The sequence below is a fragment of the Mesorhizobium sp. B2-7-3 genome (assembly GCF_006440715.1).
In the GTDB taxonomy this organism is placed as follows: Bacteria; Pseudomonadota; Alphaproteobacteria; order Rhizobiales; family Rhizobiaceae; genus Mesorhizobium; species Mesorhizobium australicum.
Genome location: NZ_VFTY01000019.1, coordinates 1 through 55,238 on the forward strand (window position 1 = coordinate 1; position 55,238 = coordinate 55,238).

The window sequence follows — 55,238 nt, forward strand, 5'->3', positions numbered from 1 at the left end:
TGCTCTCCTTGCAAAGGGCCGAAAGTGTAACCCATCTATCCGGAATGAACTGTCACCCATCTCTCGGGAAGGGCACTATGAATCAGATAGGGACCCCACCGCTATCCCCAGCCCGCTTGGCTGCGATGGTGCCGCAACATCTTCACCAATCATCCGCGGGTGCCATGGTCGAGTTCGACACGGGCATCTGGGGCCGCCGATTTGAGAGCCGATAAGGGGTGACTGCAAGCGCCGTAAAGCGTCTGGCAGTTACCATTCACGATGATTTTGGGCATGGTGGGCACAGGGAACCGGTAGCTATCCACCGCGTTCTCTCGGCATGCTCAAGAAAATCGCCTTTGCCGCCGTGCTTGTTCAAGTTGCAGCCTTGTCAGCCCTCCTGACGCAAACATTCCTCCTTGCATCCACGCCTACCCAAGCGGCCAGTGTGCAAGGCGAGCCCGTGGTGGCCGTTACGGCATCGGAATGCGCCAAGGCGACATGGCCTAATATTCCCGTTCAGTGCCTTGAGAGGGTTGAGGCGAGAGCGCAATAAAACCGGAGAAACGCAAGCCGGCGGGCCGCCTCCGACACACGGAATTGTTCCATTGCGTCCAAGGCGATCATTGCCATCGTCGAAAGCTACAGATTACTGCTGACGCCCGACCGGCGAAACTGTCACGATTAACGAATCATTGACCGCGCTGTCCTATTCTGAGACAGCGCGGTCAAATCCCAACCGGACTGCGCAGGCGGCTCCGGCAACCCAGCCCCCGCCGCACTGTCGGAGCCGCCACCATACAATGGAATAAATACCAGCAATGGTTGAATCAACCGTTACTGCAGTTGTTGCAACTAGAACGAACGACATCCACCGTTCCGCACCATTCCACCTAGCGCTCCCGGTTCAAAAAACCGCAGGACGTCATAGGAGCCAAAAAAGCCCGCCGGGCGGAGCCAGTCCGCTCAGCGTGACAAACAGGAGACTGATAGCGAATCCGTTTCGATTTATGCTCTGAGCATGGAATGCGCCGCCTTCGATGACATCGCCAGCGCCCTGGCAGCCCGCAAACGGCAAACCGCAATGGGAAGCGCTATAGCAGCGAGTCCTGCTCTAGCTCCCTCTCGCAAGGCGTGGGCCGTGCCACAGCCGGCTGACACTCTACAGAAGAGCCGAGCAGTCTACCTGATCGCGCATCGAGGCTAGATCGTCGCGAACGAGCCATTCCGAGTAAGCCCTCAGTCGCCTGAGGCCAGCGGTCTTGGCGTCTCGCTCCGTTCGCTCGGCTTCCAGCGTTGCTGACGCTGGAAGCCACGCGATGCATTTAGGCTTCGGATGGTACCGAAGTGATCCGACAATTTGATCCTTCACCGGCCATTCCCCTCGTACGCCCTGTGAAGCTTTCACATGTGGCGGGGTAAGTCGTCCGTCATTGTGATGATGCACGGCCAACTGCTATGCGTTAGCAATCGCTTGTTCCCTCTGGACTATCGCCGTGCCGACCGCGTTGTTTCCCGGCTGGTTCCAATGGCGGCACCTCCCAGCTGCGCGGGTGCAAAAAAGCCTTCGGCCGGGGCAGGAGGCAGTTCAAAGGGGCGAACCGATAACAGGGAAGCGGACCAGTTCCGAGCCTTCATGACCGGCACATATTTTTCAACCCACCAGCAAAAGGCCCGCCAGGTGGGAACCGGCGGGCAAGTTCTGGAGTGCTGGGATCAACCAGCATAGGTCAACGATGGGCGGCGAAGTTGGTTGCGGGGGCGACCCAACCGTAGACGGCTATTTCGACTCCACGCCCGGCTCAGGCTGAATGTCGATCGTGTCGCCATCTCCATGCACGGCATCACGGTCCCAATCATTGGCCTTGTCAGGTGTTTTGGCAATCGCTTTTCGGGTGTCCCTTCCTCGGTCCTTGCGGGGTTCTGGACCTGGCAGTTCGCGTGATGACTTTGGCTCCACATGCGCCTCCTGTTCTCTACCAAAACAAAGTCGGGGGGCTCGGGTTCCAACAAAGCAAAGCCCGCCGCCTCCGGGAGGAGCGCAGCGGGCCATTCGGCTAGGAGTTGAGGGGACATCTCCACGCTGCCAAAACAACAGATCGGCAGCGGATTGGTTCCCTGAGACGGGACCGTGAGATAGCGTGTTAGCCCAACAGCCGCCGCAACCGCTCCGCCCGGCAAACGATCGGCGTTTGCTATTTGGCTTTTAGCCGGAGACATGTCAGCCAGATTTTTTGGCTCGGTCGCTTTTCGCTGCGCGTTCGTCTGGTGGCCCCGACGCTTGGTGCAACCCGACCGTCTCCCGCCGTTTGAATGATGCCGTTTCTGGAAGCTGGCGTATTAACGGTCAAGCTGGCGGGTAATCATCCCAACCCAACACCGCTGGTCAGGCCCGGCGGCGTCCCACCCCTCCTCGCCGGGCCGCCCGCATGTTGCACAAAAGGCGAAGGTCGCCACCTTGCTCAGTCGGACTGCTGTGTGCGCTCCGCGATGGCAAACGCCTGCAGGTTCCTGGCCTTGCCGATGTCCCGGTCGGCGTTCGCGATGATCGAAAAGAAGGCTGCTCTGGCGATATCCTTCTTGGAGGCCTTGGGGTGCGCTTTCCGGGCAGCCTTGACGAGCTGCTTGGGAGACATGTCGGGCGTGACGATCCTCATGAGGGTATCGCCGATCGCACTCATTTCGCTTGCATCCATGATGGGCGTCCCTGCTGACCGCAATGCCACAATAGCAAGGACAACTCGCGACCGACAATATGGTTCTGAAAATGAGAAACCCCGCCGGCAGGGACCGGAGGGGTTAGTCCTGGAAGGACGCGCGTTGCGCTGCGTTCGACAAGCGCGCATTGTCCAGATATCGCGCGGTTGCGACACCGATGTGACACAAGGACAGATGGCTGCGTACGCCCTTCGCAAGGACGATCGGTACGCGTCTCGCGGTCTTGCGACATCGGTGGCGATCACATGCCGGCCATAAGCATTATCGGAGATCCCTTCAGCCTTTGGAAAGGGAGATGTGGTTCTGCTGAGGAGTTGAAGCGCTGGCGGCGTGCCGGCGACAGGCTGGGCGATAGATGGACATCTTTGGCATCAAGGCGCTTTTGATCTGTGCGCTGATCTTCATTCCGTTCGAACATCTGTTTGCCGAGCAGCCGCAGAAGGTCCTCCGCAAAGGCTTGGATGTCGATCTGATTTATGTGCTGTTCAACACCTTCGTCATAAAGGCAGCCATGGCCATGATGGCGCTCGGCACCCTCGAAGCCGCCGCGATCCTTGTCCCGCAATCGGTAACGCGGGCCGTCAGCGGCCAGCCCATCTGGCTGCAGGTTGCGGAAATGATCCTGATCACCGATATCGGCGTCTATTGGGCGCATCGGGCCTTCCATAAAATCCCCGCTCTCTGGAAATTCCATGCGATACACCATGGCATTGAGGAGCTGGACTGGCTCGGCGCTTTCCATTCCCACCCGGTCGACGCGATCGTCACAAAGGCAATATCGTTGACGCCGATCTACCTCCTTGGCTTCTCCGACGCCTCACTCGCCGTCTTTTCGCTTATCTACTTCGGCCACACGATGCTTGTTCATTCAAACCTGCGGATTGCGTTCGGCCCCTTCAAGTGGTTGATCGCCAGCCCGCAGTTCCATCGCTGGCACCATGCCAACCAGCGCACAGCCTACGACAAGAACTTCGCCGGCCAATTGCCGTTCCTCGACGTGATATTCGGCACCTACAATGCCACCGGCAACAAGCTGCCCGAGAAATACGGCGTCGATGATCCCATCCCCTCCAGCTATTTCGGCCAGCTCGGCTATCCGTTCTTGCCTCACAGGAAGCCGTCGAAACGGGCAGCGCCGAGCGTCGAAGCAGGCTGGTTGCCGGACACGCCGGGCATCGAGCATGTCGACAGATGAGTTCGGGGCCACGGTGCCGAGGCCTTTCATGGCGAATCGGCTAAGCCTCGAGGCATGAACGAGACCTCACTCTACGCGCCGGTGAAGCGCTTCCTCGAAAACCTCGACTTCGTCGTGAAAGGGGAAATCGGCGGTTGCGACATCGTCGCGCTGCGCGAGGGAGAGCCGCCGATCGTCGTCATCTGCGAGCTGAAGCTGCAGTTCAATCTCGAACTGGTTCTGCAGGGCGTCGACCGTGCGGCTGCTTGCGATGAAGTTTGGCTGGCAGCGCGCATGTCGGCGCGGGGCAAGGGGCGCGAAAGCGATGCCAGGTTCCGCAATCTCTGCCGTCGGCTTGGCTTCGGCCTGCTCGCGGTGACCGCCAATGACAGGGTCGAAGTGCTTCTCAGTCCGGTCGCCCAGGCACCGCGCAAAAATGCGCGACGGCGTTCTCGCCTTGTCGATGAGCATCAGCGCCGCCGCGGCGATCCTGTCGCTGGCGGCGGATCGCGCACTCCGATCATGACCGCCTACCGGCAGAGCGCCCTCGCCTGCGCCGCCGCGCTTGCGGACGGCCCCAAACGGCCGCGCGATCTGAAAGCCTTGACGTCGATCGCGCCGAAGATTCTTCAGCACAATGTCTATGGCTGGTTCGCAAGGGTCGAGCGTGGTCTCTATGATCTCACGGATGCCGGCCGAGCTTCGCTGGTTCGTTGGCCGCAGGTCGCGCACGATGAAGCCCGACACGAGATTTTGATTGCGCCGGACCTCTGAATGCCAGGGTTTGCCGAGCATGAACCGCCGCTATTGGTTGATTTTTCAGACAAAACATGTTGCTTGTCCCGCCCATGAAGACACTCTGCATGATGGCCATTGCGTCCCTGACGCTGGCCTTTCCGGCCAGTGCGATGGACAACGCTTTGCGCGCCGGGCTGATGAAACTTGATCCGCAAACCCGCCTCGAACAGCGTTGCGATGCCGAAATCCTGGACCGGATCACCCACGATGATCGCAAGTTCAAGGCCGACCGCGTCGTCGCTTACGCCTTCGCGACGCCGGAGATGAGCGCCGACGCAATCCGGAGTCCCGGTGCGGCGTTCCGCAGCAAGGGGCAATGGTACCGGCTGAAATTCAAATGCCAGACGGGACCGGACCATATGGAAGTTCTCCAGCTCCGCTATCGGATCGGGGACGAGATTCCGGAAGCCGACTGGGCGAAATACAATCTCTACGATTAGGTTCTCGCGGGCTTGCGCCCGCCTCCGGCTTGTGCCGGCGGCTGTCGAGAACCTCCCGCAATTCCACCGCCACGAAAATGGTTTTCCAGCGTTGCCCGTTGCCGCACTTGACGCCAGCGGACCATGCCTTTAGGCCCGTTCGGACGATCGACGACGAACACTCGACGAAGGGCTTCCAGGTCGATGGAAATATTTACCGCCGCGGGCTTTTCGGCTCTCCTTCAGGTCATCGCCATCGACCTTGCGCTCGCGGGCGACAATGCCATCGTTATCGGCCTTGCCGCTGCCGGCCTGCCGGCCAGCCAGCGCCAGCGAGCCATTCTTGTCGGCATCGCGGCGGCCACCGTTCTTCGCATTTTCTTCGCCCTGATCACGCAATGGCTGCTGACCATTGGTCCCATGCTGCTTATCGGCGGCGGCCTGCTTTTGCTGTGGGTTTGCTGGAAGATGTGGCGCGAATTGCGTGTCAGCCACGACGACGAGCGCGACGCCACCGAAGCGCTGTCGAACGGCGACTTCGACAAGGACGGCGTCATTGGCGGCAAGGGGCCGAGCAAAACCTTCTCGCAGGCCGCTTGGCAGATCGTCATTGCCGACGTCTCGATGTCGCTCGACAATGTTCTGGCCGTCGCGGGAGCGGCTATGAACCATCCGACGGTGCTGATTGTCGGACTGGCGCTGTCGATCGCGTTGATGGGCTTTGCGGCGTCGTTCGTCGCGCGCTTGCTGCACAAATACCGCTGGATTGCCTATATCGGCCTGGTCATCATCCTCTATGTCGCGGTCAAGATGCTGCTGGACGGAGCCGTGCAGCAATTCCCCGATCATTTCGCCTTCCTGTCACCCTGGTTCGGGTCAAGCGGGCACTGACGCAAATGTCGGGCCGCAGGGCTCCGTTTGCCTGATTGAGCAAGCCGTGCTATTGCGCCGCCCAAATTGAGCTCCTGCCAGGAGCCATGCAAGCCATCATATGTTGAGACTGCGGGCCGGATCGGTGTTTCCGGTTCGCGTCCATTGGAAAATTGCCCATGTCCGCCCCACGCGTCAGCTTCGTCAGTCTCGGATGTCCCAAAGCCCTTGTCGATTCCGAGCGCATCATCACGCGTCTGCGGGCCGAGGGCTACGAGATCGCCCGCAAGCATGACGGCGCCGATCTCGTTGTCGTCAACACCTGTGGCTTTCTCGACTCCGCCCGCGACGAGTCGCTCAACGCCATCGGCTCGGCACTGTCGGAAAACGGCAGGGTCATCGTCACCGGCTGTCTGGGCGCCGAGCCGGACGTGATCCGCGAGAAGCACCCCAACGTGCTGGCGATCACCGGCCCGCAGGCCTATGAGAGCGTGATGGCCGCCGTCCATGAGGCCGCCCCTCCCTCACACGATCCCTACATCGACCTGCTGCCGCCGCAAGGCGTCAAGCTGACGCCGCGCCATTATGCCTATTTGAAGATTTCGGAAGGCTGCAACAACCGTTGCACCTTCTGCATCATTCCGGCACTGCGCGGCGATCTCGTCTCGCGGCCGGCCGCCGATGTGCTGCGCGAAGCCGAGAAACTGGCCAAGGCCGGCGTCAAGGAACTGCTCGTCATCTCGCAGGATACCAGCGCCTACGGCATCGACATCAAGTACCAGACGTCCATGTTCGGCGACCGCGAAGTGCGGGCGAAATTCCTCGATCTCTCGGAGGAATTGGGCAAGCTCGGCATCTGGGTGCGCATGCATTATGTCTACCCCTATCCGCACGTCGCCGACGTCATCCCGCTGATGGCCGAAGGAAAAATCCTTCCCTACCTGGACATCCCCTTCCAGCATGCCTCGCCACAGGTGCTGAAGAACATGCGCCGGCCCGCTCATGGCGAGAAGACGCTCGAGCGCATTCGCGGCTGGCGCGACGTGTGCCCGGATCTCGCCATCCGCTCGACCTTCATCGTCGGCTTCCCCGGCGAAACGGATGACGACTTCGAGATGCTACTCGATTGGCTGGATGAAGCGAAAATCGATCGCGCCGGCTGCTTCAAATACGAGCCGGTCAGAGGCGCCCGCTCCAACGAGCTCGGGCTTGAGCAGGTGCCGCAGGAGATCAAGGAAGCGCGCTGGCATCGCTTCATGCAGCGCCAGCAGAAGATCTCGGCAGCGCAGCTGGCCAGGAAGGTCGGCAAGCGTCTGCCGGTGCTGATCGACGAGGCGCACGGCACTTCGGCAAAGGGTCGCACCAAATATGATGCGCCCGAGATCGATGGTTCGGTCCACATCCAGTCGCGCCGCCCGATGCGCGCCGGCGACATCGTCACCGTCAAGATCGAGCGCGCGGACGCTTACGATCTCTACGGCTCGGCTGTCTGAGCCTTCCGTCAAGTTCACCATCCAAATGAAAAAGGGCGCCTCGCGGCGCCCTTCCCATAGAGACGTGGCGTGCTGCCTATTGCGGCAACTTGTCGTCGACGCCCTTGACGTAGAAATTCATGCCGAGCAGCGTGCCGTCGTCGGCGACCTCGCCGTCCTTCAGCCATGCCGAGCCGTCCTGCTTGGCGATCGGCCCGGTGAAGGGGTTCCAGCCTCCGGCGATCTTCTTTTCGGTCGCTTCGGCCATCGCCTTCACGTCGTCGGGCATGTTGGTGTAGGGCGCGAGCTTGACCGCGCCGTCCTTGATGCCGAGCCAGACATTGTCCGGCTTCCAGGTGCCGTCGATGGCCGCCTGCACGCGGCTGATATAATACGGACCCCATTCGTCCGTCAGCGAGGTCAGCTGCGCGTTGGGCGCGAACTTGATCATGTCGGACGACTGGCCGAAGCCGTGCAGCTTGCGCTCCTCGGCCACCTGCAGGGCCGCGGTCGAGTCGGTGTGCTGGACGATGATGTCGGCGCCCTGGTCGAACAGCGCCTTGGCGGCGTCGGCTTCCTTGCCCGGATCGAACCACGAATTGACCCAGACGATCTTGGCCTTGAAGTTCGGATTGATCGACTGCGCGCCGAGCATGAAGGAGTTGATCCCCATCACCACTTCCGGGATCGGGAAGGAGACGATGTAGCCGGCGACGCCGGACTTCGATTCCTTGGCGGCGATCTGGCCGAGCACATAGCGGCCTTCATAGAAGCGGGCATTGTAGATGCCGAGATTGTCCCCGGTCTTGTAGCCGGTGGCGTGCTCGAACATCACTTTGGGAAACTTCTTGGCGACCTTCACTTCGGCGTCCATGAAGCCGAACGAGGTGCCGAAGATGATCTTGCAGCCTTCGCGCGCCAGGCGCTCGAAAGCACGGTCGGCATCGGGGCCTTCGGAGACGTTTTCCAGGTAAGCAGTCTCGACCTTGTCGCCGAGCGCCTTCTCGACCTCGAGGCGTCCCTGGTCGTGCTGGTAGGAATAGCCAAAATCGCCGATCGGGCCGGTGTAGACCCAGCAGGCCTTCAACTTGTCGGCGGCCTCCGCGGACACGGCCAGCGACAAAGCCGCTGTCGTCGTCATCAGGGCAATAAGCAGTTTTTTCATTGTGTTACCTCTCTGAGTTAAGCCTTGGAGCTTCCCGTCTTGTTCTTGTTGTCAACGATCCGGAACGAATGGCTGCCCCAGGGATGCCGGCGTGTTCATCATCGTCAGACGCTTGTTGCGCGAGATTAGAACGAGAACCACGACGGTTGCCAGATAGGGCAGAGAAGAAAGCATCTGCGAGGGCACTGGAATGCCAAAAGCCTGTGCATGAAGCTGGCCGATCCACACCGCGCCGAAGATGTAGGCGCCGGCCAGTACCCGCCATGGCCGCCAGGACGCGAACACCACCAGTGCGAGTGCGATCCAGCCTCGGCCCGCGGACATGTTCTCGACCCACTGTGGCGTATAGACGAGCGACAGATGCCCACCGGCGAGACCGGCGCAGGCACCGCCGAAGATGACCGAGAGATAGCGGTAACGAATGACCTTGATGCCGAGCGCATGCGCCGAGGCATGGCTGTCACCAATCGAGCGCAGCGTGAGGCCGGTACGCGTCTTGAACAGGAACCACATCACCGCGGCCGTCAGCGCGATCGAAATGTAGAAGATCGGATCCTGGCCAAAAAGAAGCCTGCCCACGACCGGTATGGAACTGAGGCCGGGAATATCGAGATTGGGCAGCCTGACACCGGGCTGGCCGACGAAGCTTGTTCCCATCATGCCGGAAAGGCCGAGACCAAGCAGCGTCAGTGACAGGCCTGTTGCCACCTGGTTGGTGGCCAGCGACAGCGTCATCACGGCAAAAAGCAAGGAGAACAGCGCGCCCACGACGATCGCCGCCAGAAGGCCGATCCAGGGCGATCCCGTCAGATAGCCGGCCCCGAAGCCGCCGACGGCGCCCATGACCATCATGCCTTCGACACCGAGGTTGAGCACGCCGGAACGTTCGACCACCAGTTCGCCAATCGCCGCGATCAAAAGCGGCGTCGCCGCCGTGGCTATGGTCAGGAGGATGTTGACGGTGATGTCCATCAGCGGGCTTCCTTCAACTTTGGTGCGGCCTCGAGCTTCGCGGGCGTTTCCTGTTTCGTCAGCGCCAGACCGATCAAGCGGATGCGGTAATGAATGAGCGTGTCGCAGCCGAGCACGAAGAACAGCAGCATGCCCTGGAACACCCTCGCCACCTTGTCGGAAATGCCGAGTGCGCTTTGCACGGCCTCGCCGCCGAGATAGGTCAGGGCCAGCACCAGGCCCGCGGCGACGATGCCGAGCGGATTGAGGCGGCCGAGGAACGCAACGATGATGGCCGTGAAGCCATACCCGGGCGAAATCACGGGCTGAAGTTGCCCGATGGCGCCGGAAACTTCGGAGATGCCGGCAAGGCCGGCCAGCGCTCCCGATAGCAGGAAGGCAAAGAACACCATCCGGTTGAGGCCGAAGCCGGCGAAGCGCCCTGCCCTTGGGCTGGAGCCCAGCACGCGGACCTCGAAGCCCTTGAGCATGCGGGCCATCAGGATCCAGATCAGCACCGCGGCCACCAGGGCAAACACAAACCCCCAATTGGCGCGCCCGGCATCGGGCATCAGTTCCGGCAGCACGGCCGCGTCGCCGAACTGGATCGTCTGCGGAAAGCCGTGGCCCTGCGGATCGCGCCAGGGACCCCGCACCAGCCAGTCGAGGAAGAGCTGCGCGACATAGACCAGCATGAGGCTGGTCAGGATCTCGTTGGTATTGAACCGGGTCTTCAGCAAGGCCGGGATCGCCGCGTAGGCCGCACCGCCGACCATGCCGAGCAGAAGCATCAGCGGCAGCACCAGCGGGCCATCGAATTGCGGGAACAGCACGGGAATGATCGAGCCGAAGATTGCGCCGAAGATGAACTGGCCTTCGGCGCCGATGTTCCAGATGTTGGCCTTGTAGCAGACCGACAGGCCGACAGCGATCAGGATCAGCGGCGCTGCCTTGATCGCCAGCTCATGCAACTGCCAGACCTGGCTGATCGGCTCGATGAAATAGATCTGGAAGGCATTCAGCGGGTTGACGCCGAGCAGAGCGAACAGAACCGCGCCGGCAATGATGGTCAGCCCGAAGGCGATGAATGGCGACAGCATCGAAAACAGCGCCGAGCGCTGCGGGCGTTTGACAAGTTCGAGGCGCATCATGCCGTCTCCAGCGTATGTTCGGCGTGGCCGGGCTCGGCGCCACCCATCAGCAAGCCGACCTTCTCGAAAGTCGCTTCGGCGATCGGCATCGGCCTGGACAATTCTCCATTGTGCATGACGGCGATCGCGTCCGATATTTCGAACAGCTCGTCGAGATCCTGGCTGATCACCAGCACCGCCGATCCGCCGCGCGACAGTTCGATCAAGGCCTGACGGATGTGCGCTGCGGCTCCTGCGTCGACACCCCATGTCGGCTGGTTCACCACCATCACGCTTGGGCGGCGGTCGAGTTCGCGGCCGACGATGAATTTCTGCAGATTGCCGCCCGAAAGTGCTGCCGCTTCGGGATCCGGCGCGCTCTTGCGCACATCCATCGCCTCGACGATGCGCTGCGAGGCGGCATAGACGGCGCCGCTCTTGACCATCCCGCCGCTGCCGACAAAAGCCTTGCCGTCCGTGGCATGGCGCGACAGCAGGAGGTTTTCCGAGAGCTTCATGCGCGGCGCGGCGCCATGGCCGAGACGCTCCTCCGGCACGAACGCGGCCCCCAACAGGCGCCGCCCGGTAATGGTGAGGCTGCCGGCGTTCTTGCCGCGGATGCGCACCGAAGCGGCATCCTGCTGCAAAACCTCGCCGGAGACGGATTCGAAGAACTCGCCCTGGCCGTTGCCGGCGACACCGGCAATGCCGATCACCTCGCCAGCGCGGACATTGAGGCTGATGTTCTTGAGCGGAATGGAAAACGGCGTTGCCGGCTTGCGGTTGAGGTTGAGGATTTCGAGCAGCGGCTGCGCGGTTTCGATCCCCTCGACCGGCGCGCGCACCACGGCCTGCACTTCGTTGCCGACCATCATGCGGGCGAGCGATGAGGCTGTCTCCTCGCGCGGGTTGCAGTGACCGACCACCTTGCCGTGCCGCAGCACCGTGGCGCGGTCGCAGATGCGTTTGACCTCTTCGAGCCGGTGCGAAATGTAGAGGATCGATTTGCCTTCCGCGCGCAAGCGTTCCAGCGTCTCGAACAACTTGTCCGCTTCCTGCGGCGTCAGCACCGATGTCGGCTCGTCCAGGATGATGAGCTGCGGCGTCTGCAGCAGGCAGCGGATGATCTCGATGCGCTGGCGCTCGCCGACGGACAGATCGCCGACCAGCGATTCCGGATCGAGCGGCAGGCCGTAGCTGTAGGAAAGCGCCCTCGCCTTGGCCGCGATGCTGCCGATCGGCGAGCCGTCATCCAGCGACAGCGCGATGTTCTCGGCGGCCGTCAGGGCTTCGAACAGCGAAAAATGCTGGAAAACCATGCCGATGCCGAGCTTTTTGGCAACGCCTGGACTGGTGATCCGCACTGCCTGGCCGTTCCAGAAAATCTCGCCGGAATTGGGTTCCAGCGAGCCGAACAGCATCTTGACCAGTGTCGATTTGCCGGCGCCGTTCTCACCGAGCAAAGCGTGGATTTCACCTTTGGCGATGTTGAGATCGATATGATCGCACGCTGTCAGCGTGCCGAATATCTTGGTCAGGCCCCGAACCTCGAGCAGGTTCGCCCCATCATGATTTGCACTCACAGTGCCTCCCGTCCGGATTACCGGACATGTTCTGTGTTCCCGCAAGCATCGTATGCGCGGCCGGCTCTCGTGCGAAAGCAGCACCCAACTTGAAAGAGCTTCAAGAATTTCAGCGGAAACTCAAGGGCAAAGATCAGCCTTCCTTCGCACAAGCATATGGCGGGCCGGCTTTTCGGGCAAACCATGCTCGCGGCTGCGGCAGCGCGCTGAAAACCCAGGCAGATTGCCTTCAGGGAACCAGGATGGTCGTACCTGTCGTTCTGCGGCCTTCAAGGTCCGCATGTGCCTTGCCGGCATCCTTCAGTGCGTAGCGCTGATTGATCTTGATCTCGACGGCGCCGCTGAGCACGACCTCGAACAGTGCGGCGGCGGAGGCATCGAGGTCCTCACGTCTGGCATTGTAGACGAACAGCGTCGGCCTGGTTGCGAACAGCGAGCCCTTCTGCGCCAGCAGCGACATCGAGAACGGCGGGATGGGTCCCGAGGACTGGCCGAAGCTGACGAACATGCCGAGCGGCTTCAGGCAGTCGAGCGAGGCCGGAAATGTGTCGTTACCCACCGAATCGTAGACGACATCGCACTTCTTGCCGCCGGTGATGGCGGCTACGCCGGCGACGAAATCCTGCTCCTTGTAGTTGATGACATGGTCGAAGCCGTGCGCCTTGGCGAGTTCGATCTTGTCGGTGGAACTGGCGGTGCCGATGACCGTCGCGCCGAGATGCTTCGCCCATTGGCCGAGGATCAGGCCGACCCCGCCGGCCGCGGCATGAAACAGGATGGTGTCGCCCGCCTTCACCTTGAAGGTGCGGCGCAGAAGATATTCCGCGGTCATGCCTTTCAGCATCATGGCGGCGGCCTGCTCGTCGCTGATGCCGTCCGGTACCTTGACGACCTTGCTGGCATCGATGACGCGCTCTTGCGCGTAAGCGCCGGTCGTCACGGCATAGGCAATCCGGTCGCCCGACTTCAGCCAGTCGATGCCCCCGCCGACTTCCAGCACCACGCCGGCGGCTTCGCTGCCCGGAACGAGCGGAAATCCGCCGGGCGGCGGATAAAGACCCGAGCGATGATAGACGTCGATGAAATTGAGACCGATCGCGGTATGCCTGATCAGGATCTGCCCCGAACCCGGCTGGCCAGGATCGGTGTCCTCATGGATCAGGACTTCCGGACCGCCATTGGCGTGGATGCGGATGGCTTTGGACATGGAGAGGATTCCTTGAAGAGCGGCTGGTCAGGCCTTTTTGGCGCCGAGGTTCGGAAAGAACTGCATGAGGCCACCAATGGTTGCGAGATAGAGCCCGGTAACGGTGATTCCGATCTTGGTGAAAGTGCCGACTTGTTCGCCAAGCACGCCGATCTGGTCGTAGAAAGCGGCGAGTGCGGCCTGCGCAAGCGCGAGCGCGCCGAAAGCACACCACAACAGCGTCATGCCGAGATTGATCGGCCGCAGCCGCTTCACCCGCACCGGATGGATGAAGTTTATCGGGACAAAGGTCAGAATGCCGGCCACCACTACCACCGCGAACGAGACCCATTGTCCCGGTTCGATGACAAACAGCGTGAACACCACCATGTTCCAGACCACCGGGAATCCCTTGAAGAAATTCTCCTTCGTCTTCATGCCGGTGTCGGCATAGTAGATCGCGCTGGAGACGACGATGATCGCCGCCGAAAGGAACGACAGGCCTTCGCCCATGAAGCCCCGTTGGTAGAGCGCGAAGGCCGGGATCAGCACGTAGGTCACGTAGTCGATAATGTTGTCGAGGAGTTCGCCGGACCAGGTCGGCAGGATTTCCTTGACCTCCAGCTTTCGGGCGATCGGCCCGTCGATGCCATCGACGAACAGCGCCAGGCCTAGCCACCAGAACATGGCCGTCCAGCGCTCCTCGCTCGCCGCCACCAGCGACAGGAAAGCCAGGAACGAACCGGAGGCGGTCAGCAGATGCACCGAAAACGCACGCGCCTGCGGCCAGGTGACCTTCTTCTTCGGCCGTGGAATCCGGTCGGTGATCTTCCCGGCGATCTTGCGGGCTTTTGTGTTCTTGCTCACGGGCCCCGCCAATCAAGCTTGCAGATCTCGGCCGAGCGGCCGGCGAAATTCCAGTTGCGGCCAAAGGCGCGCATCTTGCTCTTGTCGGACCTTGCCACGATGATCTCCGGCGCGATCCAGTACTCCGAGTTCGTGATCACCGTATCCTTGTCGCGGTCCTTGCCCGCGATTGGCGTGACCGCCCCGTCGATGATCTTCGGAATCTGGAAGATACGCGTCTTGTCCCGTGTCTCGTAGGTGATCGGCACCTGTTCTACGCCCAGGAATTTGCCGACGAGGATCGAGAGCAGCGACGTGGTCCCGCCGGCCTTGCCGGTGAAGATCTTGGTCAACGCCTTGACCGCGTAAACCGAGGCTCTGATGTCGATGAACAGGCCCGCGGTCCAATTGCCGCGGCTCATGTAACCGGGGATTTCCATGATCAGCCCAAGGTTGAGGCCGGAGAGGTCGACTTCGCCGAAGTGACCCGCATCGATACGGAAACCCGCCCATGTCTGGCAATAGCCTTCTGTTGGTGGGTGGGTGCCGAGCGACAAGACGCAAGGGCAAAAAACCGTGCAATTGCAGGAGAGTACGAGCTCTCCTTTCATTGCCCAGCCCGGGTCAGTCATCGAATTCCCCCCAATCACAGTGAGACTACTAGCAGCACGGCTGCCCAGACAAGCAGTATCGCACCGGCCAGCCGGGTTGGAAGACTGCCCATCGTTTGTTTTTCAATTAGGGTGAACACGCCGATCAGCGCCATCCAGAAGACGTTCATGACGCCGACGGCGAACATCACCAGCATCAATGCCCAGCAGCATCCCAGGCACCAGATACCTTGCACGATGCCCAGCCGAAAGATGCGGAAGGTCTCGGCACTCCAGTTTGAAAACAAGGTCGAGAATGGGTTCCGGCATTTCGTCAGGCAGGCCTCCTTGAGGCCGCTGAACTGGTAGAGGCCGGCAACCAGCAAGGCCAGCCCACCAGCAACGCCAAGCACCGGATCGAATACCCCCGCGGACGCGGCGACTGCGTGGACGGCAAGTGTCAGTGCCGCAAACAGCAGCGATGCGGCGAGCCAGGCGCAGAGGTAGCCGGCAACCAGCACCAGCGGATGGACGACCGGCGCCCGCTTGATCCGCGCCGTATCGGCGATCTCGCAATAGGTGCGGATCATCGGTGCCGCCGACGGCAGCATCGCGGCGATCGCCATCAGGAACCACATGAGGATGAGTGCCAAAGCACGCGGGCCGATGCTTGCGTCCAGCGGCGCTGGCGAAAGGCAAAGAACGAAAAAATGGTCCAGGAAATCGGGCAGCGGCAGCTGTGGCAGGTTGCGCAGGAGAGCGTCACCCGGCGCGCTGATCCGCGCCTCGGCGCCGCGTATCGCCATCGCGGCAAGCAGCAGCCAGGCCAACGCGATGCTTGCACAGACGACGACGTTGACCGTCAAACGCGGGTCGCGCGCGACATTTGCCGTGGCGCGGCCGGCGCGGTCGAGATGGCTGAAGTCGTCCTGTTGGCCGGTCATGACATCCGAATGGGCCGAATCGCCGCGTTGATCAAGCCGCATGATCTGCCCTATATGCCTCTTTCGACTGGCGGGTCTGGTGGCCGCCTCTCAACTGCAGACCGGAAGCCGATCTTGGAGCATCAGGAAACAGCGCGGATACTGATTGCGGGCACGGGGCCGGCGGGGTTGATCGCCGCGCTTGCCTTCGCCGATGCCGGCTTTCCGGTGACGATTGCCGGGCCGGAAACCTCGGCTCCCGACGGTCGCACCACGGCGCTCATGACGCCTGCCCTGAAGATGCTGGAACGGCTGGGCGTGATCGAGGACATCAGGCCCAAGGGCGCGCCGTTGAAGGTGATGCGCATTGTCGATGCGACCGGCCGGCTGATCCGCAGCCCCGTCGTCACCTTCCGCGCCAGCGAGATCGGCGAGGAACAGTTCGGCCTGAACCTGCCCAACGGCGTCCTTGGCCCGGCGCTTGCCGGCAAGGTGGCCGCGCATTCCGGCATCGAATGGCGCAGATCCATAGTGAAGGCATGGCATCTTGGCGCCGTCAAAGCGCATGCCGCGCTGGCTGATGGCAGCGAGATCGATGCGTCCCTTGCGGTCGCCGCCGACGGCCGCCTGTCGCCGGCCCGCGAGGCCGCGGGCATCTCGACGGCGGCGCGCGCCTATCCTCAGGCGGCGCTTGTCCTCAATTTCCGCCACAACCGCGAACATGGCTTCACCTCGACGGAATTCCATACAGAGACCGGCCCGTTCACGCAGGTTCCACTGCCGGGCAATCGCTCCAGCCTTGTCTGGGTGGTCAAGCCAGAGACCGCCAAGGAGCTTGCCGCTTTGGACGATGCAACGCTCTCGCTCCGCGTCGAGCAAAAGATGCAATCGATGCTGGGCCGGGTATCCGTCGAGCCGGGTCGCCAGATTTATCCATTGTCGACGGTGACCCCCCTGCGTTTCGCCGCGCGACGGGTGGCGCTTGTCGGCGAGGCGGCGCACGTGTTCCCGCCAATCGGCGCGCAAGGCCTCAACCTAGGCATCAGGGATATTGACGATCTGGTTGGAATCGCGCGTGAAAATCGTGAGGATCCGGGGGCTGTTGCGGCCCTTGCTGCATACGATTTCAAGCGCCGGCCCGATATTCTGGCGCGCAGCAGCGCAGTCAATCTGCTCAACATGTCGCTGCTTTCGGACATGTTGCCGGCGCAGATGGCGCGTGGCGTTGGCCTGGGTGTACTTGGCGGCTTTACGCCGCTGCGCGCCTTCTTCATGCGGGAAGGGCTTCGCCCGGGCAGCGGCTTTGCGGCAGTTGCGGGCGGCCTTCGGAAGCCGGCTCGGCAGCGGTAGCGATTTTGCGGACTTTGCCGCGGTATCGCGACGTTCATCAAAACCTTTGTTGCGCATACCGCGTATCTTGAAGGCGCTCAGACGCTCGGGATTGAATTGATGCGGAGTCTGCGCCAAATAAAGCCAAGGAATTCAGTGGTGAGTGCGATGAAAACGGCCAAATTCGCGATCGGACAGGTGGTTCGCCACCGGCTGTTCCCGTTCCGAGGCATCATTTTCGACGTCGATCCGCAATTCGCCAACACCGACGAATGGTACGAGGCCATCCCCGCCGACGTACGGCCGCGCAAGGACCAACCATTCTACCACCTGCTCGCCGAGAATTCGGAAACCGAATACATCGCCTATGTGTCCGAGCAGAATTTGCTCGAGGACCAATCGGGAGAACCTGTCCGCCATCCGCAAATCAAGGAAATGTTCGACAAGAAGCCGGATGGGCGCTATGCGCCGAAACGGCAGTCCAGGCACTGACTTCCGGCATGCTGAGTATGGCCAGAAATGAAAAAAGCGGGGCATGACCCCGCTTTTTTGACTCGCTATATTCCCGACGCCGGATCAGTTGGCGGTCTTCGCCTTGTCCTGCTCGTCCTTGAGCTTCTTGGCGAAATCCTGGTTGTTCTTGGCGACGAAGTCCTGAAGCTTCTTCTGCCGGTCCTCGATGTCCGACTGCTGCAGTGGCGGGCCGTCATAGGCGCCGCTGAAGCCCTGCAGCGCGATCTTGATCGGGTTGGCCTGGTTCTGGAAATTGATCGAGGTCAGCGTGATCCCCTGACCCTTCTTGAACGAAGCGACAAGCTGATCGGTCAGCGGCACTTCCGCCACGCAACGATCCGGGAAGCAGATGACATAGTCGAGCTTCTGCGCCTTGCCGGTGTCGATCTGCAGGCCGATGCCGGGAGGCACGAGGCGGCCGGTCGGGACCGTCACCTGGAACACTTTGCGGTTCACCTTGCCCTTGAGCTCGATCAGGCTGACGCCGGTGACGAGTTGGCCATTGCCAGCGGTGACGATGTTCTGGACATTGCAGATGTCGACGTCTTCCTGCTTGGTGCAGGCCTTGAACCAGCCCTGCGGAATCTGCGGCTGCTGCTGCGCGGAAGCAGAGGGAAGTCCTGCGCCGAGAAAGCCAACCACGCCTGCGGCCATGACCGACAGGCGGTACGCGTTGCTGTTCAGGCTCGTCATGTCGTGCACTTCCTCTCAATGATCCCGGGACCGGCTTCTTCGCGCCGTGTGGTCCAGCTACCTGTTGCCAAAATGAGGCAACAGAATGACTTCGGACGGCGTGTTACACTGCAAGCGGCGTCGAATCCAGCCCGCCGACCGGTAATTCTTGACGACGCCATTGGCCGCCACGCAGGTGCCCCATGCTAGGGTGCGGACCGAATCATCAAGCCGACCTGTTAAGGAGACGGTCATGGGCCGCGTTCTTGTTTGGCTGGTCACCGCATTATCGTTTTTCAGCCTGTCGTCGCCTCCGGCGCTGTCGGAGCCGAAACACGCGATTGCGATGCAGGGCGAACCGGCCCTGCCGCCGGACTACACCCATTTCAGCTACGTCAATCCCGACGCGCCGAAGGGTGGCAGCATTACCTATTGCGTCGTCGGCAGCTTCGACAATCTCAACCCTTTCATCCTGAAAAGCCTGCGCACGACCGCGCGCGGCATGATGGACACGATTTACGGCAATCTGGTCTTCGAGCCGCTGATGCAGCGCAGTGCCGACGAGGCCTTTACCCTTTATGGGCTTCTGGCCGACACCGCCGACATGGATCCCGAGCGCAAGACCGTCGAATTCCATCTCAACCCGAATGCCAAATGGTCGGATGGTCAGCCAGTGACGCCGGAAGACGTGCTGTTCACCTACGATGCCTATACGCAGAAAGGCCGTCCGCCCTACAGCGACCGCATGGCCAGGATCGCCAAGCTCGAAAAGACGGGCGACCACAGCGTGCGCTTTACCTTCAATGACAAGGCCGATCGTGAGTTTCCCCTGATCATCGCGCTGACGCCGATCATCCCCAAACACGCTTTCGACATCGGCACTTTCGACAGCACGACGCTGAAGCCGTTGATCGGCAGCGGTCCCTACAGGATCGCACAGGTGATGCCCGGCCAGCGCATCGTCTTCAAGCGCAACCCCGACTATTGGGGCAAGGACGTTCCCGCCAAGCGCGGTTTCGACAATTACGACCAGATCACCATCGAGTATTTTCTCAACGCCAACGCCAAGCTCGAAGCCTTCAAGAAGGGTCTTTGCGCCATCGACGACGACAGCGATCCGGTGAAACGCGAGCGCGATCTCGACTTTCCGGCGTTTCACAGGGGAGACGTGGTCTCGGAAACCTTCGATACCGGCATTCCACCCGTCGTGACAGGTTTTCTGTTCAACACGAGGCTGCCGAAGTTTTCCAACCCCGTGGTTCGGCGCGCGCTCGGCATGCTTTATGATTTCGAATGGGCCAACAAGAACCTGTTCGGCGGCAAGTACACCCGCACGATGAGCTACTGGCAGAACTCGGAGCTTTCCGCGCTCGGCCATCCTGCTGATGACAGGGAAAAGGCGCTGCTGGCGCCCTATCCCGGCCGCGTGCCGGCCGACGTCATGGACGGCACCTGGAAACCGCCGGTGACGGACGGTTCGGGCCAGGACCGCAAGGTGCTGAAGACCGCTTTCGATCTTCTGAAAAGCATCGGCTACCATGTGCAGGACGGCACGATGATCGATCCCGACGGTAGACCTTTCGACTTCGAGATTCTGACCGCCTCGCAGGATGAAGAACGTCTGGCCGGCATCTATCAGCGCACGCTTGAGAAGATCGGCATCAATGTCAGCATCCGCAGCCTGGACGGCGACCAGATCCAGTCGCGCAAGCAGCGTTTCGATTTCGAGGTCCTGATCGGCTCCAGCGGCTTCAACAATTCGTTGTCCCCTGGCATCGAGCAGATCGGGCGCTGGTCGTCCGCCGCGGCCAGGACCGAGGGATCGTTCAACCTCGCCGGCGTCGCCGATCCGGCGATCGATGCGGCCATCGACGCAATGCTGCGAGCCCGTTCAAAGGAGGACTACGTCGCGGCGGTTCGCGTTCTCGATCGGCTGCTGATCTCCGGCAATTACATGGTGCCGATGCAGTACAATACGCAGCAGTGGCTTGCTTACTGGAATTATCTGGAACATCCGCGCAAGACGCCCATATTCGGTTATCAGCTGCCAACATGGTGGCGCAAACCGAACTGAAGTCCGGAGATCGAGATGAGCGAAGCGAACGCCATAACCGTCGACGTGGTGTCGGACGTCGTCTGCCCGTGGTGCTTCATCGGTCAGAAGCGGTTGGACAAGGCGATCGCCGCGGCCGGCGATGTCGAAGTGCATATACGCTGGCGCCCGTTCCAGCTCGATCCAACCATTCCGCCGCAAGGCAAGGACCGCCACGACTACATGCTGGCCAAGTTCGGCAGCGACGAGCGCATCCGCGAAATTCATGCCCGCATCGAACCGCTTGGCGAAGCTGAAGGCATTTCCTTTGCCTTCGACGCTATCAAGGTGGCGCCGAACACACTCGACGCGCATCGGCTGATCCGCTGGGCCGGTGCCGCCGGCGAGGACGTCCAGAACCGACTGGTGCGCCACCTATTCCAGCTGAATTTCGAGGAAGGCGCCAATATCGGCGACCACACCGTCTTGGTCGAAGCTGCCCGCGAGGCCGGCATGGACGCCGCTGTTGTCGAAACGCTCTTGCCGAGTGACGCTGATGTCGAGGCGGTTCGCACGGAAATCGCCACCGCGTCGCGCATGGGCATCACAGGCGTGCCGTGCTTCCTGCTCGAGGACAAATATGCCGTGATGGGTGCGCAGGATGCCGACACGTTGGCCGATGCGATCCGTCAGGTCGCGGCGGCCAAGGCGCGTGGCGAGTTGGAGAAAACCGGCTGAGGCCAGGGGACGCCACTTCGGCCCAATTTGCCTTTGCTGATGAAACAGCCGCTTGCCATTGGGCCGGTGCGGATCACCCTTTTGGTTGACGAATGGGCAAGAGACGATCCTGCACTCCCGCTGTTCCAATGTGATATTGGCGACTTCGCCACGGCAAGGAATCAGACGTTGAGGACAGCGTGTTCTCAGGCATTCTGGCCAGGTCTCGGCGAGAGAACCCCGGCCCTCATGTTTTTTTGAGGTCACGAAACCGTGTGCCAGGTTTCCCCAGGGGAAGATCGACCGAAGCCCCGTTCGCCGCGTCCAAGTTCCTGAAACCAATCAAAATTTTCTGATGATTGCCCACCATTTTGCTGGCGGTTCGATCTTCAATCTGTTGCCTCAATGCAACGGCCGCGAGAGCAATCCCATAGGCCTGGTTTAAAAATTAATGGAAAATGATCAATTGGTGTTACCATCCGTAACAAAACAAAAAAGGTTTGGGCGGGATCGTGATTCGGATCGGCAGGCGATCGCAAGAGTCAGTACCGGATGGACTACGCAGCGACGCCGCAGGGCGGTCGCATTTGACGCCGGTATCCTCGATGCGCAATTTCTGGGGGCTCGTGCGAGCCTACTGGATCTCGGACCGCTGGAAGGAAGCCTGGGCGCTGACGCTGGTGATAGCCCTGCTCACCGCGCTGTCCAGCAAGGCTAGCGTGTGGTTCGCCATGGCGTCGGGCGAATTGGTGAATTCGATCGCCTTCCTGCACGATGCCGCCAACACCAGGCCCTTGGAAACAATCCTGACCAACGCCGGCATACTGGTGCTGCTCGTCATGCTCAAGGACGTCGGCTTCACCGGCGTGCGCAATCTCGTCTCGGCAACCTTGCATCGCAAATGGCGCGGCTGGCTGAACGACCAATTCAACCAGGCCTTGCTCGACGGCAACCATACCCATTTTCACGCTCAACATGGCTCCCCGGACGGCGGCATCGTTGCGCCTGACAATGTCGACCAGCGCATCCAGGAATCGATCAAGGACATGACCGGCGGTGCGATCGGCCTCGCCATGGGCGTGCTGGGGTTGGCGACTTCGCTCTACTTCATAGGCCAGAACCTGTTGCAGTCGTCAGTGGAGGTCAAAGGCCTGGAGTTCCTTGGCAGCTATGGCAGCGCTGTTCTCGCCCTTCTCGCTGTTGCCACGTACGTCCCCCTCAACACCTGGATCGCCGTCAAGCTCGGCAGCCTGCTGGAACGTCTCAATATTCGCATGCAGAAGGCCGAGGGAAGTTATCGTAGCGAACTGACGACGTTCCTGCGCCGCAGCTTCCATGTCGCCGCCTCGCATGGCGAGGGCGTGCAGAAGAGGATGCACGACCGGCTCTATGTCGACATCGATCGCACCTGGGGGCGGCTGAATGTCGTCAACTCCAGCTATATGTCGTTCGAGCTGATCTACAACTTCGTCGGCGCCCGTATCGTCGCCTATGCTCCAGGCCTTGTGCCGTTCATCCACAGCCGCTTGGACTATAAAGGCTACATCACCGGCTCCGAAATGGTCGCCCAGCTCATCAGCCAGTGTTCCTGGTTCATTCATGTCATGCCCGCCATCGCGACGCTGCGCGCCAACAGCCAGCGCGTGACGGAGCTCGCCAACGCGATCGAGAAAGTCCAGCACCCGCAGGAATTCTACAGCCAGAGCGGCCGTTCCGACTTCCACTACGCCAGCCAGAATCCGGTCTTCGGTCTGACCATCCAGAAGCTGGAGCTGGCGCATCAGGGTGAGGATGCGACACCATTCCTCAGTTCCGCCAACCTGCGCTTCCGGCGCGGCGAATGGACCTTCCTGAAAGGCGAATCCGGGTGCGGCAAGACCTCGCTGATCAAGGCGATCAACGGCCTGTGGCCTTATGGCCGCGGCACCATCGTCTTCCCCGAGGGCGTCAAGAGCTTCTATGCCGCCCAGGAGGTCAAGCTGCCGCAGGTGTCGCTGAAACAGCTGGTCTGCCTACCAGGCTCCGAAGGCGACCACGGCGATACCCAGGTCGCGTCGGCACTGCACAAGGCTGGCCTTGGCGATTTCATCGAACACATGGCCAATGAAAGCCGCGAGGGCAAGAGCTGGGATCAGGTCCTGTCGGGCGGCCAGAAGCAGAAGCTGGTGGTGGCTCGTATCATCCTGCAGCAACCGGGCCTGCTGTTCCTCGACGAGGCGACCGGGGCTCTCGACCCTGATGGCAAGATCGCCTTCCACCAAGCCATCAAGGACAACTGCCCTGATGTGACGGTGATCAGTGTCATGCACGAAGCCGTGGCACCGAGATCTGCTGCCGGGACCGAGTTCTACCACTCGATGGTCCTGATTGCCGACGGCGTCGCCACGAAGAAGCCGCTTGCCCCAAGCCTGCCGCTGGAACTCACCACGATCCTGGCCCAGCCAAGGCCGGTCGAGGACAAATGGACGCGTTTCTCGCGCCGGCTGAAGCAGAAATAACGCTGATGTCCCCGTGGCTTGCCACGGTGAACGGTCCACGGTGATCACAGTCTCGCGATCCGGGCCGTTCGGCACTGTTTTCCTTCCTCACCGCGATTGACTCGGCAAGGCGCGCTCCTATGTTGCGCCGGCTTGCAGCAGTCAAAAGCGAACCCGCAAGCAGAAAGGTCACCGCGCCATGCCTGGCGACAGTCACAGTCGAACGCAACGGCCGTCCGCCTAGACGTGACCTGAATGGTTCATGTCCTGCCGGACGGCAAGGAGTGAGCCATGAACGATTTTTTCCCCGTAGCGGACGATGAGGCCGTCGCTATCGCCCGCATCCTTGCCAATGATCACGTCGCCGACCTTGTCGAGGCGCTCAATCATGAATCGCGCGAAACCGCGACGGAGCTGCTTTGCGCCGTACCCTTCGAACGGCTGGTCGAGATTTTCGACCAGCCTGAGCTCGAAGGCGCGCCCGAACTGGCGGAGGCCTTGCCCCGTCCCAAGGCGAGCAAGCTGCTCACCGCCATGTCCGTCGACCGCGCGGCCGACATCCTGCGCGAGCTCGACGAGCCGGCACGCTCCGAGCTGCTCGGTGCGCTGGCGCCGCCGCTGCGCGCCACCCTGCTTTCCATTCTGGGCTATCCCGAAGGCAGCGCCGCCTCGATCATGACCACGGAGTTCGTCAGCGTGCCCTCCGACTGGACCGTCGGACGCACGCTCGACTACATCCGCAAGGTCGAACGGACGCGCGAGACCGTCTATGCAATCTACATCGTCGATCCGCGGACAAATCTCCTGGTGCGGTCGACGGGCTTGCGTCGGCTCATCACCGGTGAACCGGACGACCCGGTCCTGTCGGTAGCGCCGGACCGCCTGCCGGTGACAGTCACTCCGCTGACGGATCGTGAACACCTGGCGCAGACGATCTCCAAATACGATCTGCTCGCCGTCCCGGTCGTCGACAACGGCAAGATCCTCGGCATCGTCACCATCGACGACATCATCGACACGATGATCGAGGAGACGACCGAAGACGTGCATCGCTTTGGCGGCATGGAGGCTTTGGACGAGCCGTACATGAAGATGAGCTTTCTCGCCATGATCAAGAAGCGCGGTGGTTGGCTCTGTGCGCTGTTCATCAGCGAGATGCTGACGGCCAATGCAATGCAAAGCTATGAGGGCGAGCTGGAGAAGGCGATCGTGCTGACGCTGTTCATCCCGCTGATCATGAGCTCCGGCGGCAATTCCGGCTCGCAGGCGACCTCGCTGGTCATCCGCGCGCTGGCGCTGCGCGAAATCGGCCTTCGTGACTGGTGGCGGGTGGCGCTGCGCGAACTGCCTACCGGTCTCGTGCTCGGCGCCATGCTGGGCGCGGTCGGCGTCTGCCGCATCGCGCTCTGGCAATATATGGGCTTCTATGACTATGGCCCGCACTGGCCGTTGATTGCCGCGACCGTTGGTGCCGCACTGGTCGGCATCGTCACCTTCGGTTCGCTGTCGGGGTCGATGCTGCCTTTCGCCCTGAAACGGATCGGTTTCGACCCCGCCAGTGCATCCGCGCCGTTCGTCGCCACGCTGGTCGATGTCACCGGACTGGTGATCTATTTCTCGGTGGCGCTCGTCATCCTGCGCGGCACTTTGCTGTAGCGGTTCGACTGCCGCCGCCGGCCATGGCTGGCGGCGGCAGCGCCGCGTCAGGCGACGTCAGACGCGCTCGCCGTCCTTCACCCGATAGGTCGGCTTGTACATGGTGACGAGCTCTTCGGAGGCGGTCGGGTGCACGGCCATTGTGCGGTCGAAGTCGTCCTTGGTCAGTCCGGCCTTCAGGGGGATGCCGAGCAGCTGTGCCATTTCGCCGGCATCCGGCCCCAATATGTGGGCGCCGAGAACCCTGCGCGAAGCGCCATCGACGACCAGCTTTATCAGCATCTTTTCGTCACGGCCCGACAGCGTGTGCCGCATCGGCCGGAAGCTGGCGCGGTAGATTTCGACATCGGCGAAGCGCTTTACGGCTTCGTCTTCCGACAGGCCGACCGTGCCGATTTCCGGTTGCGAGAAGACAGCCGTTGCGATCGTGTCGTGGTCGGGCGCCGTCGGATTGTCCTTGAAGGCCGTCTCGACGAAGCACATGGCTTCGTGAATCGCCACCGGGGTCAGCTGCACGCGGTTGGTGACATCGCCGATCGCCCAGATATTGTCGATGCTGGTGCGGGAATACGGGTCGACCTTGATCGCACCGGTCGCGGCGGTCATCTCGAGGCCTATGCCTTCCAGGCCCATATTCTCGGTGTTGGGGATGCGGCCGATGGCCAGCATCACCTGATCGACCGTCAGCACCTGCCCCCCGATGAGCTGCGCGTCGAGCCGTCCGTCCGGCCGCTTGCTGACCGATTCGGAGACGGAATGGCAAAGGATCTTTATCCCCTTCTTCTCCATCGTCTCATGCAGCGTGCGCCGCAGGTCCATGTCGAAGCGGCCGAGGATTTCCTTGCCGCGATAGACCAGTGTGGTGTCTACGCCGAGGCCATGGAAGATGTTGGCGAACTCGACCGCGATATAGCCGCCGCCCTCGATCATGATCGCCTTTGGCAGTTCCTTGAGGTCGAAAGCCTCGTTGGAAAAGATGCAGTGTTCGTGGCCGGGCAGCGCCGGATGCGCTGCCGGACGGCCGCCGGTGGCGATCAGGATCTGATCGGCGGTGACGGTGCGGTCCTCGCTCAGGAGGTGGATCACGTGCGGGTCGACGATCATCGCCCGCGTGTGAAACGTCTCGCCACCCGAACCCTCGACATTCTTCTTGTAGATCGCTTCCAGGCGGCTGATCTCGCGGTCCTTGTTGGCGACCAGCGTCTGCCAGTCGAAACTGGCTTCCGGCACTGTCCAGCCATAGCCGGCGGCGTCGGCGAAATGCTCGGGAAATTGCGAGGCATAGACATAGAGCTTCTTCGGCACGCAGCCCCTGATGACGCAGGTGCCACCGAAACGGTATTCTTCGGCAATGCCAACGCGCTTGCCGAGCGCTGCCGCGACCCGCGCCGCCCTCACCCCTCCGGAGCCGCCGCCGATGACGAAGAGGTCGTAGTCATAACCGGCCATGAAGCGGCTCCTTGAACGCCAAAATTCGACTGACAGGTAGGCCGCAAACCGTCAAAAGCAAAGCCCGGACAAGCCGGGCTTCACAGATGGCCGCAAGGCCGTCGGAAAGATCACGATCAGTTCTGCGTGCCGTCCGCCGGCGCAGAACCGTCGGCGGGGGCCGCGCCATCCGCCGGAGCAGCTCCGTCCGCAGGAGCAGCACCATCCGCGGGGGCGGTTGCATCGGCGGGTGCGGCCGGCGCCTTGGCTTTTGCCGCCGCTGCCAGAGTCTCGCCGACTTGCTGGGCGAGATCGCGCGCGACGCCGTTCTGCCAGATGTCGGCGGCCTTGACGAGGTCACGCGTCACGGTCGGGCCGCTGTCGAGCAGCTTCTTGCCGGACTCGGAGCTGTAGAAAGCCGCGATGTCGGAGAGTTCCTTTTCGGAAAACACCTTCGCATAGGCAAGAGCCGCTTCCTTCTCGAGATCCGCACGGCGTGAGGCCATCGCCAGCGCCTTCTCGTTGATCGTCTTGCCGATCAGTTCCTGCATGTCCGGGTTCTTCTGGATAAGCTGCGATTCGAGCGCCGCGGCGGCCTGCGGCAGGATGTTGTCGAACGGGTCGGTCGCGTGGATCGCGGCGACCGCGGCGCGTGCGGCCTTCAGATGCGATTCCGTGACGTCCTGCGCGAAGACAGGCGAGGAGAACGCGAAGACGGCCGAAGCCGCCACAAGGACGGAAAGACGGCGAACCCGGTTATGCAACATCATGATCGGTAGAACTCCCTGGTTTTCGGGCGGCATGGACAGTTTGGATACCGTCGCCGCCGGCGATGATGGCCGCTGACGCCAGCCCGATGAAAAGACCATGCTCGACCACGCCAGGAATGGCGTGGAGAGCATTCGAAAGCGCTCTTGTATCCGGAATGCGGCCAAAAGATGCATCGAGGATAAAATGGCCGCCGTCTGTAACAAAAGGCTGGCGTCCCGTCATCCTCAATGTCACCGGACCCGAAAGGCCGAGATTTCCAGCCGCCATGACCACGGCGATCTCGGTCGCGCGCAGGCCGAACTGGTTGACTTCGATTGGAAGCGGAAACCGGCCGAGTGTCTCGACCATCTTCGATCGGTCTGCGATGACGATCATGCGCTGCGAGGCCGCGGCCACGATCTTCTCGCGCAGCAGCGCCCCGCCGCCGCCCTTGATCAATGTCAGCTCCGGGTCGACCTCGTCGGCACCGTCGACGGTGAGATCGAGCTCAGGCGTTTCCTCCAGCGTCGACAGCGGCACGCCGAGTTCGCGGCACAGCGCAGCAGTGCGTTCAGAGGTCGGCACGCCTGTTATGGTCATGCCGGTGGCGACCTTGTCGGCAAGCAGCCGCACGAACTCCTCGGCAGTGGTGCCGGTGCCGATGCCGAGCCGCATGCCGTCGCTGACATGGGCAAGGGCCGCCCGCGCGGCCTCGACCTTCAATTGCCTCGCATCCATGCTGCTTTGCTGCCCCGAAACCGAATGCATGTCGCCCAAAATGACCTCGGCTTTGGGAAAACGACATGCATGAAAGAAAGACCTGAAGCGCGCCGCATGAGTCTGTTTCGACGCGACGCGCTTTAGCGTTTTCGGCTCCTAGCATTTTTGCAGGCCGGGTCAAAGCCCTTGGCAGCCGCCCCGCCGGTCTGCTTGCCTTAACGCGTCGCAGCCGTTATCGCCTGCCATGCACAAACCTGCGCAGGATGGATCATGACTCGCCCGATCATCGTGTTCGACCTCGATGGAACGCTGATTGACACGGCGCCGGACCTGCTCGACAGCCTCAACCACAGCCTGGCGGCCAGCGAACTATCGGCCGTCGACGAAGCCGGCTTCAAACGCTTCGTCGGCCATGGCGGCCGGGTGATGATCGAACGGGCGCATGCCGCGCAGCAACGATCCCTCAAGGTCGAGGAGCACGACCGGCTGCTGAAACTGTTCCTCGATCACTACACCGACAACATTCCGGGCAAATCCCGCCCCTACCCCGGCGTGACCGAGGCGATTGCCCGTTTTGAGAAGGCCGGCTATCTGCTGGCAATCTGCACGAACAAATACCAGGCCAATTCGCTGGCGCTGATCGAAGCACTCGGCTTGACCAGGCATTTCGCGGCAATTGCCGGGCAGGACACGTTCGCGTTCCGCAAGCCCGATCCGCGCCACCTGATCGAGACCATCAAACTCGCCGGCGGTGATCCGCACCGCGCCTTGATGGTCGGCGATTCGCAAACCGATATCGACACCGCCAAGGCGGCCGGCATTCCTGTCGTCGCCGTCGATTTCGGCTACACCGACCGTCATGTGCGCGAGTTCGAGCCCTCGGCGGTGATCTCGCATTTCGATGCGTTGACGCTCGATCTGGCGCAAAGGTTGATCGGCGCCGCCGCACACTGAGCGCCACGATGAAAATCTCTGCGGAACGGGCCTTGGCGAGACCGCAAATCCGATCTGTGTGACAACACCAGACGCTGCCTTGACTTAATGGGTCGGCCTCCCTTATATCGCGGCTCGCTTGGCCTTCGGGCAACGAGCGGGCGATTAGCTCAGCGGGAGAGCACACCCTTCACACGGGTGGGGTCGCAGGTTCAATCCCTGCATCGCCCACCATCTGTTTGCTGAACATCACATCGGCAGCTACAGCCCGCCTTCCCCTTTGGCGCTCTGCCTTTCCGCACAGGCGCTGAACGCCGGAACACCCACATGCGGAACAAACCTGCATGACAGCGAGTTTCCTTGCGTCGAAACTTGAGGGAAAACCATGTCCAGATTTCTGCTTGCGGCCTCCGTCGTCGTTCTTTTCGCCGCCGGACCCGCCTTTGCCGCGGATGAAACTGCACTGCCGCCACCCAATGCCAAGAAGCTGTCGGAGATCATCGCCAAGGTCGAGCAGCGTGACGGGTTTCGCTACGTGAAGGAGGTCGACTGGGACAAGGACGGCTACACCGTCACCTACTATACCTCGGACAAGGCAAAGGTCGAAATCGTCTTCGATCCTGTGACGGCCGAACCAAAATAAGGTTCGCGGACATCACGTCGCGAATGCGCTGCGTCTGGGTGTTCTCAACGACAAAACGAGCGTCAAAATTGTCCATCCTGGCGTATGTTAGGCTGGGCGCGGGGCCGCGCCTTCGGCAATCCTGTTGGCTTGGGGGCCATCATGCGATGTTTCGTTAGACCCTATCTTCTGTCTGTATTCGCCATCGTCCCAGCCGGCGGCTTCCTTGCCGTTTCTCCGGCATTGGCGGACGGGCCGTCCTTCGACTGCGGCAAGGCAAACCTGCCGGCGGAAAAGGCGATCTGCGCCGACCCGCAGTTGTCGGCGATCGATCTGCTGGTTTCGAAGGCTTACAAGGAATTCGAGCCGGCGTTCGGCGGCGACAAGCGCAAGATTGCCCGCGGGCTGATCGCCGATCGCAATGCTTGCAAGAGCGATACCGCCTGTATCGCCAGCGCGCTCGACAACGCCTTGCAGACCTATGGAAATGCGCCGTCCTGGGTGCAAGACTACACCATCGCGCTGATCGGCAAGAAGGCGCTGGACGCCGCGGCACGGAACCCCGGCAATAAGGACCAGCCCCTGCCCTTGGCGATCGGCCAATGCGCGTCGACGCATATCGAGACGCTGACCACGCGGCTTGGCGACGATCCGCTGGAAACGGCTACTCCCGAAGCGGGCAGCGCGGCCACATTCACCAATGGCGGCGGCGCCGTATCCTACGATCGCGAGGCCGGCCTTGCCGCCGCCAAGGTCGGCGAACCCGTCGTCATGTGCTTGATCTCCATTCCCAGGGACTGCCCCAAGGACGACGACCGTGGCCGGGTTTATTATTCCGTCGACCTCGTCGCGAAAGGCTCCTGGGCTCTCCCGGATTCGCAGCATATGTGCGGCGGCGCCTGAGCTGCGGGATTTTCACCAGCGAGCCCAGGAGTGCTCCGTCTCCCCTTGCGTCAATTCGCCATTGATGGCTGATTGTGGAAGGATCAGGCTTCACCGGGGGGTGGACATGTCGACTGCGAAGCACTTGATGAAGCGCGTCCTCATGATGCTGGCCGGCTATCTCGTCGCCATACTGGTTGGTCTGATCGCCGTCGTGGCGATCTATGCCGCGCTGAGTTCCCTCCCCAACGCGCCAGCCTATTTCGACCTCATGGGGGTCTCGCCGATCGCGGCCTTTGTGGTACCGCCGCTCGGCATGTTCATCTATTTCCTGACCATCGTGGTGACCGCGCCTCAGACGCTGATTTTTGCGCTGATCGCCGAATTCTTCTCTCTTCGCAACGCTATGCTGCACATGGTCTTCGGCGCCGCGGCTGCGGCCGGAGGTTTCTTCCTGATCTGGCCGGGCGCGGCGGAGGACGTGGATCTGGAGCGCTGGGTCGACATCGGCATCATAGCCGCCGCCGGTCTGGTTGCCGGGCTGGTCTATTGGCTGATCGCCGGGCGCGACGCCGGTTTCAGGCGCTCGCTGTCGGAGCGATAACGACTAGCTCGAGGGTGAGCGCACCGCCTCGGTTGCGTCCAGGGCCTGCTTCAGCCGGGAATCGCGATCGTAGACGTCGCTGAAATACTCGACCTTGCCGGACATGTCGGGCCAGGCGGTGAAATAAGCGACATAAACTGGGATCTTGCGTGTCACATCCTCGGTCGAGTGTCCGTGCTTCAATTTCTCCGCGATATAATCGACCGAGGTGCCGAGCACTGCCGCCGCCATGCCGCGCGGATCCTGCAGGCGCACGCAGCCATGGCTGAGCGCGCGCATATCCTGCTTGAAGAACGATTTCTGCGGCGTGTCGTGCATGTAGATCGCGTGCTTGTTGGGGAACAGGATCTTCAGTTCGCCCAGAGCATTGGCCTCGCTCGGCTGCTGGCGCACATTATAGGGAATGTTGGCGCCATAAGCGCCCCAGTTCACCGCCGACGAAGGGATGCGCTTGCCGCGTGAATCCGTCACCTCGTAGCCGGCCCGGTCAAGATAGCCGGGATCGCCGCGCAACCTCGGCAGCATTTCGTTGACGATGATCGACTGCGGCACGCCCCAGTAGGGGTGGAAATCGACCTGCTTGATCTGGTCGTAGAAGAAGGCGGTCTGGTTGGTGACGCGGCCGACGACGGCACGCGTCTTCAATTTTTCCTGGCCGTCGTCGATATAGCTTGCGGTGAAGGCAGGCTGGTTAATGAAAACACGCGGGCTGCCGAGATCGGAAGGCAGCCAGCGCAGTTCTTCCAGCGCCACCTCCACCTTCAGCAGCCTGTCGGCCTTCGACGTCCCGGCCAGCGTGGCGACCGTGCGTGGACCGATGACGCCATCGCCCTTCATGCCTTCCTTCTGCTGCACCGCCTTGATCAGCGGCACCAGCTCGGGAACGTAGACTTCGCTGGTTGCCAGCCGCGACAGGACCTCGCCATAGGTGCCGCCCATTTCGTCATCGAGATTACGAGCGATCAGCGACAGCAGCTTCGGCAATTCGGGGCTGGTTTCGCCTGGCTTCAGCAGCAGCTTGGGATCGACGACGATTTCGTTCTCGGCGCTCGCCTGCAGCGCTTCCAGTTCGACGCGCAGCGCCTGATATTCCGCATTCTGCGGATGGCGCGATTCCAGATAAGTGCGAACCTCCTGGGTATGCGCCAGAGTCTTCAGCACGCCCATCATGTCGAGCGGCTTGGCCGGGAAATCGTAGTAGCCGGTCATGCGGTTGGGCTCGACACGGCCATTCTGGGCGTCATGGGCATAGCGCAGGACACGTGCCGACAGCGCCATCTCGAATCGCACGAGCTCCTTCAGCTTGGCTGCGTCGTCCGCCGAGGACGAACTGGCGGCTGGCACATCGACCGTGTAGTCGGCAGGCGTGAGGCCGTAGCTTGCAGCCTCGCCGAGCACCCGCACGGCATCCTGGGCGCGGTTGTTCGGGGTGGTTCCGGTCACCCAGATGAAATCCGGGTTGGCCGAGTAATAGGCGATCAGCGCCTTGGCTATGTCGGGCTCGGCATAGAGTTCATAGTCGGCGAGCCCGGCAATGGCTTCATGGAAGGCAGCACCCGTGGCCGAAGGCACGAAAGCGGCATCTTGCGGTGTAGCCGGCTGCGGCGCCGTCGCCAGCGTCGAGAAGTCGACACGCACCAGCTTGTCGGCCTTGTAAGTATAGTAGGACGGACTGCTGATCTTCACGCCACTGCCGGCCGGAGCGTTCGGCTTGGGTTTGTGCTTCGGCGGAGGAGGCGGAAACTCGCCTTTCGGCTCATGCCTTATGCCACCGCCGAACAGCATGTCGAAAAATCCCTGGGCCCCTGCCTGAGGCATGCCGAAAGCCAGCGTCGCCGTAACCGCCACCAGCGGCATCACGGTTGCTTTTTTACCGACGAATTTCATGGATCACCCGCTCCGGTCGCAACCGGTTCCCGTTCCGCACGCTAGACCGTCCCGCTCACCGCATGGCGGATGTAAGGCGCGACTATACCGATTCATACCGATTTCGTTAAGCTTTCATAAATTTCGGCAGGGCTGTTGCAGAACGGTTTCACAACATCGTGACGGCCGGCGCGACCGAACTGTCGCGCCGGCCCGCGGAATCCCTGTGGCTTACGCGTTTGCGCCTCCATCGATGGTCAGCGCGGCTCCGGTGACGAACCTGCCCTCCGGTCCGGCGAGCCAGGCAACCATGCCGGCGATATCGTCCGCCTGGCCGAATCGCGGGGTGGCCATCTTCTGGCGCTGATGCTCGGCATGCGGGCCGTCGGCCGGGTTCATGTCGGTGTCGGTCGAACCGGGATGGACGACATTGGCGGTGATGCCGCGTGACCCGAGGTCGCGGGCCAATGCCTTGGTCAGGCCGACCAGCGCCGCCTTGCTGGCCGAGTAGGCGCCCAGGCTGGTGTCGGTGACCCGCTCGGCCAGATTGCTGCCGATCGAGATGATCCTGCCGCCCTCGCCCATGTGCCTTGCCGCCGCTTTCGAGGCGATGAACGGCGCTCTCAGATTGATCGACATGGTTTCGTCGAAATCGGCAAGCGACAGCGCATCGATCGGCGCGGCGCGCCAGATGCCGGCACTGTTGACCAGGATGTCGAGCCGGCCGAAGGCAGTCACAGCATCGGCCACCGCCTGGTCTATGGCCTCGGCGTCACGGTTGTCGGCTTTAATGGCGATGGCGCGACCGCCCTTGGTCTCTATCTCGGCGACGACGGACCGAGCCTGCTCCTCGCCATGCACATAGGTCAGCGCCACATCGGCCCCCTCCGCCGCCAACCTTCGTGCAATGGCCGCGCCGATACCGCGGCTGCCTCCGGTGACGAGTGCTGCCTTGCCGTTCAAATTTCCTGATGACATCGGTTTCTCCATTTATGTAGCGATTGATACATAAATACCTGCCAGCCTTGCCTGGCCGCGTCAACTCATTTATGTATCGATCAACACAGAAAAGAGCATCATGTCGGAAAGAGGTCGTCCCCGAACCTTCGATCGAACCGCGGCCTTGCGGCGCGCGATGGACGTGTTTTGGGCCAAGGGCTATGAAGGCGCATCGATCAGCGATCTCGCCGTGGCAATGGGCATAAATTCGCCGAGCCTCTATGCCGCCTATGGCAGCAAGGAGGCCCTGTTCCTCGAGGCGACCGATCTCTATTCCCGCGTTGAGGGCGCCGATATCTGGCTCGCGCTGGAAGAGGCGCCAACGGCGCGGCTTGCGATCGAGCGGTTCTTGCGCCGGACCGCGAAGGCCTATTCGCAAAGCGATCGTCCGCAGGGCTGCCTGATTACGCTGGGTGCGCTGCACGAAGACTCGAGCCGGGGCGCGATCTGCGCGGATTTGCGGCGCCGGCGCGCCGAGAATCTCGCCGCGCTGAAGAAGCGTCTGGAGCGCGGCGTGGCCGAAGGTGAATTGCCTGCCGACTTCGATTGCCGTGCAGCCGCGACCTTTTTCGCAACGGTCCAGCATGGCATGTCGATTCAGGCGCGTGACGGCGCTTCCCGCGCCGCCCTGATGGCGACGGTAGCCGGGGCAATGGCCGCTTGGAAGGCCATGGCCGGCACCATCGAGGCGTGACAAACACCATCCGTTGTGCTCGAAATCCGACTTGCCAGCAAACTTGCGGCCGGAGGGAACCACGTGAAAAAAGGGTATCGCGAACTGCTGGATGAAGCCAATGCCGAGATCGAAGTGGTTTCGCCCGAGGAAGCGGCAGGGCTGCTTGAGGACGAAGACACCATCTTCGTCGATCTGCGCGATCCTCGTGAAATCGAACGCGACGGCAGAATTCCCGGCGCCAAGCACGTCACGCGTGGCATGCTGGAGTTCTGGATCGATCCCGAAAGCCCCTACCACAAGCCTTTCTTCGCTTCCGGAAAAAGCTTCGTCTTCTTCTGCGCCGGCGGCTGGCGTTCAGCGTTGGCTACCAAGACGGCGCAGGACATGGGTCTTTCCCCGGTCAAACACATCCTCGGCGGCTACACGGCCTGGAAGGCTGCCGGACTGCCTGTAGAGCCCGGAGACAAGAAGAAATAGCCTGAGTGCCGCTCAGTGGAGCAGCGACGGGTTCTGCTGCATGGTCACGAAGCCGACGGCGCGTTCAACCACGCCCTTGTCGGCCAGAATGCGGCGATGGCCGAGCCCGTCGGCCCAGTGCAGCCGTACATGGTCGCCGGCGCCGGCATAGCGTCGTGCATGTTCAGCCGGCACCTCCCGGTCGTCGGGCGCGTGGATGACCAACGTCGGCACGGGCGCCTGGGCGAGCTGCCGGTCACCGGTGAATTCGTGCAACGGCCGGCCGGAGAGATATTCGACGCGGTCAGCCATGGCGACCTGCGAGCGGGGACCGACATTGAGCATGCGGCTGAAGTCGGCGAAGATTGCCGGCAGCGAGCTTGGTGCCGCGATCAGCACAAGACGTGCGGCCGACAGCGGCGGGATGTCCTTGACGGAGCCGGCGATGGCATTGGCGGCAACGGCGCCTCCGAAGGAATGGCCGACGGCAGCCACGAACGGCCCAAACCATTCGCCGGCCACTCTTGCGGCTTCGACGGCATTGACCATGTTCAGGTGCCTGCCCTGCGAATGGCCATGACCGGGAAGATCGAGCGAGACGACCTTGTAGCCGGCGGCGCGAAAACCTTCGATCAGCACGCGCATATATTCGGTACGCGAGCGCCAGCCATGGATGACGAGGACGGTGCCGGCGGACTCGCGGCCCGGCTCGGGGCGGAATTCATGAACCATGACGCAGCCGGTCGCGGTCTTCAGCCGGTGATGCCGCGCCTCGGCCATGAACTCCGCGGCGCGGTCGATGGCGCGGCGCTCGCCGTCGGTCAGTGTCCTGGTGCTTGGCGTACGGCAGAACAATTCGAAAGCCGCACGCCCGGTGATGCGCGGCGCGACATGTTCGGCCGCACCAAACACACCTCGGATGACCTTCAGCCCGAATGATGCCATAGTCAGAATCCATCCATACGTTCAAGCATGAACATAATAGTTCAAAGATGAACAATAAACAAGAGCTACCCTGGGACAACCCGCGTTTTCGCAACTGGGTCGCGGTGGCGCGCGCCTGCCATGTGCTGGAGCGCACGCTGGCGGTGAAACTTGCGCCGCTCGACCTGAAGCCGGCGCAGCTCGACGTGCTGATGAACCTCTACCGCCATCCGGGCATGTCGCAGCACGACCTCGCCCGCAAGCTGCTCGTCGGCCGCTCCAACATCACCATGCTGTTGCCGCAGTTGGAGACGCGTGGCCTGCTGCGGCGCGAAGGCGATGAGAAGGACAAGCGCATCTTGCGGCTTACGCTGACCGAAACCGGCGAGGCGCTGCTGATGCGGGCGCTGAAAGTGCATATGGCGCTGATCGAGAAGGCAATGAGCCAGTCGACGCCGGAACAATGCGACATGATCGGCGAGCAGATGCGCAAGATCTATGACGTGCTGAACGAGGCGTGATCGCCCTTTCAGGCGATCACCACATCGATTTCTTCGCCCGCTCCGGCCACTCCCTGTCGTAGGTTTCGCCGTCGATATTCTTGCGGCTGGTGATCTCTAAAATCTTTCCGGGTGTCGGCAGCGACTTCGGGTCGACATGCTTGGCAGGGTTCCACAGTTCCGACCGCACGATGGCGCGAGCGCACTGGAAATAGACCGAATCGACATCGATCACGGTGACCGAACGCGCAGGCTTGCCGTCGACCATGAACGACGCGCACAGCGCTGGGTCCGTGGTGATATGGGCTCGGCCGTTGATGCGCAGCGTCGTGCCGGAGCCCGGCACCAGGAACAAAAGGCCGACGCGCGGATCCCTGATGATGTTCTTCAGCGAATCGGCACGGTTGTTGCCGCGCCGGTCCGGCATCATCAGCGTTTTCACATCGACGATGCGCACGAAGCCCGCGAGATCGCCGCGCGGCGAACAATCCAGCCCCTCCGGGCCATTGGTGGCTAGCGCGACAAAGGGCGAGGCTTCGATAAAGGCGGCGTATTCGGGAATGACATGGTCGAGTTCCTTGACCACCGAGGCCTCGCCCGGCAATCCGTAAAGGGCTTCGAGTTGTTCGACTGTGGTGATGACCGACATTTTTTTCCGTCTCCCGTTCCGCCGCCCTACTCCCGATCGGTGACGTTTTGACGCAATGGCGGCTAACGATCGCGGCTCAGGCCCTTCTCGGCGAGTTCCGCGAGATAGGCATTCCAGCGCGCATCCTTCTCATGGCCGAGCGTGTGCAGGTAATTCCAGGTGAAGATGCCGGTGTCATGGAAGTCGTCGAAGGTGATTCGCACCGCATAGTTGCCGACCGGCTCGATCTTCAGGATGGCCACATCGCGTTTGCCGGGAACCGTCACCCGCTGTTCGGGCGAATGGCCCTGCACTTCCGCCGACGGTGAGGCGACGCGCAGCAGCTCGGCCGGCAACTCGAACGGCTGGTGGCCGGGAAAGGTCACGGTGAGCAGCTTGCGGTCCTTGGAGACCCTCAGTTCTTTCGGAGCCGTCATGATCGATCCTGCCTGAATTTGCCCTTCCCTACGCTGCTTCGCGCCAAGCGAAAAGGTATGGGATCGTGCCGACACGCAATGTCGGTCGCGGAATGTTACCAAAGATCGAGGTCGGCTATCTTGAATGGCGGGCTGGATCGTATCACATAGCTGTATATAACGGCGCCGTTAACGGCCACGGAAACGCTCGAACATGAACATGATCGACCCCTTCGGTCGCACGATCAGCTATCTCAGAGTGTCGGTCACCGACCGCTGCGATTTCCGCTGCACCTATTGCATGGTCGAGGATATGGCCTTCCTGCCCAAGAAAGACCTGCTGTCGCTGGAAGAACTCGACCGGCTCTGCACCGTGTTCATTGAAAAGGGTGTCAAACGGTTGCGCCTCACCGGCGGTGAGCCGCTGGTGCGCAAGAACATCATGCATCTGGTGCGCCAGCTTTCCCGGCACCTTGACAGCGGCGCACTGGAAGAACTGACGCTGACCACCAACGGTTCGCAGCTTTCGCGCTTCGCCGCGGAACTCGCCGATTGCGGCGTCAAGCGCATCAATGTTTCGCTCGATACGCTCGATGCCGACAAGTTCCACGCCATCACCCGCTGGGGTCATCTCGGCAAGGTCATGGCGGGCATTGATGCCGCCCAGGCGGCTGGATTGAAAGTCAAGCTCAACGCGGTGGCGCTGAAGGATTTCAACGACGCCGAACTGCCCGAAATGATGCGCTGGGCGCATGGCCGCGGCATGGACCTGACCGTCATCGAAACCATGCCGATGGGCGAAATCGACGCCGATCGCACCGACCAGTACTTGCCGCTGTCGCTGCTGCGCGCATCGATCGAGCGCCAATTCACGCTGACCGACATCCCGTTCAAGACCGGTGGCCCGGCCCGCTATGTCCAAGTCGCCGAGACCGGCGGAAAACTCGGCTTCATCACGCCGATGACGCATAATTTCTGCGAAAGCTGCAACCGGGTCAGGCTGACTTGCACGGGCACGCTCTATATGTGCCTTGGCCAGGAAGACGCGGCCGACCTGCGCGCCCCGTTGCGCGCGTCCGAAGGCAATGAACTGGTTGCCGACGCTATAGACGAAGCCATCGGCCGCAAGCCGAAGGGCCATGACTTCATCATCGACCGCCGCACCAGCCGTCCGTCGGTGTCTCGGCATATGAGTGTCACGGGCGGCTGACCTCGTCGCCTGTCCGTGCGAGAATGCCGTGCAATCATCGGCTTCGGGGCAAGGCATGCGACGGCTCTACTCAATCGTCATATCTCTTGCCGCGGTCTCGGCGAATACCGCGTTTGCCGCGCAATCCACCTACGTGAACGAGCGCTTCGGCACCGTTTGCACCTTCCCCGACGATATCTTCACCGATCGCCAGCCCGAGCCTGAGAATGGCGACGGTCAGGTATGGCTGAGCGCGGACGGCGCCAGCCTGACATGCTCCGGCATCCTCAACATCGACCATGAGACGCCGAGAGACTTTGTCGTCGGCGAAAAGACGAGCAATGAGCATGGCTACAAGGTCACCTACGGCAAGGCCGGCAAGGATTGGGCGGTGCTGTCGGGCGTGAAGGACGGAAAGATCTTTTACGAGCGGCGGCTGTTTGGCGGGGATGGCGTCATCCGCACGATCTGGATCGACTATCCGCCGGCGCTGAAATCGAAATATGACCCGCTGGTCGGCGCCATCGCTGGCAGCATCAAGGGGCCATGAACCGTTCGAGCCAAGAGTATTTTAGCCACACCGCAAACAAATCTCTGTCGGCAAATGTCGGTCTGATTTACTGGTCATGGTTTCCCGCCTACCCTCCGTTCCGTAGCGATTCATCGCATTTTCGGGGGATTACATCATGCGCAAACTTCTTCTCGCTTTCGCCTTGCTCGGCTTGGCTGCCCTGCCGGCGGCTGCCCAGTCGATCGGCGGCACTTACACCGTTGCCGGCACCAATTTCGATGGTTCGTCCTATGGCGGCGAAGCCACCATCACGCTGACCAGCGGCACCACCTGCACGATCCACTGGGAGACCGGCGGTTCTTCTTCCGATGGCATCTGCATGCGCAACGACAACGCATTCTCCGCTGGCTACGAAATGGGCAAGGATATCGGCCTCGTCGTCTACAAGGTCGAGGATGACGGGTCGCTGCATGGTCTGTGGACCATCGCCGGCAAGGAGGGGAACGGCACCGAGGTGCTGTCACCCAAGAAGTAGACAATCCCTCGTCCGCACCGTGTCGGGAGGCGTTGCCGCCTTCCGACAGAATTCATACCTCGTCCGGGATGGTTTCACGCCGGCGAAGATGGATATCGGGTCCTGGCCCAGCCCTTTGCCGTTGCTGTCTCGTGGCGGGCTGTTACAGCCTTGCTTGCCAAAGCAACCGGTAGATGTCTTGCCCCTTTCCCCAAATCTTCGCGGCGCGTTGTTCATGGTGGTAGCGATGGTTGGCTTCACGCTCAACGACGCCATCACCAAATACTCTTCGGAGTCGATGAACATGGCGCAGGTCATGTTGATCAGAGGGGCGTTCGCCTCGCTGTTCGTCGGTCTGCTGGCTTGGCAACGTGGCGCACTTTTTCAGCCGCGCCTGATGCTGCAGCCGCTGGTGGCGGTCCGTGTCCTGGGCGAGGCGGGCGCTACGGTGTCCTTCCTGGTCGCGCTCGCCCATTTGCCGATCGGCAGCGTTTCGGCCGTTCTGCAAGCGCTGCCGCTGGCGGTGACGATGGGCGCGGCGCTGTTTTTCGGTGAAGCGGTCGGCTGGCGGCGCTGGCTGGCGATCGCCATCGGGTTTGCCGGGGTCATCATCATCGTGCGGCCGGGTTTCGAGGGCTTCAGCATTTACTCGCTGGTGGCGCTGGCATCCGTCGCCTGCTGCACGGTGCGGGACCTTGCCACCAAGCGCATCCCCCAGGCCATCCCGACGATGCTGGTCTCGACCGCCACCGCGCTGGCCATGACCGTAGTCGGTGCGTTTTTGTTGACGCCGATGGGTGGCTGGACACCGATGACCGGCAAAAGCACGGCGCTGCTGGCGCTGGCCGCGGTGCTGGTGCTCATCGGCTACCAATTCATCATCATGGCGATGCGATCGGGTGAGATCTCCTTCATCGCCCCGTTCCGCTACACGGCGCTCCTCTGGTCGATACTGCTTGGCTTGATTATTTTCGGTGACATACCGGACGTGCCGATGATTGCCGGCGCGGCAATAGTTGTTGGCTCGGGTCTCTATACGCTTTATCGCGAGCGGATGGTCGGCCGCCGAAAGATCGTCGCCGAAAGCACCGGCCCGGCCATGGCGCCGGAAGGACTCTAGCACCCCCTTGAAGCCGCTTGCGATTTCCCGCGGCTGGCGTACAGGCTGGATAGCATGAAGCGGGATATCGCGGGGATCATCCTGGCAGGTGGCCAGTCGAGGCGGATGGGCGGTGGCGACAAGGCGTTGTTGCCGCTGGGCGGCGGCTGCGTGCTCGACCAGGTGCTGTCGCGATTTGGCCCGCAGCTCGAGACCCTGGCCCTCAGCGCCAATGGCGATCCGGCGCGGTTCGCCCGGTTCGGGCTGCCGGTGCTTGCCGATACCATCGAAGGCTTTGCCGGGCCGCTTGCCGGAATCCTGACCGGCCTGGAATGGGCCGCCACCGGCACGCCTTGCAGGGCGATCGTCACAGCGGCCGGCGACACGCCTTTCCTGCCGCCGGATCTCGTCGATCGTCTTGCGGCGGCGGCGCATCAACACCCCGGTTCGATCGCCGTCGCCTCTTCGGCGGGCCGGCGGCATCCGACCTTCGCGCTGTGGCCAACCGGATGCCGCGAAGCCTTGCGGCATTTCCTGGTCGATGAGGACAACAGGCGCGTTTCGGCCTTTATCGAACAACACGGCCATGTCGACGTGGAATTCCCTGTCCCGCAATCCGTCGGAATCGATCCTTTCTTCAACATCAATGTGCCGGACGATCTTGCCCAGGCTGAACAGCTGTTGCAGAGCATGTCGCCATGAACAGACGCATCTTCGGCATCACCGGCTGGAAAAACTCCGGCAAGACCACACTGACGGAAAGGCTGGTCGCGGAGCTTGTGCGGCGCGGCTGGAAAGTCTCGACGGTCAAACATGCTCATCATCATTTCGACATCGACAAGCCCGGCGCCGACAGCTTCCGCCACCGGCAGGCGGGTGCTACCGAGGTTGCGATCGTATCGGGCAGTCGCTGGGCGCTGATGCACGAATTGCGTGGCGAGCAGGAGCCGCCGCTGGACGCCATCCTGTCGCGGCTCGCCCCCTGCGACATCGTGCTGGTCGAAGGCTACAAGCGCGAATCCCACCGTAAGATCGAAACGAGGCGGCTGGAAGCGAAGGACCGGACGCCGCTTGCGGTGGATGATCCCAATATTGTCGCCGTCGCCGCGGATTTCGCCATCGCCGACCAGAGCCTGCCGGTGTTCGACCTCGATGACGCAAAATCCATAGCCGACTTCATCGAGCGTACGACCGGCCTCGTTGCTTGAGAAGTAACGTAACGGTAGAAGCCCATTACCGATTTCGGCGGTTTTGCGGTTGCTTTCTTCTTGGAAAGAGTGGGAGTATCGGCCTAGCGGGCGGTCAAAAAGCACCGCCCCACAGAGCCGTTTCGGAACGACGGCCGGGACCATAAAGAGAGGACTATCATGCGTATTGCACTGCGTATCGCGCTCGCCGCATCGGCCGCGCTGCTGACGCTCGGCGTAGCCCAGGCCCAGGAGAAGACCCTGCGGATCGGCACCGAAGGCGCCTACCCCCCCTTCAACAACCTCACCGCCGATGGCCAGCTTGTCGGCTTCGACATCGACATCGCCAAGGCACTTTGCGATGAGATGAAGGTCAAGTGCACCTTCGTCGCCCAGGATTGGGACGGCATCATCCCCGCACTTCAGGCCGGCAAGTTCGACGCCATCGTGGCCTCGATGTCGATCACGCCGGAGAGGCAGCAGAAGGTCGACTTCTCGCACAAATACTACAACACCCCGTCGGCGATCGCCGTGCCGAAGGATTCGCCGCTCAAGGGAGTGACCAAGGAAGACCTCGCCGGAAAGAATATCGGCGTCGCCACCACCACCACCCATTTCAACTATGCCTCGAAGACCTACACGGACAGCACCATTAAGGGCTATCCGAGCAGCCCCGAGGAACAGGCTGACCTCGCCAATGGCCGTCTCGACGCCATCGAGGACGATATTGTCGTGCTGCAGCAGTTTCTGGATTCGCCTGAAGGCGCCTGCTGCAAGATTCTCGGCCAGCCCTCGCCGCAACCTGTCGAAATTTTCGGACCTGGCGCCGGCATCGCCGTTCGAAAGGGCGATACCGACCTGGTCAACAAGCTGAATTCCGCCATCGACGCCATCCGCGCCAACGGAAAATACAAGGAAATCAACGACAAGTACTTCAAGTTCGACGTCTACGGCGCCGAGTCCTGATCATCATTGCCAAGGCGGCGGGGTTTCCCTGCCGCCTTGTTCATCTCGGGAGCGCCGTGGGGTAAGGCCAGTCAATGCCAGTCCAAAGCATATGGACACTGCTCAGTTGGGGACCGGAGGGCTGGAGTGACGATATTGCCTATGGTGCGTTGGTCACCATCGCGCTCGCGCTTGCAACGCTGCCGATCGGCCTGACGATCGGCTTTTTCGTAGCCTGGGCCAAGCAGTCCGAAGAACCGTCGCTGCGGCTGGCCGCCAACATCTACACCACCATGTTTCGCGGCCTGCCGGAATTGGTGACGCTGTTCCTGTTCTTCTTCGGCATGCCCATCTTGCTGCAATACGTCATCCGCCTCTTCAAGCCCGAGGCAACGATCGATGTCGACAGCTTCATCGCCGGCATGATCGTGCTGTCGCTGATCTTTTCTTCCTACGCCAGCGAGGTATTCCTCTCCGCCTTTCGCGCCATTCCGAAGGGCCAGTATGAAGGCGGCTATGCAATCGGCCTGTCGAAATGGCTTACCATGCGCAAGGTGATCCTGCCGCAGCTGCTGCGCATCGCCTTTCCCGGCCTTGAGAATTGCTGGCTGAGCCTGCTCAAGGACACCGCCCTCGTCTCGGTCGTCAACCTCGCTGAAACCCTGCGCAATGCCGGCGTGGCGGCACGTGTCACCAAGCATTCCTTCCTGTTCTACAGCGTCGCCGCACTGGTTTTCCTCGTCCTGGCGATCCTGTCGTCGATCGCGACCGGGTTCATCTTGCGCTCGCTGGGGCGGAGGGAGGCACGATGAGCGTCACGGAAGCGATCTCGGTCGACCGCCCGCCGCCGCGGGCACGCGGCTGGCCGCGCACCCGCATCGTCGGTTACGCACTCGTCGGCCTCTGGATCCTCTTCGGCCTCGGTATCCTCGCCTATCTCGTCTACGCCTGGAATGGCGAGTTCTTTGCCAGGTATGTACCCGCCTATCTGCAGGGGCTGTGGACCACGCTGTCGCTCGTGGCGATCTCGATGGTGGCCGGCGCGATCTTTTCGCTGCCCGTCACCTATGGCCGCATGTCGAAGAACCGGTTCTTGTCCGGCCTCGCCTATTGCTATGTCTATTTCTTCCGCGGCACACCGCTGCTCGTCCAGGTCTATCTGGTCTATTACGGGTTGGGTTCGTTCCGGCCGGAACTCAGTGCATTTGGCTTCTATTTGCCGGTCATTAGCGATTGGCAACAAATTATGCCCTACGTAAGCATCCCGACCGGGCTGGCGATCGAAAGATTCACGCTCTGGGATTTCTTCAAAGATGCGTTTTTCTGCGGCGTCTTTGCCTTTGCGCTCAACACCGCGGCCTACCAGGCCGAAATCCTCCGCGGCGCCATCGAGAGTGTTCCCAGGGGCCAATGGGAAGGTGCTGCCTCGCTCGGCCTGCACAAGCTGCAGACGCTGCGCAAGGTCATCCTGCCGCAGGCGTTCATCGTGGCCTTGCGGCCCTACGGCAATGAACTGGTTCTGATGATCAAGGCCTCGGCGATCGTCGCCATCATCACGGTCTACGACTTGATGGGCAATGCGAAACTTGCCTACGCCAAATCCTTCGATTTCCAGGCCTATGTCTGGGTCGCCATCGTCTATCTGGTGATGGTCGAAATCCTGCGCCATGGCGTCGAATGGATCGAGCGCAGGATTACGATCCACCTCAATCGCTGAGCCGCTCCGGATCGGCCTGTGCCAGTCGATGCCGCAGCGCGCGCCTTGACGAATTCGTCGCATGGCCTAGAGCTTCCGCAGCTGAAATCTCTGTTTCGCCGGAAGGACAAGGCATGGCATCGGTGGCATTTCTCGGTCTTGGCGTCATGGGCTATCCCATGGCCGGACACCTGAAGAACAAGGGTGGCCACGACGTGACCGTCTACAACCGCACCCAAGCCAAAGCTGAGCAGTGGGTCGCCCAACATGGCGGCGGCTCTGCCGCGACGCCGGCCCAGGCCGCCGAGGGCAAGGATTTCGTTTTTTCCTGTGTCGGCAACGATGACGACTTGCGCTCGGTGACTACAGGCCCCGCGGGCGCTTTCAAGGCGATGAAGAAAGGCTCGGTCTTCATCGACAACACCACGGCTTCGGCTGAAGTCGCGCGCGAACTGGCCGAAGCCGCGCAATCGGGCGGCTTCTCATTTCTCGACGCGCCCGTCTCCGGTGGCCAGGCGGGCGCCGAGAACGGCGTGCTGACTGTCATGGTCGGCGGCGATGAGGCCGCCTTCGACAGGGCCAGGCCAGTTATCGACGCTTTTGCCCGCATGGTTGGACTGATGGGATCGGCGGGCGCCGGGCAGCTCACCAAGATGATCAACCAGATCTGTATCGCCGGGCTGGTGCAGGGGCTTTCGGAAGGCATCCATTTCGGCAAGAAGGCAGGTCTCGACATTGAGAAGGTCATCGAGGTGATTTCCAAGGGCGCGGCCGGTTCCTGGCAGATGGAAAACCGGCACAAGACCATGAATGCCGGCAAATATGACTTCGGTTTCGCCGTCGACTGGATGCGCAAGGATCTCGGCATCTGCCTTGAAGAGGCCGATCGCAATGGCGCCAGGCTGCCGGTGACCGCGCTGGTCGACCAGTTCTACAAGGACGTGCAGGCGATGGGCGGCAAGCGCTGGGACACGTCCTCGCTGCTGGCGCGGCTGGAGAAGTAGGCGCAGTGTCCCTGCCCGTTCCAGGCTGGACCGCGCAGGACATCGTCGCCCATCTGCGCTCGATCGGAACCGAGGAAACCCGCGCCGGCATGGGGCGGTTCGGTATCAACACCGCGACCGCGCTCGGTGTCGCCAATGCGGATTTGCGGCCTTTGGCGCGCAAGCTGAAACGCAACCACGAGCGATCCCTGGCGCTGTGGGACAGCGGCGTTCGCGAAGCACGGCTGATGGCGGCCTTCACCGGCGAGCCGAAAAAGATCACCATTGAAGAGTGCCGCCGCTGGGCCGGCGATTTCGACTCCTGGGAGATCGTCGACACCGTCTCGGATCTGTTCGTGGACACGCCGTTCTGGCGCCAGCTGGTCGAGGAGTTTGCCACCGACGAGCGCGAATTCGTCCGCCGCACGGCCTTCGCGATGCTGGCATGGGCGTCAGTGCATTTGAAAAAGGAGCCGGACGCGACGTTTCTGTCCTACCTGCCGCTAGTCGAGGCTCATTCCCGCGACGAGCGCAATTTCGTCAGGAAAGCGGTCAACTGGGCGCTGCGGCAAATCGGCAAACGGTCGGTGGGTTTGCATGGCCCTGCCCTTGCCCTGGCGCAGGAACTTGCCAACTCCGCGAACAGGACGGCGCGCTGGATCGGCAAGGATGCGGTGAAAGAACTCTCGCATGCCAAAACCCACGAACGCCTCGCCACCAGAAAGACCTGACAAGGCGGGGATTGCCGCAGCCGGTTCTCGCCGACATGTGACGCGGCTCGAGCATTGACGCCACCGACAGCGGCGTCTTTACTCGCCCGCAAAGGATGCGACCATGAACCATTTCAAAGCGATCCTGGCGCTTGCGGCCGCGCTTGCACTCTCCACCGCGGGCGCTTCGGCCGAGACCACGTACATCTTCTGGAAGGATCTGCGCCCGGCGACGCAGGCCATCGCCGAAGACGCCGGCTTGCCGATGATCGCGGCGAAACTGCCGGATCATGGCGAGACACTCTCAGTCGCCCTGCACGACAAGACCATACAATTAGCCGGCTATGCATTGCCGGTCGATCGCGACGGAGATCTCGTTTATCAGTTCCTGCTGGTGCCATGGACGGGTGCGTGCAGCCACATGCCGACGCCTCCGCCCAACCAGATCGTGCTGGTCACACCAGCCCATCCCTACAAGATGTCCGAGGCCTACCAGTCGGTTGCCGTCACCGGCGCCTTGAACCCCGACATGGAGAAGAGCCAGCTGTTCATTCTCGACGGCGTCAGCGTCATCCAGTCCGGCTATAGCGTGCGCAAGGCAGATGTCGTGGCCGTCGACACGGTTCCGGACTCCGTTGTGTTGCCGGTGAACTCGCCCTGGAGCTTCCTCAACAAGAAGAAGAATTGAACGGCGGGCTCAGGCTGCGTTCGCGCCCGACTCCTTGTCCAGCACCATATAGTCGAGCGGGATTTCGGTCGTGTACTTGATCTGCTCCATGGCGAAGGACGACGACACGTCCCGGATCTCGATCTTGGCGATTAGCCGTTTGTAGAAGGCGTCGTAGGCGGCGATGTCGGGCACCACGACGCGCAAGAGGTAATCGACGTCGCCACTCATGCGATAGAATTCGACCACCTCGGGAAATTCCTGGATGACCTCGGAAAACCGGCGCAGCCATTCATGACTATGCGAATTGGTGCGGATCGACACGAAGACGGTGACCCGCACATTGACCTTCTCGTGGTCGAGAATGGCGACGCGCCGCTTGATGACGCCCTCCTCCTCCAGCTTCTGGATGCGCCGCCAGCACGGCGTGGTCGACAGGCCGACTTTCTTAGCGACATCGGCGACCGCGAGCGTCGCGTCCTCCTGCAGCAGGCGGAGAATTTTTCGGTCGAGGCGATCCATCGGAGGCTCCTGGTGGAATAGTTTCCCTATATTCCCTTTTATTTGGGCCATTCACAAGAAAGAAATTCTGCCCCTTGCGCCAAAAGCGAGTGATTTCTTGCTCAATGCCTAACCGAGGCGATAGCGGATTTCCGAGCGCAGGAAAGGCAGCAAATCCATTTCAAACCACGGATTCTGCTTCAACCAGCCCGTGTTGCGCCAGGATGGATGTGGCAGCGGCAGCACTTTGGGGCCGACGGAATTCTCCCAGATGGCGCGCCAGTCCATCACCGTTTCCGTCAGCGAGGCGCGCCGCGCCGCGCCCATATGCCAGGTCTGCGCGTAGATGCCGATCGTCAGCACCAGGTCGATCCGCGGCATCAGCGCCATCAAGGGCGCGCGCCAGGCCGGGGCGCATTCGCGCCTCGGCGGCAGGTCGCCGCCCTTGGCGTCCTGTCCGGGAAAGCAGAAGCCCATCGGCACGATGGCGAATTTCTCGATGTCGTAGAATTCGTCGCTGGTCACATCGAGCCAAGTCCGCAAACGGTCGCCCGAAGCATCGGTGAAGGGCATGCCCGACAGATGCACCTTGGTTCCCGGTGCTTGGCTGGCGATCAGGATACGGGCGCTGGAAGAGGGTCGCAGCACCGGACGCGGCTCATGCGCCAGCGGCTTGCCGATGGGATCGTCCGCGCAGATGCGGCAAGCGCGGACCGTCGCGGCGAATCTGTCCAGTTCCACGCTCAAGCAGCGGCACTCGGCCGGCTGGAGATTGCCTGATGCCAACGCGACACATTGGTGCATTCCTCCGGCACCTTGATGCGTGCCGGCTTCATGAAGTCGATCGCGATCAGCCCTGTGATGTCGGCAATGGAATAGCTGTCGCCGGCGACGAATTCACGGCTGCCGAGTTCAGCATCGAGCAGCATGAGAAACTCCACCGCCTTCGGCTTGTTGGCCTCACCCCATTCGGGGATCTGCGGAATTTCCCATTCCTTCATGGCGGGATGGATATGGCGGAAAGCCTGCGTGACGCTGCTGAGCAGGTTGAACTCCATCCGCCTCTGCCACATCTCGACCTTTGCCTTGCCAAGCGCGTCGTGTCCGAACAATGCCGGCTCGGGATGGAGTTCCTCGAAATAGCGGCAGATGGCGACGGATTCGGTGAGGATGGTGCCGTCATCGAGTTCCAGCACCGGCAGGCGCCGCAGCGGGTTGCGCGAGCTTACCGGCTGCTGTTTGTGCTCCAGCGCGCCCATGTCGACGGGCACCAACGGAACCGCGATCCCCTTCTCGGCGAGAAAAATCCGAACCCGCCGAGGGTTGGGTGCCCGGCCGCCGTCGAACAGCTTCATTTCGATCCTCCTTTTCCTTCCGCCAGACACGCTTCACCAGAAGCGAAAGATCTCGCGCGCCGCGTCGCCGATCGACGCCAGTGTGCCATGTTTTCGCTCGACGACCTCGCCGTGGTGACTATCGCGCCAGTCCTGCGGCAGGTCGAACGTGCCCGCCCAGATGCCAACCCTGGCCGCGCGGGCCGTTGCTTCATCGCCTTCGAAAGCGCCATAGGCAACGGCCCAGCCGGCCTCGACCTGGGCGCGGTTTAGGTCGGTGCCGCCGGCCTTGCAGTCGCCGAGCAACCGGCCATAGCGGTCGCGCTGCCAGCCGCTGCAGGTGACCGGCCTGCCGGCGATCAGCCGCACCAGCGACTGGCGCGCCAGCGTGCCACAGGCATAATCGGCGCCGTTCTTGTGGCAAGTCTGGGTGTATTCCGGGGCGTCGATGCCGCGCATGCGGATGCGCTCGGCGCCGACCGTGATCGAATCGCCGTCATTGATGATGGCTGTACCTTGCGTCTTGCGTGTCTCCACTCGATCGAGACGCGCCGCAAGCAGGATCAGCAGCCCCAGAATGATGACGGTCAGCCCGTAATCCAGCAGCTTTCGCCACGGACTTCTCGGGCGCGCTGCCGCGTACCTCGGGCGCGACCTTGGCGACCACGAACGGCTCATATGGCAAACGGTTGGTTAATCATTCGAACGTAGCTTAACACCTTGAAATCGCTGCGCGCATAAATTGAAGCTTTTGATGCCCTTGCAACGCTCGAACACGGCGGACAAGTTCATTGTGGACCGCAGGAAACGGCATCGCAACAGCGATGTCGCGCGCGCGGTTCGCAAGACGCGCGACCGTCTTTCGCAGCAGGCCGGCAATCTCGATTTCGACCGCGAGCTGCTGAAGCTCCATGCCCAGGCGATGACCAGCGGTGCCGTCGTCATCCCGATGCTCGTCCTGGCGATCGCCGCGGCCGGTCGTCTGGCCGGTGTCGGCAATGAGATCGGGCTCTGGGCGTTGTTTACGCTGACCTCTTATACGATCGTCGTTTTCATGGCGCGGCGCATCGAGCGCACGGAAGCTTCCGAACTTAACGCCTTGCAAACGCGAAGGGAATTCCTGGTCGGCCACTTCCTTTGTGGTCTGGGCTGGGCCTGGTTCGTCTGGCTGGGCTGCGGGGCCTGCGAGGTCGACCAGTTCCAGGCGGTCAAGGCGGTGGTGCTGCTGTTTGCCATGGCAGGGACGGCGCTCATGGCCTCGTCCCTGGGCGGAGCACTGCTGGCGACCTTCGCGGTTCCAGTGGCGCTCTACGCCTATGCCGCGACCAAGTCCTGGATGCCGGTCGGGGCCACCATGGCTGCGCTGCTTGTCCTGTCGCTGCCTTTCTTCGCCTATATTGCCAGTCACCTCAATCGTTTTTCCCTGCTGCTGTTGTCGTTCCGCTCCGAAAAGGACGCGCTGATCGCCGAAGTGGAGACGGCGAAGTCGATGTCGGACGAGGCGCGGCGGCGGGCTGAGGACGCCAACCTGGCAAAATCGCGTTTCCTCGCTTCGATGAGCCACGAATTGCGCACGCCGCTCAACGCCATTCTCGGCTTTTCCGAGGTGATGGCGAACGAAGTCCTCGGGCCGATGAGCAATCCCACCTATCGTGACTACGCCCACGACGTGCATGACTCAGGCCAGCATCTGCTCGACCTGATCAACGAGATCCTCGACCTATCGCGCATCGAGGCCGGCCGCTACCAGCTCAACGAGGAGCCGGTCATGTTGCTCAACATCGTCGAGGATTGCTGCCACATGATGGAGTTGAAGGCGCGCAACAAGGACATCCGCGTCATCCAGGATTTCGAACAGACATTGCCGCGGCTGTTCGCCGACGAGCGCGCCGTGCGCCAGATCACGCTCAACCTTCTGTCCAATGCCATCAAGTTCACCGCCACCGGCGGCGAAATCCGCGTCCGGGTCGGCTGGACGGCGGGCGGCGGACAATACATTTCGATCAAGGACAACGGTCCGGGCATTCCCGAAGACGAGATTCCGGTCGTGCTTTCAGCCTTCGGCCAGGGTTCGATCGCCATCAAGAGCGCCGAGCAAGGCACCGGGCTTGGCCTGCCGATCGTCCAAGGGCTGCTCGCCATGCATGGCGGCGAGTTCGAGCTTCATTCCAAGCTGCGCGAAGGCACCGAGGCGATCGCTATTTTCCCGCTGAGCCGGGTGATGGAAGAACTGCCGGCGCTGCCGACCGCGGCGGTGGCCGCGCGACGGCGGTAAGGACCCCGTAAACGCTGGTGCTGCGTGGTCAACCCCGCACAGCCGCCGCCATGCCCGAACTGGTCAGTGCCGCCGCCTTGACCAGCCCAGCCGCCAGAGCGGCTCCCGCCCCTTCGCCGTGGCCGATCCCCAGATCGAGCAGCGGACGCAGCCCGAGGTGCTCGGCCGCCCTTGCATGCGCGGACTCCGGCGACAGGCTGGCGAGAAGACAATGATCAAGGGCTGCGGGGTTCGCTGCATGCAGCACCGCCGCGGCTGCCGTTGCCGCGAAGCCATCGAGCAGTACCGGTATCCGCTGCATCCGCGCGGCAAGGATTGCGCCGGCTATCGCCGCGAACTCGCGGCCGCCGACCCGGCGCAGCGCCTCAAGCGGGTCTTCGAGATGGCGGCCATGAAAAGCCAGCGCCGCATCGACAACCTCTGCCTTGCGGGCCCGCATCGCCGCGTCGGCGCCGGATCCCGGGCCAACCCAGTCGGCACCCCTGCCCCTCAAAAGCGCGGCGAGCAGGGCGGCGGCGACGGTGGAATTGCCGACGCCGAGATCGCCGAGGCAAAGCAGGTCGGTGCCGCCGGCAATCGCCTCCATGCCGAAGGCCATGGTGGCGGCGCAACCGCGCTCATCGAGCGCCGCGTCCTCGGTGATGTCGCCGGTCGGGATGTGCAGGGCAAGATCGAACACCTTCAGACCGAGGTCGTTGGCAATGCAGATCTGGTTGATCGCCGCACCGCCGGCCGCGCAAAGCTCGACCGCGTTAGCGGTCGCCGCCACGGGCCTCGGCGAAATGCCTTGCCTGGCAACGCCATGGTTGCCGGCAAAGACAGCCATCAGGGGCCTAGTCACGGCAGGCGGAGCGCGACCGCTCCAGGCTGCGAGCCAGGCGGCGATGTCCTCGACGCGGCCAAGCGAATTCTCAGGCTTATCGGCCTTGGCAAACAGTGTGCGCACGCGCGCTTCAGCTTTGAGGTCGGCCAATGGCAGATTGCCGAGCAGGTCGCGGAAATCATCGAAAGGCAGTGCACTGGTCATGTCGCGAACAATCGTTCCTGGAGCAGAGGAGCGGAATAGCTGTCTTGCGTGACCGGCACAACCTCCTCGATCGTCCTTCCTGATTTGCCGCAAAGGCGGCCACGGAAGGCGCGATCGGGAGGGCTTGCATTGGCTTTGCCGTTGCACCATGTGGAGGTGGAAGAGCGGATTCCGGACCGGGTCCACCGAGAGAAAGTCATGACGGCCATCGAATCTCCCTGCATCCTGGTCTGTTCGATCGATATGAAAACCGGCTTCTGCTTCGGTTGCGGCCGCACGCGCGAGGAGATCGGCGCCTGGATAGGGATGACGCCCGAGACGCGCCGCAGCGTGATGGCCGAACTGCCAGCCCGGCTCGAAACCGTCGAGCGCCGGCCGCGCCGGGAAACGCGCCGCACCCGCATGGCGCGTGAACGCGACGCACTCTAGCGAGGGACGAGTGAGCAGCCGGCTGTTCTGGGTTGTGATGGCGGTGATCGGTGTAGGGGCAGCCCTGCTCATGCTCAACGATTCCGCCGGCAGCACGTTCGGCGTCGAGAATTACGATTTTGGCCGGCTGATCTGGCTTGGGGCTTTCGGCGCCCTTATCGGCGCCGGCTTGCTGCGGTCCGCTCCGCTGGGAGTGATGGCCCGCAATCTCGGCGCCTGGGCGGCTATCGTGCTCGCGCTGATCGCCGGCTATCAATATCGCTACGAGCTGCAGGACGTCGCCAGCCGGGTGACCGCCAGCCTTGTTCCCGGCAGCCCGCTGGCGCTCGGTGTCGAAGACGGCCACGCCACCGTGACCTTGGACAAGGCCGACAATGGCCATTTCGAAGCGCGCATCCTGGTCAACGGCAACCCGGTTCGCGCCGTTGTCGACACCGGCGCCACCAGCACGGTGCTGAGTTCGGAGGACGCCCAGGCCTCAGGCTTCAATCCCGCGGCACTCAACTACACGATACCGGTTTCGACCGCCAACGGCATGGCGCGCGCCGCGGCGAGTCAAAACCGACGAACTGGCGATCGGCGGCATCGTGCGCAAGGATATGCCGGTGATGATCGCCGCTCCAGGCATGCTGAGCCAAAGCCTGCTCGGCATGAACTTCATCGGTTCGCTGTCGGGCTTCGACGTGCGCGGCGACCGGATGATCCTCAGGGACTGAGCTCAGGCCGCTTCGGCCGCTCCTCCGAGTTCGACAGCCGCGAAAGCCGTCTTCAGCACGTCAGCCCCGGCCCCGGGTCGGGTTGCGTCGGTGGACAGGATCTGACGATAGCGGCGAGCGCCGGGCAGCCCATGAAACAGCCCGACCATATGGCGGGTGACATGGCCGAGCCGGCCGCCTTGTTCGATATGGCGCGCCGCATACTCCGCCATAGCATCGATCAGTGCCGCGAAATCGAACGCCTCCGACCGCGCACCGTAGAAGGCGGCGTCAACACCGGCCAGAATGCCTGGTGTGTGGTACGCGGCGCGGCCGAGCATGGCTCCGTCGACATGATCGAGATGCAGCCGCGCCTCGTCAAGAGACTGAATACCGCCATTGATGCCTATGAATTTGCTTTGTTTTCTAGCCTTCAACCGATAAACCCTGTTATAGTCTAGCGGCGGGATGTCGCGATTTTCCCTGGGGCTCAGCCCTTCCAGCCAGGCCTTGCGAGCATGCACCCACAAGGCATCGGCGCCGGCATCGAACACCCCATTCGCCAGCGCATCGAGCGCGGGCTCCGGATCCTGTTCGTCGACGCCGATGCGGCACTTGACCGTGACTGGCACCGTCACCGCCGCCTTCATCGCCGCGACGCAGGTTGCGACGAGGTCGGGTACTTTCATCAGGCAAGCGCCGAACGTGCCCGACTGGACGCGGTCGGACGGGCAGCCGACATTGAGATTGATCTCGTCATAACCGAAGGCTTCGCCAACGCGCGCCGCTTCGGCAAGTTTTGCCGGATCGGAGCCGCCAAGTTGCAGGGCGACGGGATGTTCCACCTCATCGAAGCCAAGCAGCCGCTCGCGCGCGCCGTGGATGACCGCGTCGGCCACAACCATTTCGGTATAAAGCAGCGCATGTGTCGTCAGCTGGCGATGGAAGAACCGGCAATGCCGGTCCGTCCAGTCCATCATGGGTGCAATAGCCAGTCTATACTGTTGATTTTTCAGCATTTTCTTTAACATTCAAAACGCTAGACCCTGCCGGGTGCACACGAATTTACGCCAAGTCGATCATGGTGAGACGCTGACAAAGTCCCGTATAGCGCGCCTGAAGCCCTTCGGCGAATTCGTCGACCTTCATATCGACGACATGTGCGATGTAGGCAAGTCCCTCTCCGATCTGTGTCGTAAGCACATGAGTTGTCCGGATTAGGTAGCAGATGAGTTGTCCGGGTTTATCGCCCGCCAAAGGAGGCTTGGGATGCCACGGACAGCATGGCTGAACACCAGCCTTCAAATCCAACTGCACGAATTTTTCCAAAGCAGGAACATAGAAGCATTGTGCGAGTTAGGCACGGACGCCTGCTCGCGTTCACGATCTGCCAGGGTTCTCTTTGATGTTCGAACGAATGCCCAAGACAATGTATCGCTGTCAGCTTTTCGTATCTGCCTTTGGTTTGTTGTTGCTGATGGGCGACCTGCTCCACGATGACAGGGCCATGGCGCAGCAGGCTTGTCCGGCCGATCACGATAGGCTGCTTACAGTCCTCAAAGCCAATGTGAAGGCAAGCGGCGGACCAGCCAATGGCGGCTTTGAAACCAACGAATGGGGCGCGATCGTTGCCCGCGATGGCACTGTCTGCGCGATTGCGTTCAGCGGCCCGGCAGTCGATTCGCAATGGCCGGGCAGTCGGCTCGTCGCAGCGGAGAAAGCCAACACCGCCAATGGTCTCAGCCTGGCTCAAATGGCCCTGTCGACGGCCAATCTCTACGCTGGCGTGCAACCGGGTGGGCCGCTGTTCGGGCTGCAGGCGACCAACCCCGTCAACCAAGCCGCGGCTTATGCGGGCGATCCCAAAACCTT

Annotated in this window: 58 protein-coding genes, 1 tRNA gene and 1 pseudogene (1 of these 60 running past the window's edge); 35 read left to right on the forward strand and 25 right to left on the reverse strand. The window is 62.0% G+C overall.

Going from position 1 to position 55,238, the window contains the following annotated elements:
* Window positions 1–2,441: 2,441 nt before the first annotated feature.
* Complete coding sequence (locus FJW04_RS28625) at window positions 2,442–2,675, reverse strand: hypothetical protein (protein WP_023784107.1); 234 nt, start codon at window positions 2,673–2,675, stop codon at window positions 2,442–2,444.
* A 377-nt stretch (window positions 2,676–3,052) separates the two neighbouring features.
* On the opposite strand from FJW04_RS28625, the gene FJW04_RS28630 reads away from it, so the two are divergent.
* The 5 genes from FJW04_RS28630 to rimO all read left to right on the forward strand — a co-directional run bounded on the left by FJW04_RS28630 (window position 3,053) and on the right by rimO (window position 7,451).
* Window positions 3,053–3,892, forward strand: coding sequence for a sterol desaturase family protein (locus FJW04_RS28630; RefSeq protein ID WP_015317896.1), 840 nt, complete (start codon window positions 3,053–3,055; stop codon window positions 3,890–3,892).
* Between the two features lie 54 nt (window positions 3,893–3,946).
* Window positions 3,947–4,645, forward strand: a complete 699-nt coding sequence (locus FJW04_RS28635) for a DUF2161 family putative PD-(D/E)XK-type phosphodiesterase (protein ID WP_015317895.1) — start codon at window positions 3,947–3,949, stop codon at window positions 4,643–4,645.
* 56 nt (window positions 4,646–4,701) lie between these two features.
* Window positions 4,702–5,109, forward strand: a complete 408-nt coding sequence (locus tag FJW04_RS28640; protein ID WP_041163455.1) for a DUF930 domain-containing protein — start codon at window positions 4,702–4,704, stop codon at window positions 5,107–5,109.
* A 183-nt stretch (window positions 5,110–5,292) separates the two neighbouring features.
* Window positions 5,293–5,979 carry a TerC family protein gene (locus FJW04_RS28645; protein WP_023773709.1) on the forward strand — a complete coding sequence of 229 codons (687 nt, stop codon included), beginning with the start codon at window positions 5,293–5,295 and terminating at the stop codon, window positions 5,977–5,979.
* 158 nt (window positions 5,980–6,137) lie between these two features.
* Window positions 6,138–7,451: a 30S ribosomal protein S12 methylthiotransferase RimO gene (gene rimO / locus FJW04_RS28650; RefSeq protein ID WP_140718162.1), complete on the forward strand. Its 1,314-nt coding sequence runs from the start codon at window positions 6,138–6,140 to the stop codon at window positions 7,449–7,451.
* Window positions 7,452–7,527: 76 nt separating this feature from the next.
* On the opposite strand, the gene FJW04_RS28655 is transcribed toward rimO, so the two are convergent.
* From FJW04_RS28655 to FJW04_RS28690, 8 genes are all read right to left on the reverse strand, one after another.
* Complete coding sequence (locus FJW04_RS28655; protein ID WP_015317891.1) at window positions 7,528–8,595, reverse strand: BMP family ABC transporter substrate-binding protein; 1,068 nt, start codon at window positions 8,593–8,595, stop codon at window positions 7,528–7,530.
* 51 nt (window positions 8,596–8,646) lie between these two features.
* On the reverse strand, window positions 8,647–9,567 hold the full coding sequence (locus FJW04_RS28660; RefSeq protein ID WP_015317890.1) for an ABC transporter permease: 921 nt from the start codon (window positions 9,565–9,567) through the stop codon (window positions 8,647–8,649).
* Window positions 9,567–10,697, reverse strand: a complete 1,131-nt coding sequence (locus tag FJW04_RS28665) for an ABC transporter permease (protein ID WP_140718164.1) — start codon at window positions 10,695–10,697, stop codon at window positions 9,567–9,569. Before FJW04_RS28665 ends, FJW04_RS28660 begins: the two co-directional genes overlap by 1 nt.
* Window positions 10,694–12,259: an ABC transporter ATP-binding protein gene (locus FJW04_RS28670; protein WP_140718166.1), complete on the reverse strand. Its 1,566-nt coding sequence runs from the start codon at window positions 12,257–12,259 to the stop codon at window positions 10,694–10,696. Before FJW04_RS28670 ends, FJW04_RS28665 begins: the two co-directional genes overlap by 4 nt.
* A 229-nt stretch (window positions 12,260–12,488) precedes the next feature.
* Window positions 12,489–13,466, reverse strand: a complete 978-nt coding sequence (locus FJW04_RS28675) for a quinone oxidoreductase (RefSeq protein ID WP_140619646.1) — start codon at window positions 13,464–13,466, stop codon at window positions 12,489–12,491.
* A gap of 27 nt (window positions 13,467–13,493) precedes the next feature.
* Window positions 13,494–14,312 carry a phosphatidylcholine synthase gene (pcsA, locus tag FJW04_RS28680; RefSeq protein ID WP_015317886.1) on the reverse strand — a complete coding sequence of 273 codons (819 nt, stop codon included), beginning with the start codon at window positions 14,310–14,312 and terminating at the stop codon, window positions 13,494–13,496.
* Entirely contained in the window at window positions 14,309–14,923 is a 615-nt protein-coding gene (locus FJW04_RS28685; RefSeq protein WP_140718168.1) for a DUF1326 domain-containing protein, read from the reverse strand. The genes pcsA and FJW04_RS28685 overlap by 4 nt, the downstream gene beginning before the upstream one ends.
* Window positions 14,924–14,937: 14 nt before the next feature.
* On the reverse strand, window positions 14,938–15,867 hold the full coding sequence (locus FJW04_RS28690; protein ID WP_140619648.1) for a DUF2182 domain-containing protein: 930 nt from the start codon (window positions 15,865–15,867) through the stop codon (window positions 14,938–14,940).
* Between the two features lie 72 nt (window positions 15,868–15,939).
* On the opposite strand from FJW04_RS28690, the gene FJW04_RS28695 reads away from it, so the two are divergent.
* Window positions 15,940–17,154: a UbiH/UbiF family hydroxylase gene (locus FJW04_RS28695; protein ID WP_140718170.1), complete on the forward strand. Its 1,215-nt coding sequence runs from the start codon at window positions 15,940–15,942 to the stop codon at window positions 17,152–17,154.
* Between the two features lie 147 nt (window positions 17,155–17,301).
* The gene (gene hspQ / locus FJW04_RS28700; protein ID WP_027142695.1) at window positions 17,302–17,625 is read left to right on the forward strand and encodes a heat shock protein HspQ; all 324 of its coding nucleotides are present in this window, start codon (window positions 17,302–17,304) and stop codon (window positions 17,623–17,625) included.
* 84 nt (window positions 17,626–17,709) lie between these two features.
* Here hspQ and FJW04_RS28705 read toward each other — a convergent pair whose 3' ends face one another.
* Window positions 17,710–18,339, reverse strand: coding sequence for an invasion associated locus B family protein (locus tag FJW04_RS28705; RefSeq protein ID WP_015317881.1), 630 nt, complete (start codon window positions 18,337–18,339; stop codon window positions 17,710–17,712).
* Window positions 18,340–18,571: 232 nt separating this feature from the next.
* On the opposite strand from FJW04_RS28705, the gene FJW04_RS28710 reads away from it, so the two are divergent.
* The 4 genes from FJW04_RS28710 to mgtE all read left to right on the forward strand — a co-directional run bounded on the left by FJW04_RS28710 (window position 18,572) and on the right by mgtE (window position 25,200).
* Complete coding sequence (locus tag FJW04_RS28710) at window positions 18,572–20,392, forward strand: extracellular solute-binding protein (protein ID WP_140718172.1); 1,821 nt, start codon at window positions 18,572–18,574, stop codon at window positions 20,390–20,392.
* 15 nt (window positions 20,393–20,407) lie between these two features.
* Window positions 20,408–21,088 (forward strand): DsbA family protein, encoded by a 681-nt coding sequence (locus FJW04_RS28715; protein ID WP_015317879.1) that lies wholly within the window; start codon window positions 20,408–20,410, stop codon window positions 21,086–21,088.
* Between the two features lie 584 nt (window positions 21,089–21,672).
* Entirely contained in the window at window positions 21,673–23,565 is a 1,893-nt protein-coding gene (locus tag FJW04_RS28720) for an ABC transporter ATP-binding protein/permease (RefSeq protein ID WP_181166502.1), read from the forward strand.
* 270 nt (window positions 23,566–23,835) lie between these two features.
* Window positions 23,836–25,200 (forward strand): magnesium transporter, encoded by a 1,365-nt coding sequence (mgtE, locus tag FJW04_RS28725; RefSeq protein WP_140718176.1) that lies wholly within the window; start codon window positions 23,836–23,838, stop codon window positions 25,198–25,200.
* A gap of 57 nt (window positions 25,201–25,257) precedes the next feature.
* Here mgtE and gor read toward each other — a convergent pair whose 3' ends face one another.
* The 3 genes from gor to rpiA all read right to left on the reverse strand — a co-directional run bounded on the left by gor (window position 25,258) and on the right by rpiA (window position 28,116).
* On the reverse strand, window positions 25,258–26,649 hold the full coding sequence (gor, locus tag FJW04_RS28730; RefSeq protein WP_140718178.1) for a glutathione-disulfide reductase: 1,392 nt from the start codon (window positions 26,647–26,649) through the stop codon (window positions 25,258–25,260).
* Window positions 26,650–26,765: 116 nt separating this feature from the next.
* On the reverse strand, window positions 26,766–27,398 hold the full coding sequence (locus FJW04_RS28735; RefSeq protein WP_140619662.1) for a DUF2059 domain-containing protein: 633 nt from the start codon (window positions 27,396–27,398) through the stop codon (window positions 26,766–26,768).
* Complete coding sequence (rpiA, locus tag FJW04_RS28740; protein ID WP_015317874.1) at window positions 27,385–28,116, reverse strand: ribose-5-phosphate isomerase RpiA; 732 nt, start codon at window positions 28,114–28,116, stop codon at window positions 27,385–27,387. The genes FJW04_RS28735 and rpiA overlap by 14 nt, the downstream gene beginning before the upstream one ends.
* A 252-nt stretch (window positions 28,117–28,368) precedes the next feature.
* On the opposite strand from rpiA, the gene FJW04_RS28745 reads away from it, so the two are divergent.
* The 5 genes from FJW04_RS28745 (at window position 28,369) to FJW04_RS28765 (ending at window position 31,139) form a co-directional block, all read left to right on the forward strand.
* On the forward strand, window positions 28,369–29,052 hold the full coding sequence (locus FJW04_RS28745) for a phosphoglycolate phosphatase (RefSeq protein ID WP_015317873.1): 684 nt from the start codon (window positions 28,369–28,371) through the stop codon (window positions 29,050–29,052).
* A 138-nt stretch (window positions 29,053–29,190) separates the two neighbouring features.
* Window positions 29,191–29,265, forward strand: a tRNA-Val gene (locus tag FJW04_RS28750).
* Between the two features lie 151 nt (window positions 29,266–29,416).
* Window positions 29,417–29,674, forward strand: a complete 258-nt coding sequence (locus FJW04_RS28755; protein WP_015317872.1) for a PepSY domain-containing protein — start codon at window positions 29,417–29,419, stop codon at window positions 29,672–29,674.
* Between the two features lie 141 nt (window positions 29,675–29,815).
* On the forward strand, window positions 29,816–30,556 hold the full coding sequence (locus FJW04_RS28760) for a lysozyme inhibitor LprI family protein (protein WP_246674054.1): 741 nt from the start codon (window positions 29,816–29,818) through the stop codon (window positions 30,554–30,556).
* Between the two features lie 106 nt (window positions 30,557–30,662).
* Window positions 30,663–31,139 carry a hypothetical protein gene (locus FJW04_RS28765; RefSeq protein WP_140718182.1) on the forward strand — a complete coding sequence of 159 codons (477 nt, stop codon included), beginning with the start codon at window positions 30,663–30,665 and terminating at the stop codon, window positions 31,137–31,139.
* Window positions 31,140–31,142: 3 nt separating this feature from the next.
* Here FJW04_RS28765 and FJW04_RS28770 read toward each other — a convergent pair whose 3' ends face one another.
* Window positions 31,143–33,026 (reverse strand): murein L,D-transpeptidase, encoded by a 1,884-nt coding sequence (locus FJW04_RS28770; RefSeq protein WP_140718184.1) that lies wholly within the window; start codon window positions 33,024–33,026, stop codon window positions 31,143–31,145.
* Between the two features lie 210 nt (window positions 33,027–33,236).
* Window positions 33,237–33,983 carry a 3-oxoacyl-ACP reductase family protein gene (locus FJW04_RS28775; RefSeq protein ID WP_015317868.1) on the reverse strand — a complete coding sequence of 249 codons (747 nt, stop codon included), beginning with the start codon at window positions 33,981–33,983 and terminating at the stop codon, window positions 33,237–33,239.
* A gap of 100 nt (window positions 33,984–34,083) precedes the next feature.
* Here FJW04_RS28775 and FJW04_RS28780 point away from each other — a divergent pair, with 100 nt between their 5' ends.
* Both FJW04_RS28780 and FJW04_RS28785 read left to right on the forward strand, forming a co-directional pair.
* Complete coding sequence (locus FJW04_RS28780) at window positions 34,084–34,698, forward strand: TetR/AcrR family transcriptional regulator (protein WP_140718199.1); 615 nt, start codon at window positions 34,084–34,086, stop codon at window positions 34,696–34,698.
* A 63-nt stretch (window positions 34,699–34,761) separates the two neighbouring features.
* A complete protein-coding gene (locus tag FJW04_RS28785) occupies window positions 34,762–35,157 on the forward strand; it encodes a rhodanese-like domain-containing protein (protein WP_015317866.1) in 396 nt (131 codons plus the stop codon).
* Window positions 35,158–35,169: 12 nt separating this feature from the next.
* Here FJW04_RS28785 and FJW04_RS28790 read toward each other — a convergent pair whose 3' ends face one another.
* Window positions 35,170–36,081, reverse strand: coding sequence for an alpha/beta fold hydrolase (locus FJW04_RS28790; protein ID WP_015317865.1), 912 nt, complete (start codon window positions 36,079–36,081; stop codon window positions 35,170–35,172).
* A gap of 47 nt (window positions 36,082–36,128) precedes the next feature.
* Between FJW04_RS28790 and FJW04_RS28795 the strand changes: the two genes are divergently transcribed.
* Window positions 36,129–36,581 carry a MarR family transcriptional regulator gene (locus FJW04_RS28795; protein ID WP_023773737.1) on the forward strand — a complete coding sequence of 151 codons (453 nt, stop codon included), beginning with the start codon at window positions 36,129–36,131 and terminating at the stop codon, window positions 36,579–36,581.
* 16 nt (window positions 36,582–36,597) lie between these two features.
* Here FJW04_RS28795 and FJW04_RS28800 read toward each other — a convergent pair whose 3' ends face one another.
* On the reverse strand, window positions 36,598–37,209 hold the full coding sequence (locus FJW04_RS28800; protein ID WP_140664523.1) for a pyridoxamine 5'-phosphate oxidase family protein: 612 nt from the start codon (window positions 37,207–37,209) through the stop codon (window positions 36,598–36,600).
* A 62-nt stretch (window positions 37,210–37,271) separates the two neighbouring features.
* Window positions 37,272–37,625, reverse strand: coding sequence for a DUF971 domain-containing protein (locus FJW04_RS28805; protein WP_140619676.1), 354 nt, complete (start codon window positions 37,623–37,625; stop codon window positions 37,272–37,274).
* Between the two features lie 193 nt (window positions 37,626–37,818).
* Between FJW04_RS28805 and moaA the strand changes: the two genes are divergently transcribed.
* The 12 genes from moaA to FJW04_RS28865 all read left to right on the forward strand — a co-directional run bounded on the left by moaA (window position 37,819) and on the right by FJW04_RS28865 (window position 47,126).
* Window positions 37,819–38,814: a GTP 3',8-cyclase MoaA gene (moaA, locus tag FJW04_RS28810; RefSeq protein ID WP_140718201.1), complete on the forward strand. Its 996-nt coding sequence runs from the start codon at window positions 37,819–37,821 to the stop codon at window positions 38,812–38,814.
* A 55-nt stretch (window positions 38,815–38,869) separates the two neighbouring features.
* Window positions 38,870–39,343, forward strand: coding sequence for a hypothetical protein (locus tag FJW04_RS28815; RefSeq protein ID WP_140718203.1), 474 nt, complete (start codon window positions 38,870–38,872; stop codon window positions 39,341–39,343).
* A gap of 136 nt (window positions 39,344–39,479) precedes the next feature.
* A complete protein-coding gene (locus tag FJW04_RS28820) occupies window positions 39,480–39,839 on the forward strand; it encodes a hypothetical protein (protein ID WP_015317859.1) in 360 nt (119 codons plus the stop codon).
* A gap of 178 nt (window positions 39,840–40,017) precedes the next feature.
* Window positions 40,018–40,938, forward strand: coding sequence for a DMT family transporter (locus tag FJW04_RS28825; protein WP_015317858.1), 921 nt, complete (start codon window positions 40,018–40,020; stop codon window positions 40,936–40,938).
* A gap of 54 nt (window positions 40,939–40,992) precedes the next feature.
* Window positions 40,993–41,619: a molybdenum cofactor guanylyltransferase MobA gene (mobA, locus tag FJW04_RS28830; RefSeq protein ID WP_140718205.1), complete on the forward strand. Its 627-nt coding sequence runs from the start codon at window positions 40,993–40,995 to the stop codon at window positions 41,617–41,619.
* Window positions 41,616–42,125, forward strand: a complete 510-nt coding sequence (gene mobB, locus FJW04_RS28835; RefSeq protein WP_140619683.1) for a molybdopterin-guanine dinucleotide biosynthesis protein B — start codon at window positions 41,616–41,618, stop codon at window positions 42,123–42,125. The genes mobA and mobB overlap by 4 nt, the downstream gene beginning before the upstream one ends.
* 159 nt (window positions 42,126–42,284) lie before the next feature.
* The gene (locus tag FJW04_RS28840; RefSeq protein WP_015317855.1) at window positions 42,285–43,070 is read left to right on the forward strand and encodes an ABC transporter substrate-binding protein; all 786 of its coding nucleotides are present in this window, start codon (window positions 42,285–42,287) and stop codon (window positions 43,068–43,070) included.
* 74 nt (window positions 43,071–43,144) lie between these two features.
* A complete protein-coding gene (locus FJW04_RS28845; RefSeq protein ID WP_015317854.1) occupies window positions 43,145–43,861 on the forward strand; it encodes an ABC transporter permease in 717 nt (238 codons plus the stop codon).
* A complete protein-coding gene (locus FJW04_RS28850; protein WP_140718207.1) occupies window positions 43,858–44,766 on the forward strand; it encodes an ABC transporter permease in 909 nt (302 codons plus the stop codon). Before FJW04_RS28845 ends, FJW04_RS28850 begins: the two co-directional genes overlap by 4 nt.
* A 113-nt stretch (window positions 44,767–44,879) precedes the next feature.
* Window positions 44,880–45,749, forward strand: a complete 870-nt coding sequence (locus FJW04_RS28855; RefSeq protein WP_140718209.1) for an NAD(P)-dependent oxidoreductase — start codon at window positions 44,880–44,882, stop codon at window positions 45,747–45,749.
* Window positions 45,750–45,754: 5 nt separating this feature from the next.
* A complete protein-coding gene (locus tag FJW04_RS28860; RefSeq protein ID WP_140718210.1) occupies window positions 45,755–46,459 on the forward strand; it encodes a DNA alkylation repair protein in 705 nt (234 codons plus the stop codon).
* Between the two features lie 103 nt (window positions 46,460–46,562).
* Entirely contained in the window at window positions 46,563–47,126 is a 564-nt protein-coding gene (locus FJW04_RS28865; protein ID WP_140718212.1) for a DUF3299 domain-containing protein, read from the forward strand.
* Between the two features lie 9 nt (window positions 47,127–47,135).
* On the opposite strand, the gene FJW04_RS28870 is transcribed toward FJW04_RS28865, so the two are convergent.
* The 4 genes from FJW04_RS28870 to FJW04_RS28885 form a co-directional block, all read right to left on the reverse strand.
* Window positions 47,136–47,627 (reverse strand): Lrp/AsnC family transcriptional regulator, encoded by a 492-nt coding sequence (locus FJW04_RS28870; RefSeq protein WP_006205209.1) that lies wholly within the window; start codon window positions 47,625–47,627, stop codon window positions 47,136–47,138.
* A gap of 108 nt (window positions 47,628–47,735) precedes the next feature.
* Window positions 47,736–48,410: a uracil-DNA glycosylase family protein gene (locus FJW04_RS28875; protein WP_140619690.1), complete on the reverse strand. Its 675-nt coding sequence runs from the start codon at window positions 48,408–48,410 to the stop codon at window positions 47,736–47,738.
* Window positions 48,350–48,961, reverse strand: coding sequence for a glutathione S-transferase (locus tag FJW04_RS28880; RefSeq protein ID WP_140619692.1), 612 nt, complete (start codon window positions 48,959–48,961; stop codon window positions 48,350–48,352). Before FJW04_RS28880 ends, FJW04_RS28875 begins: the two co-directional genes overlap by 61 nt.
* A gap of 33 nt (window positions 48,962–48,994) precedes the next feature.
* Window positions 48,995–49,618, reverse strand: a complete 624-nt coding sequence (locus tag FJW04_RS28885) for a thermonuclease family protein (RefSeq protein WP_140718214.1) — start codon at window positions 49,616–49,618, stop codon at window positions 48,995–48,997.
* Between the two features lie 76 nt (window positions 49,619–49,694).
* Here FJW04_RS28885 and FJW04_RS28890 point away from each other — a divergent pair, with 76 nt between their 5' ends.
* Window positions 49,695–51,215, forward strand: coding sequence for a HAMP domain-containing sensor histidine kinase (locus FJW04_RS28890; protein ID WP_140619699.1), 1,521 nt, complete (start codon window positions 49,695–49,697; stop codon window positions 51,213–51,215).
* Between the two features lie 28 nt (window positions 51,216–51,243).
* Here the strand turns inward: FJW04_RS28890 and FJW04_RS28895 are convergent, their stop codons facing one another.
* Window positions 51,244–52,242: a nicotinate-nucleotide--dimethylbenzimidazole phosphoribosyltransferase gene (locus FJW04_RS28895; RefSeq protein ID WP_140619701.1), complete on the reverse strand. Its 999-nt coding sequence runs from the start codon at window positions 52,240–52,242 to the stop codon at window positions 51,244–51,246.
* A gap of 198 nt (window positions 52,243–52,440) precedes the next feature.
* Between FJW04_RS28895 and FJW04_RS28900 the strand changes: the two genes are divergently transcribed.
* Window positions 52,441–52,671, forward strand: a complete 231-nt coding sequence (locus FJW04_RS28900; RefSeq protein ID WP_041163452.1) for a DUF1289 domain-containing protein — start codon at window positions 52,441–52,443, stop codon at window positions 52,669–52,671.
* 37 nt (window positions 52,672–52,708) lie between these two features.
* Window positions 52,709–53,387, forward strand: a pseudogene (locus FJW04_RS28905) (TIGR02281 family clan AA aspartic protease).
* 2 nt (window positions 53,388–53,389) lie between these two features.
* Here the strand turns inward: FJW04_RS28905 and dusA are convergent.
* Together dusA and FJW04_RS30130 are read right to left on the reverse strand one after the other, a co-directional pair.
* Window positions 53,390–54,385 carry a tRNA dihydrouridine(20/20a) synthase DusA gene (gene dusA, locus FJW04_RS28910; protein ID WP_140619703.1) on the reverse strand — a complete coding sequence of 332 codons (996 nt, stop codon included), beginning with the start codon at window positions 54,383–54,385 and terminating at the stop codon, window positions 53,390–53,392.
* 46 nt (window positions 54,386–54,431) lie between these two features.
* Window positions 54,432–54,569: a hypothetical protein gene (locus FJW04_RS30130; protein WP_157163660.1), complete on the reverse strand. Its 138-nt coding sequence runs from the start codon at window positions 54,567–54,569 to the stop codon at window positions 54,432–54,434.
* Between the two features lie 274 nt (window positions 54,570–54,843).
* Between FJW04_RS30130 and FJW04_RS28920 the strand changes: the two genes are divergently transcribed.
* A protein-coding gene (locus tag FJW04_RS28920; protein WP_224587218.1) for a heme-binding protein crosses the window boundary here: on the forward strand, window positions 54,844–55,238 show its 5' portion. 340 nt of this gene lie beyond the right edge of the window; 395 of the gene's 735 nt are visible here — the first part of the coding sequence; its start codon is at window positions 54,844–54,846; its stop codon lies off the right edge, out of view.

Coding starts and splice junctions, on each gene's coding strand:
- FJW04_RS28815 (WP_140718203.1), top strand. CDS start 38,870: ATGCGACGGCTCTACTCAATCGTCATATCTCTTGCCGCGGTCTCGGCG.
- FJW04_RS28715 (WP_015317879.1), top strand. CDS start 20,408: ATGAGCGAAGCGAACGCCATAACCGTCGACGTGGTGTCGGACGTCGTC.
- FJW04_RS28780 (WP_140718199.1), top strand. CDS start 34,084: ATGTCGGAAAGAGGTCGTCCCCGAACCTTCGATCGAACCGCGGCCTTG.
- dusA (WP_140619703.1), bottom strand. CDS start 54,385: ATGCTGAAAAATCAACAGTATAGACTGGCTATTGCACCCATGATGGAC.
- mobA (WP_140718205.1), top strand. CDS start 40,993: ATGAAGCGGGATATCGCGGGGATCATCCTGGCAGGTGGCCAGTCGAGG.
- FJW04_RS28760 (WP_246674054.1), top strand. CDS start 29,816: ATGCGATGTTTCGTTAGACCCTATCTTCTGTCTGTATTCGCCATCGTC.
- FJW04_RS28685 (WP_140718168.1), bottom strand. CDS start 14,923: ATGACTGACCCGGGCTGGGCAATGAAAGGAGAGCTCGTACTCTCCTGC.
- mgtE (WP_140718176.1), top strand. CDS start 23,836: ATGAACGATTTTTTCCCCGTAGCGGACGATGAGGCCGTCGCTATCGCC.
- FJW04_RS28805 (WP_140619676.1), bottom strand. CDS start 37,625: ATGACGGCTCCGAAAGAACTGAGGGTCTCCAAGGACCGCAAGCTGCTC.
- FJW04_RS28775 (WP_015317868.1), bottom strand. CDS start 33,983: ATGTCATCAGGAAATTTGAACGGCAAGGCAGCACTCGTCACCGGAGGC.
- FJW04_RS28705 (WP_015317881.1), bottom strand. CDS start 18,339: ATGACGAGCCTGAACAGCAACGCGTACCGCCTGTCGGTCATGGCCGCA.
- FJW04_RS28745 (WP_015317873.1), top strand. CDS start 28,369: ATGACTCGCCCGATCATCGTGTTCGACCTCGATGGAACGCTGATTGAC.
- FJW04_RS28665 (WP_140718164.1), bottom strand. CDS start 10,697: ATGATGCGCCTCGAACTTGTCAAACGCCCGCAGCGCTCGGCGCTGTTT.
- FJW04_RS28840 (WP_015317855.1), top strand. CDS start 42,285: ATGCGTATTGCACTGCGTATCGCGCTCGCCGCATCGGCCGCGCTGCTG.
- FJW04_RS28630 (WP_015317896.1), top strand. CDS start 3,053: ATGGACATCTTTGGCATCAAGGCGCTTTTGATCTGTGCGCTGATCTTC.
- FJW04_RS28660 (WP_015317890.1), bottom strand. CDS start 9,567: ATGGACATCACCGTCAACATCCTCCTGACCATAGCCACGGCGGCGACG.
- FJW04_RS28625 (WP_023784107.1), bottom strand. CDS start 2,675: ATGGATGCAAGCGAAATGAGTGCGATCGGCGATACCCTCATGAGGATC.
- FJW04_RS28795 (WP_023773737.1), top strand. CDS start 36,129: ATGAACAATAAACAAGAGCTACCCTGGGACAACCCGCGTTTTCGCAAC.
- FJW04_RS28690 (WP_140619648.1), bottom strand. CDS start 15,867: ATGCGGCTTGATCAACGCGGCGATTCGGCCCATTCGGATGTCATGACC.
- FJW04_RS28675 (WP_140619646.1), bottom strand. CDS start 13,466: ATGTCCAAAGCCATCCGCATCCACGCCAATGGCGGTCCGGAAGTCCTG.
- FJW04_RS28880 (WP_140619692.1), bottom strand. CDS start 48,961: ATGAAGCTGTTCGACGGCGGCCGGGCACCCAACCCTCGGCGGGTTCGG.
- FJW04_RS28865 (WP_140718212.1), top strand. CDS start 46,563: ATGAACCATTTCAAAGCGATCCTGGCGCTTGCGGCCGCGCTTGCACTC.
- FJW04_RS28710 (WP_140718172.1), top strand. CDS start 18,572: ATGGGCCGCGTTCTTGTTTGGCTGGTCACCGCATTATCGTTTTTCAGC.
- FJW04_RS28890 (WP_140619699.1), top strand. CDS start 49,695: ATGCCCTTGCAACGCTCGAACACGGCGGACAAGTTCATTGTGGACCGC.
- FJW04_RS28640 (WP_041163455.1), top strand. CDS start 4,702: ATGTTGCTTGTCCCGCCCATGAAGACACTCTGCATGATGGCCATTGCG.
- FJW04_RS28800 (WP_140664523.1), bottom strand. CDS start 37,209: ATGTCGGTCATCACCACAGTCGAACAACTCGAAGCCCTTTACGGATTG.
- FJW04_RS28845 (WP_015317854.1), top strand. CDS start 43,145: ATGCCAGTCCAAAGCATATGGACACTGCTCAGTTGGGGACCGGAGGGC.
- FJW04_RS28855 (WP_140718209.1), top strand. CDS start 44,880: ATGGCATCGGTGGCATTTCTCGGTCTTGGCGTCATGGGCTATCCCATG.
- FJW04_RS28820 (WP_015317859.1), top strand. CDS start 39,480: ATGCGCAAACTTCTTCTCGCTTTCGCCTTGCTCGGCTTGGCTGCCCTG.
- FJW04_RS28720 (WP_181166502.1), top strand. CDS start 21,673: ATGCGCAATTTCTGGGGGCTCGTGCGAGCCTACTGGATCTCGGACCGC.
- FJW04_RS28885 (WP_140718214.1), bottom strand. CDS start 49,618: ATGAGCCGTTCGTGGTCGCCAAGGTCGCGCCCGAGGTACGCGGCAGCG.
- rpiA (WP_015317874.1), bottom strand. CDS start 28,116: ATGGATGCGAGGCAATTGAAGGTCGAGGCCGCGCGGGCGGCCCTTGCC.
- FJW04_RS28770 (WP_140718184.1), bottom strand. CDS start 33,026: ATGAAATTCGTCGGTAAAAAAGCAACCGTGATGCCGCTGGTGGCGGTT.
- FJW04_RS28735 (WP_140619662.1), bottom strand. CDS start 27,398: ATGATGTTGCATAACCGGGTTCGCCGTCTTTCCGTCCTTGTGGCGGCT.
- FJW04_RS28655 (WP_015317891.1), bottom strand. CDS start 8,595: ATGAAAAAACTGCTTATTGCCCTGATGACGACGACAGCGGCTTTGTCG.
- FJW04_RS28645 (WP_023773709.1), top strand. CDS start 5,293: ATGGAAATATTTACCGCCGCGGGCTTTTCGGCTCTCCTTCAGGTCATC.
- FJW04_RS28875 (WP_140619690.1), bottom strand. CDS start 48,410: ATGCACCAATGTGTCGCGTTGGCATCAGGCAATCTCCAGCCGGCCGAG.
- FJW04_RS28765 (WP_140718182.1), top strand. CDS start 30,663: ATGTCGACTGCGAAGCACTTGATGAAGCGCGTCCTCATGATGCTGGCC.
- gor (WP_140718178.1), bottom strand. CDS start 26,649: ATGGCCGGTTATGACTACGACCTCTTCGTCATCGGCGGCGGCTCCGGA.
- rimO (WP_140718162.1), top strand. CDS start 6,138: ATGTCCGCCCCACGCGTCAGCTTCGTCAGTCTCGGATGTCCCAAAGCC.
- mobB (WP_140619683.1), top strand. CDS start 41,616: ATGAACAGACGCATCTTCGGCATCACCGGCTGGAAAAACTCCGGCAAG.
- FJW04_RS28870 (WP_006205209.1), bottom strand. CDS start 47,627: ATGGATCGCCTCGACCGAAAAATTCTCCGCCTGCTGCAGGAGGACGCG.
- FJW04_RS28850 (WP_140718207.1), top strand. CDS start 43,858: ATGAGCGTCACGGAAGCGATCTCGGTCGACCGCCCGCCGCCGCGGGCA.
- FJW04_RS28755 (WP_015317872.1), top strand. CDS start 29,417: ATGTCCAGATTTCTGCTTGCGGCCTCCGTCGTCGTTCTTTTCGCCGCC.
- FJW04_RS28900 (WP_041163452.1), top strand. CDS start 52,441: ATGACGGCCATCGAATCTCCCTGCATCCTGGTCTGTTCGATCGATATG.
- hspQ (WP_027142695.1), top strand. CDS start 17,302: ATGAAAACGGCCAAATTCGCGATCGGACAGGTGGTTCGCCACCGGCTG.
- FJW04_RS28790 (WP_015317865.1), bottom strand. CDS start 36,081: ATGGCATCATTCGGGCTGAAGGTCATCCGAGGTGTGTTTGGTGCGGCC.
- FJW04_RS28635 (WP_015317895.1), top strand. CDS start 3,947: ATGAACGAGACCTCACTCTACGCGCCGGTGAAGCGCTTCCTCGAAAAC.
- FJW04_RS28895 (WP_140619701.1), bottom strand. CDS start 52,242: ATGACCAGTGCACTGCCTTTCGATGATTTCCGCGACCTGCTCGGCAAT.
- moaA (WP_140718201.1), top strand. CDS start 37,819: ATGAACATGATCGACCCCTTCGGTCGCACGATCAGCTATCTCAGAGTG.